The following is a 57,671-nucleotide window of genomic DNA, read 5'->3' as shown; positions in this document are numbered from 1 at the left end:
CTGATCCCGGCACACTGCGTGAGTTTCGAATCCCTATCATTTGTTCGTATTCAAGATCGAACTCAAGGAACAACACGTGCCTGGTAACCTGAATCAATTCGCCACTGATTCCGTCGCCCCAGGTGACGCGGACCGGCGTGTCGCCGAATCGGCCGTGCGGAGCCCGTCGCCGCTCGCTACAAGCGAGGCGGCGCCGGCAAGCATCGAAGCATTGCCCGTTGATGAACCCACCGTCGCGCTCGCGGTGGTCGGCGCGCATCTGCGCGGGCAACCGCTGAACTGGCAATTGCAGGAGGCCGGCGCGCGTTTTATCGAAGCCACGCATACGGCGCCCTGTTATCGGCTTTACGCGCTAGCGGGCACGCAGCCGCCGAAGCCCGGACTCGTCCGCACGACCAGCAAGCCCGGTGCGCCAATCGCTGTCGAAGTCTGGGAAGTCCCGCTGCGCACCTTCGGCAAGTTCGTGATGGACGTGCCTGCGCCGCTTGGCATCGGCACGCTGCAACTTGCCAACGGCCGCGCCGTGAAAGGCTTCATTTGCGAACCTGCCGCGGTCAGCGACGACAGTGGCGCGACGGAGATTACCTCGTTTGGCGGCTGGGTCGCCTATCTCGGCAGCCTGAAGGCAGACGCGCGCTAATCCTCGATCTGAGCGATCGGCGCTTGCGAAGCGGCCCTCGCAAGCGTTACCCATAAGCGTTATTCGTAAGAGAAAGCCCCGCCGAACTTATCCATCCGCTCCAGCGCCATCCCCGAGCCGCGCACCACACAGGTCAGCGGCGCCTCGGCGACGAACACCGGCAAGCCGGTTTCTTCGGCAAGCAGCCGGTCCAGATCGCGCAGCAATGCGCCGCCACCCGCCAGCATGATGCCGCGCTCGGCAATGTCCGCGCCGAGTTCCGGCGGCGTCTGTTCGAGCGCGATCTTTACCGCGGAGACGATCTGATTCAGCGGATCGGTGAGCGCTTCGAGAATCTCGTTGCTGGACACCGTGAAGCTGCGCGGAATACCTTCTGACATGTTGCGGCCTTTGACTTCCATCTCCTTGACTTCGGAGCCTGGAAACGCGGAACCGATTTCCTTCTTGATCGCCTCGGCGGTCTGTTCGCCGATCAGCATGCCGTAGTTGCGGCGGATATAGTTGACGATCGCGTCGTCGAACTTGTCGCCGCCCACGCGCACCGAGCCTTTATAAACGACGCCGCCAAGCGAGATCACGCCCACTTCGGTAGTGCCGCCGCCGATATCGACCACCATCGAGCCGGTCGCCTCGGATACGGGCAACCCGGCACCGGTGGCCGCCGCCATCGGCTCTTCGATCAGATAGACCTGCGAGGCGCCCGCGCTATGCGCAGCTTCCTTGATCGCGCGCCGTTCGACCTGAGTCGACCCGCACGGCACGCAGATGATGATGCGCGGCGACGGCGCGAACATCCGCGACTCGTGCGCCATCTGGATGAAGCGCTTGATCATCTGCTGGGTGATGTTGAAGTCGGCGATCACGCCGTCCTTCATCGGGCGGATCGCCTCGATATTGCCCGGCACCTTGCCGAGCATCTGTTTTGCTTCCTTGCCGACGGCCAGAATGATCTTCTTGCCGTTAGGGCCGCCTTCCTGGCGAATCGAGACCACTGAGGGTTCATCCAGCACGATACCCTTGCCACGCATATAGATGAGGGTGTTCGACGTGCCGAGGTCGATTGCCAGGTCGTTGGAAAAATAGCCGCGCAGAAAACCGAACATGCAAATTCCTGTCTCGCTGATGCCGGGCGCGTGAGCGCGCCGCTTGGGAATGCCGCCCGGAGGCGGCAGGCGACCAGTTGACGGTCGGGAGAGAGGGAAGAATAACAGCTTCGGACGAACGGCTACTTAGGTGGGCGTACCCGAAGCAGGTTGTCGGCTTGCCATTTGATACGATCGCAGTTGCCTTTGACCCGCACCGCGAATTCCGCCGGGGAACTGAGTTGCAGCGAACGCATCTGGATCGCATCGCTATCCCCGCGCTGCCAGCCTGCCTGCCAGCGTGTGTCGAACTGGCTGGCTTCGGCGAGAACCTTTCTGAGCTTTTCCTTGTACGCTGCCACGTCCTGCGCGGTTCCACCACAGAACTCCTGGTCAAAGCGGGCACGCTGGCCTGCAGCTTCCGCGCTGGCGTTGGCGCCGTCCTCACTGGCGGACGCGAGCCGCGGCTGGGCCAGCAGCACCCATACCAGCAAAGGCGCCAGCCCTAGCAGGGCGCGATAGCAAGACCGGCTGTTATACACGATTGCCTCCTTGTGGGCGTGCACCTGCGCCGCAACGAGTCGTGTGAGTTGAGCGGCAGCGCGTGCTGCCGCCCATATTACCGTGTCCGGCCGGAGCGCCCCGCCTGTGCACCTAGCCGGCAAACGGCGCGCCCATCGGTCGCGTGCGGATGCCGGGCGTGAGCCGCGTCCATGGCAAGTCGCCCGGGTCAGCGGTCATCGGACCGGGGGCCTTGGCGACCAGCACGGCGTGCGCAATCGGCTCGAAGTCAGCGCGAAAATGCACGGAGCTCTTGTTCACGAGTATTTTCATCTGCTCCGGCTCGATGCCCGCGACCCGATACAGATTGCGGTCGAGCATCTGTGCCTTGCTCGAACTCACGGCAATCCGCACGCCGCCGATTTTCAGGCAGGCGACGGGTCCGAGATTCACCTGCATGCCGTGCATCATCGGGCCGTCGTAGCGGCAACGGCCATCGGACAGGGCCACGACCTCGAAGCGGCCCGCGAACGGCGCGTCGCCAGGCACGTTCGAGCGGCCGCCAAGCGCCAACTCGAGCGTGGCGCCGACACCCGCCGCGTGCGCTTGCGCGGCCGCTTCCGGATCCCAGATCAGGCCGAGGGCGGCGTCTTGTGCGCCTGCGGCCAGCAACGCGCGCAGCATGCCGGTCGTGTTCGAATCGGCACCCGCGCCTGGATTGTCCTGGGTGTCCGCAATTACAACGGGTTTCTGCGCCGTGGCGGAGAGGCACATCGCTTCGGCGACGGCCGCCTCGGGGGACATAAACGGCACGGCCCATAATGATTCGTCGCGAAGCATGGTGTCGTAGAGCGCATCGACGGCCGTGCGCGCCGCCGCCGCGTTGTCGCCGTAGCCCCAGATAACCGGGCCGCACTCGGGGAAATCAGCAGCCGGAAAGCCTGGCGCGAACGACAGCGAGACGACCTGATCTTTTTCCAGCGCGCCGAGTGCCTCGTACATCGAGCGTGCCGGTTCGAGCAGGGTGCACATGCCGTTGATCGGAATCAGGAACGGCAAGCGGCGCGCGGCGCGCACGAGCGGTTTGCGCTCACCCAGCAGACGCGCGAGCAGGCGCTCCGCCCGGGCCCCCGTCGCCGCCATGTCGACGTGCGGATAGGTACGGTAAGCGACTAGCGCATCCGCGCTTGCGAGCATGCGCTCGGTCACGTTTGCGTGAAGGTCGAGCGAGGCGACAATCGGCACGGACGCACCGACTTTCGCCCGCAGGCGCGCGAGCAGTTCACCTTCACCGTCGTCCACATGCTGCGCGACCATCGCGCCGTGCAAGTCGAGATAGATGGCATCGAAACCGCCGACGCCCGCGGCCGCGACGATTTCGCCGGCAATCCGCTCGTAGGCGTCTTCGGTGACTTGCGCGGATGGACTGGCGGCGGTCCAGATCACCGGTGTCAGCATATGTCCGTGCTGCTCGCTCGCGCGGATAAAGCCGCCGATCGGCAGATTGACGTCGCGCAGCGCGAGCACGGCGTCGCCGCGCGTCATGGCCGGATGGCCCTCGCCACGCACGAAGCTGTCATAGGTCGCGGGCGACGGCGCAAAGGTATTGGTCTCGTGCTGGAAGCCAGCAATCAGGATATTGAATGCCAAGTTAATGCTCTCCGTTGAAGAAGCCGGCACGCAGGGTCGTGCCGGCATATCCATTGAGTCTGGTCACTCAGTTCGGTCACGCGGTTTGGCCACTGAGTTTGGCCACGCAGTTTGCGTCACGCGGGTTGGTCACTGAGTCAGCTCATTGAGTCACTAGAGTCGGCGTGTCAGGCCCGGCGAACCTGCACGATGGCTGGCGAAGGCAGGCGGTTCGCGAGCAGCAGAATCGCGCCGAGCGCCAGCAACCCGACCATCACATACAGGCCTGCCTGCAGGCTGCCCGTCGCCATCTTGGCCCAACCGATGATCGTCGGACTCAGAAAGCCGCCTAACAGGCCGATGGTGTTGATCAGCGCGATGCCGCCGGCGGCCGCATCGCCCTTCAGATAAGCGGACGGAATGGCCCAGAAGACGGTGTAGGAGACCCACATCATTGCCGTGGCGACGGTCATGAAAAGCAGCGACAACGCCAGATGTCCGCTCGCCAGCGTCGCGACGGCCAGCGCCACGGCGCCGATGAGCGCCGGCACCGCGCTGTGCCAACGCCGTTCACCGTGGCGATCCGAACTGCGTCCGCCGAGATACATGCCGATCACCGCGGCAACGTAGGGAATCGTCGAATAGAGCCCGATCTGCATCGTGTCGGTCACGCCGTCCGCCTTGAGAATGGTCGGCAGCCAGAAGTTGACCGTATAGATGCCGCAGATCACGCAAAAATACGCGATCGCCATCAGGTACACGCGTGGATCGCGCGCAATCTGCCCGAACGAGTGATGCGCCACAGGCGGCGCGCCCAGGCCGCTGTCGAGCACCCGTTTGTCGTCGGCCGAGAGCCACTTCGCGTCGGCGGGGCGATCGACCAGGAAGAACCACGCGATCACACCGAGCACGATGCACGGCAGGCCTTCGACCAGAAACATCCATTGCCAGCCGGCGAGTCCATAGGCACCCGCGAAGGCCGTCATGACCCACGTCGACAGCGGGCCGCCGACCACGCCGCTGAGCGGCCCGGCGATCATCACGGTCGCGATCGCGCGCGCCATGCGGGCTTCGCCGTACCAGTAGGTCAGGTAAAAGATCATGCCCGGCGCGAAGCCGGCTTCAAAGACGCCAAGCAGAAAGCGCAGGCCGTAAAACATCGGCACGTTGTGGACGAACAGCATCGACGCGGACGTGAGGCCCCACAACACCAGAATGCGGCTGATCGTTTTGCGCGCGCCCACTTTCGGCAGCAGCAGATTGCTCGGCACTTCGAACAGCACATAGCCGAGAAAAAAGATGCCCGCGCCGACACCGTAGACCGCATCGGAAAAGCCCAGATCGCTTTGCATCTGCAGTTTCGCGAAGCCGATGTTGAGTCGGTCGAGGCTCGCAAACAGATAGCAGATGAGCAGGAACGGCAACAAACGCCAGTTGAGCCGGCTGTAAAGCGCCGTGGCCTCGTCGGCACTCGGATTCGATGGAATAGCGGACACGGACAGCCTCCAGGGGAGCGGTTGCGAGCGGCGGGTAGGGAACGACTATGTGATGACTGGCTTGCGATTTCTCTTGATTGGGTACCGGGCCGATAGTCGGTAACCAATAACTGGATAGCAAGAGCAACTAAAGTGAAGTAGTGTTGCTCATTGGGCAACGCTCGATGACATAAGGAATGGGCGACGCCCCAGGCAAAGGAGCCAGACGATGCGGGAAATCAATCAGCGCCGCTTGCGCTATTTCCACGAAGTGCTCACTCACGGGTCGATTCGCAGCGCTGCGGACCGGCTGAACACCGCGGCTTCGGTGATCACGCGGCAAATCAGGCTGCTGGAAGACGAGATCGGCGCGCCGCTGTTCGAGCGCCACGCGCGTGGCGTCGCGCCCACCGAAGCGGCGCAGCATCTGATCGAATTCTGGCGCGGCTGCCAGGCACAGCAGGAGCAGTTCGAACAGCGCTTACAGGCGCTCCATGGGCTGCAGCAGGGGCATGTCAGGCTGGCGATCAGTGAAGGCTATATCGACGGCTTGATGGACGAAGTGCTGACGGACTTCTGCGCCCGCTATCCGAAACTCGACATCACGGTGGAAATGCTGCCGGTCAACGACATCGTGAGCGAAGTCGTTGAAAGCCGTGCCCATATCGGGCTGGCGTACAACCCGCCAAGCGATCCGCACATCGAGTACCGGGCCACCTCACTCCAGCCCGTGGTGCTGCTCGTGCACGCCGGGCACCCGCTGGCGGTGCGCGGTGGGCCGGTCAGCGTCGATGAGATGCTTCAGTGTCCGCTCGCGCTGATGCCACCGGCATTCGGTCTCGGGCAAGCCGTGCAGATGCTCGCCTTCGCCGATAACGTGCAGATCCGGCCGACGCTCACCACCAACTCGCTGACGGTGTTGAAACGCTTCGTCAAGAAGGGCGAGGGTGCGACGCTAATGGGAAGCTTCGCCGCGATGCACGAAATCGCGGCGGGCGAACTGGTTGCATTGCCGATCGAGCATCCGCTATTTGCTTCGGCGAAGGCCCGGATCCTGGTTCGGGCGGGCCGGCCGTTGGCCACCGCCGCGGATGAATTGCTGCGCTGGATGCTGGAAAGGATGTCGATGTTCAACGGCCCGGCGGCCGCTTGAACATGGCCGTTCGACAAGCAGATCGGGCCGGCCACCGCCCGCCGCCGACATTACCGGATCGTAATCATCTCGCGCGCCGCTTGCCGGTATGATTTGACGATCAAGCACAGCGGAGCACTCCCCATGCGAATCCTGGTGATCGAGGACGAGCTCAAAACAGCGGCTTATCTGAAGAAAGGCCTGGAAGAATCCGGCTACGCGGTCGATGTCGCGAACGACGGCCCGCAAGGGTTGATCCTCGCGCAGGAAGAAGAATATGACGTGATCGTGCTCGACGTGATGCTGCCCGGCATGGATGGCTGGACCATCGTCAAGACCTTGCGCAGCACGCGTACCACGCCGGTGCTGTTCCTCACGGCTCGCGACGACGTCGACGATCGCGTTCGCGGTCTCGAACTCGGCGCGGACGATTACCTGGTCAAGCCCTTCGCCTTCGTCGAATTGCTGGCCCGGGTGCGCACGCTGGCGCGCCGTGGGCCGCCGCGCGAAAGCGAACTGATCAAGGTCGGCGATCTGGAAATGGACGTCAATCGGCGGCGGGTGAAACGCGGCGGCACGCGTATCGATCTCACGCCACGTGAGTTTTCGCTGCTGCAGTTGCTGGCGCGCCGTCAGGGCGAAGTACTGAGCCGCACGCAGATTGCGTCCTATGTGTGGGACATGAATTTCGACAGCGACACCAATGTCGTCGAAGTCGCGATCCGCCGGCTGCGCACCAAGATCGACGATAACTTTCCCGTCAAGCTGATTCACACGGTGCGCGGCGTCGGCTATGTGCTCGAATTGAAGGGCGCCGCCTGATGCGCGGCCGCTCGCTCGCCGCGACGCTCGCGCTTGCCTTCGGCGTCACCACGCTCGCGGTGTTCATGCTTGTCGGGAGTTTTCTGTATCTTGCGCTCGAGAAGCAGATCAAGGCGCAAGACGATCTCGACATCGTGCTCGCGGCACGCCACGCACGGCGGCTCGCGCAGGAACTCGATAGCGCGAAAGGCATTCGCGAGCACGGCGAGCGTTTGGCCAGCACCGTGCTGGGCAATGAAGCGATGTCGATGGAAGTGTTCGGCCCCGATGGGCGCATGGCGATCGAGCATAACGCCGGGGAGACATTCCCGACGCCGGGCGGCGCGGCAGGCATTGCGGCGTCTACAGTCTCAAATGCGCCTGATGCTTCGGTCGCACTCAATGGGGCAGGCGACACGAGCGATCCCAGCGATGCCGGCGAAACCGCTGAAGCCGGCGGCGTCGAGACGATCGCCGCGTTGCCGCCGCTCACGCGCATTGCCGCTTCGGCGCGCATTACCGACGCGGATATCGGCGCATGGACCGGCCGCAACGGCGCACCGATTCGCGGCATTCTCGCGGATGCGCGGCTGCACGACGGCGACACGGCGACCGTGCTGATCGCGCGCAACATGAGCGACCGCTGGCGGCTGCTCGACCGCTATCGCGACAAGCTGAACGTCGCCGGCGCGGCCGGCGTGATTCTGGCGATGCTGCTGAGCTATCTGCTGATTCGCGCGGCCATGCGACCGTTGCGTGATATCGCGGCGAGTGCGGGGCTCGTCACGGTCAATCGTCTGAATACGCGGATCACGGTGGCGCGTGTGCCGAGCGAACTAGAAGCACTGGTGGCGTCGCTGAATGCCATGCTCGAACGCGTCGATCAGGGCTTTCAGCGCCTGTCGCGTTTCACCGCCGACCTCGCGCACGATATGCGCACGCCGCTTGGCAACATGCGCGGCGCCGCCGAAGTCGCGCTTGCCCGGCCACGCTCCGCCGACGAATACGAGGCGCTGCTCGCATCGAATCTGGAAGAGTGCGATCGCCTGTCGCGAATGATCGAAAACGTGTTGTTTCTTGCCCGCGCTGAACATCCGCAGTTCGTCAAACATATGCGCGAGTTCGATGCCGGGCAGGAACTGACGCGGATTGCCGAATACTTCGAGGGTATCGCCGACGATGCACACGTCAGGCTGCAGGTGACGGGTGCCGCGACTCTGACGGCGGATCTTGAGCTATTTCGCCGTGCTGTCAGCAATCTGCTTGCTAACGCGATCCGCTATACGCCGTACGGCGGTGAGATCGCGCTCGATGCCCACGCATCGGCTGGCGGGGTACGCGTCACCGTGTCGAACCAGGGGCAGCCGATTGCCGCCGAGCATCTCGAACGCATTTTCGACCGTTTCTATCGCATCGATCCGTCGCGCAGCGCCTTGCCTTCGTCCGGCTCGTCGCAGGGGTCCACCGGTTCGACGGGGCTCGGCCTTGCCATCGTCCGCACGATCATGGAGTTGCATGGCGGCACAGTGCACGCTGAGAGCGACGCGCAGAGTACGCGTTTCGTTCTTACGTTCCGGCGGGTTTAAGGGTTGATTCAGGGGTTGGCTGAGCGGCGTGGTCATCTTGACCATCCCACGTCCCACCCAGCGCCTTCAACAACAACACGCTCGACTCCAACTGCCGCGCGGCAATCTGATCTGCCGTGCGCTGGTTCGTCAGCGCGATCGTCTGCGCGGTCACCACGTCGAGATAGCTGACCGCGCCCGCGTTGAAGCGATTCGTCGTGAGCCGCAACGACAGATCCGCGGCTGTGGTCGCGCGCTGTTGGCTGGCGGCTTCGTCGGCGAGCGAATGCAAGGCGGACAGATTGTCCTCGACCTGCTGGAAGGCCACCAACACCGATTGCCGGTAATCCGCCACCGCGCCGTCGTACTGCGCCGTCGCGCCATGCAGACTGGCCGTGCGCTTGCCGCCGTCGAACAGCGTGCCGACCAGTTGCGGGCCGAGCGACCAGAACAGACTCGGCGCGCTGAGCCAAGGCGCGAAGAAGGTGCTTTCCAGTCCTGCGCTTGCCGACAACACCAGATCTGGGAAGAACGCCGCGTGCGCCACTCCGATCTGTGCATTCGCCGACGCCACGCGCCGTTCGGCCGCGGCGATGTCGGGGCGTCGTTCGAGCAGTTGCGACGGCAAGCCAACAGGAATCGCCGGCGGCGGCGCAGCCGAGCCGTTCGGCGGCAGCGTGAAGGTCGAGGCCGGCTCGCCGATCAGCGTGGCAATCGCATGCTGCATCTGCGCGCGCGTCACGTCGATGTCGGTATCTTGCGTGCGCGTCGCTTCGAGTTGGGTCGTGGCCTGCGCGACGGCGGAGGCATCGATCGCGCCGTCTTTCAGTTGTTGCTGCAGCAGCTTCAAGGCGGCGGCATAGGCGCTCACGCTGTCGTCTAGCAGCTTCTTTTGCGTGTCGAGCGAGCGCAGGGAGAAATAGTCGACAGCGAGATCGGCACTCATCGACAGACGCACAGTTTCGAGATCCGCCGCGCTCGCATCGGCATCGGCTCGCGCGCCGGTCACGGTGTCGCGCACCCGGCCGAACAGGTCCGGCTCCCAGCTCGCCGATACACCCGCCGAATAATCCGGCACGGTCTTGCCCGCGAGCGATTTGCCTTCGACGTTCTGTGAAGTCCGCGAGCGATCCTGGGCGACACCGGCGGTGATCGTCGGGAAAAAGCCGGCGCGCTGATAATCCACCATCGAACGCGCTTGCTGCACCTGTGCAACTGCCTTGCGCACGGTCTGATTCGAGACGTCGACGCGCGCTTCAAGCTGGTTCAGCACCGGATCGTTGAAGATCGTCCACCAGGGGCCGCGCGGTGCGGTGTCGGCAGGGGCGGCCTGCGCCCAGCCAGGCGCCGCGCCTGCGTACTGCGCGGGAATCTCTGCGGTGGGGCGCTGGTAAGGCGGCAATGTCGAGCAGGCGCTCAGGAGCGCGCCAATCAGCGTGACCGCAACGGACCGGCGCAAGAACGGACGATGCAAAAACGGACGACTCAGAAGCGAATAGCACAAAAGCCGCCGTGAAAAAGATATTGAAGACATTCGGCTCATCCTTTCGATGACTGGCGCTCAACCATGCGCGGCCGGCGCGATCTGCACGGCCTGGCCGGTACTCAGCGAATCGCCTGGGTTATCGATCACGCGGTCGGTGGCCGCGAGGCCCGTGGTGATCTCCACATGCGTGCCGAAATCGCGGCCGATGTGCACGGTCTTGAGCACCGCACGACCGTTGCCGTCGACCACGGCGACCGTCACGCCATCCGGACGAAAGAGCAGGGCGCTGACCGGCAGATCGAGCGCCGGCGTGGTCGACTGCAACTGCAGATGCACCTGTGCGTAGGCGCCAGGCATCAGCGCGCCGTCCTTGTTATCGACGTCGACCTCGACGCGCAGCGTGCGGCTCGACGGATCGATCGAACCGGTAGTGCGCGCCACCTTTGCGGCGATGTGCCGCCCGGGATACTGCTGGGCGGTCAGATACACACCCGTGTCAGGCGTGACGTAGGGCGCGTCGTTCTGCGGTACGTCGACGAACACGCGCAGCACGCCGGTCTGCTGGATATGAAACAGTTCGCCCGACATACCCGCCGTGCCGGGCGTGCCGCCCGCCGTCACGAGTGCGCCGACATCGACGTTGCGCGCGGTGATCGTGCCGTCGAACGGTGCAGTGATCTTTTCGTACGACACCAGCTCGGCCAGATGCGCGACATTGGCTTGGGCCGACGCCAGCATCGCGCGACGCGCTTCCATGTCGCTGACTTTCGTATCCGCATCCTGTTGCGCGACCGATTGGGTTTTCAGCATCTCCTGCCAGCGCTGCGCGGTGGTCTTCGCGAAGTCGAAGTTGGCTTGCGCGGTGGCTTCGTCGGCACGGGCCTGGCGCAGTTGCGCATCCAGATCGGGCGCGTTGATCGTGGCGAGCGTCTGGCCGCTTTTCACCTGGGCGCCGATGTCGGTGTTCCAGTGCGCGAGATAGCCGCTCGTGCGGGCATAGATCGACGCTTCGGCGAACGGCGTCACCGAGCCGGGCAACAGCAGCTCGTGGACAGAGGGCGCGGGACGCGGCATGACCACGGAAACGCTGAGAATGCTTTGCGCTTGTGTCTGTTGCGTCAGCGCGGCGCTGGCGTGCAGACGCGGCACGATGCCGACGATCAGCAACGCTGCGGCGAGGCCGGTCAATGCGAGCGGCCATAGGCGGCGCGGCTTCGGGCTCGTGGCCGTGCCGGGCATGTCGGCGGCGCGGGCCGCGTCGTCGGTCCTGGCGGCCTCAGCGGCGCGGTCAGCCTTGTCGGCCGGTTCAGACCCGTCGCCGAGGTCGGGCGGAAGTGATGGATTGTTCATGAGCAGGCTCTTGTCGGAATCAATGTGTGCGGGCGGGAACGCCGGATTCTTGTGTGCCGGTTCGAGCCGCGCGACGCTTGTCGAGCCATGCATGCACCATCCCGTAGACGACCGGAACAAACAGCAAGGTGGACACCGTGCCAAGCGCCAGGCCACCGATCACCGCGCGGCCGAGCGGCGCGTTCTGTTCACCGCCGTCGCCGAGGCCGAGCGCCATTGGCAGCATGCCGATCAGCATGGCGAGCGCGGTCATCAGCACCGGACGGAAGCGACTGAAGCCCGCTTCGAGCGCAGCCTGCAACGGTGGCCTACCGGCGTGATGAAATTCACGCGCGGTGTTGATCACGAGAATGCTGTTGGCCGTGGCGATGCCGATGCACAGAATCGTGCCGGTCAGTGCCGGCACGCTCAGACTCGTGCCGGTGCTGAACAGCATCCACGCGATGCCCGCGAGCGAGGCCGGCAGGCCACTGATGATGATGAACGGATCGAGCCAAGACTGGAAATTGACGACCATCAGCAGATAGACCAGGGCGATCGCGAATACGAGTCCGCTTGCGAGGCCGCTGAACGAGTCGTGCATCGCCTGCACCTGGCCGCGCACCACGATCGACGCACCAGGCGGCAATTGCGGCCGGATCTGATCGACAAGCCGGGTCACGTCGGCCGCCACGCCACCGAGATCGCGCCCTTGGGCCGACGCAAAAATATCGAGGACCGGCTGTACGTTGTAGTGCGAGACAACGGCTTGCTGGGTGCCGCGTGTCAGCGTGCTCAGCGCGCCGAGCAGGTTCTGCGGCGCGGGGCCGTTACCGTTGGCCGCAACGGACGCATTCATTACGCCGGCACTCGTGCCGCCATTCTGCGCGACCGGGATATTGGCGAGCGCTTGCAGCGAATTGATGTCGTACTGCGGCATCATCGCCATCAGCGGATAGCTGACGCCGTTGCGCGGATCGAGCCAGAAATTCGGCGAAGTCTGCGAACTGCCGGAGAGCGCGATCAGCAGGTTCTGCGACACGTCACGCTGCAACAAGCCAGCCTGGATCGCCCGTGTGCGGTCGACATTCACGTTGATTGCGGGCGCATCGCCCGGTTGCTGGATTCGCGCATCGACGAGACCACGCACGCCGCGCAGTTCTTCGAGCAAACGGTTCGCGACCACGCGGTTAGCGTCGAGCTTGTTGCCGACAATCTGGATATCGATCGGCGCCGGCAAGCCGAAATTGAGAATCTGGCTCACGATGTCGGCGGGCAGAAATGCAAACGTGACGCCGGGGAAATCCTTGGACAACGTCGTGCGCAGCGTCGCCACATAAGCCGCGGTGGGCTTGTGTTTGGCCGCGAGGGTGATCATCACATCGGCGTCTTCCGGGCCGATCGGGTCCGACGAATCGTAGGTCAGATTGATACCGCTCACCGGCACGCCGATATTGTCGAGCATGGCGGCCAGTTCCTGCTTCGGAATCACACTGCGCACCCGGGCTTCGACTTCATCGGTGATGCGTGCGGTGTCTTCAATACGCGTGCCGGTCGGCGCACGCAGATGCAGGCGGATTTCGCCGGTATCGACAGCCGGGAAAAAATCGCGGCCGGCGAATGGCACCAGCGCGAGCGAGCCGAGACACAGCACGAGGAAGATGACGATGAAGCGACGCGGACTCGCAATCGCCTCGGCAAGCACGCCGCGATAACCTTCGCGCAAGCGTTCGAAGCGATGTTCGAAACCGGCCTGGAAGCGGATCAACCGCGCAATCGGCCCGTTACCCGTCACCGGCGTATTGCTGCGTGCGCGCATCAGATACATCGCGAGCGTCGGCACCAGCGTACGCGAGAAGAAATACGACGCGATCATCGCGAACACCACCGCTTCGGCGAGTGGCACGAACAGATAGCGCGCGACGCCGGAGAGCAGAAACATCGGCACGAACACGATGCAGATCGACAGTGTCGAGACGAACGTCGGCACGGCGATTTCACCTGAGCCGTTCAGAATCGCGTCGTGCAGCGGCTCGCCGTTTTCCAGATGATGCGTGATGTTTTCGATCGCGACGGTGGCATCGTCGACGAGAATACCCACCGCGAGTGCGAGGCCGCCGAGCGTCATGATGTTGATGGTCTGACCGAGCGCGGAAAGCGCGATCAGAGAAGTCAGCACCGCGAGCGGAATCGACACCGCAATGATCAGCGTGGCGCGCCAGCTGCCGAGAAACAGCAGGATCATCACGGCGGTCAAGGCGGCGGCAATCACCGCCTCGCGTGCCACACCCACTACCGCCGACTTCACGAACACCGACTGATCCGACAGCGCGGTGATGTGCAACGCACTTGGCAAGCCGGCCGCAATATGCGGCAACATGGCCTTGACCTGCTGGATGATGGTTAGCGTGGACGTGCTGCCGGATTTTTCGACGGTGAGCAGGGCGGCGCGTTCCCCGTCGCTGCGCACAATGTTGGTTTGCGGCGCGTAGCCATCGCGCACATGGGCGACGTCTCGCGCATACACCACGCCGCCGGCCACCGTCTTGATCGGCAGGTCGTTCAGCGCGGCCACCGTGTCGGTGCTGCCATTCATCTGCACGTTGTATTCCTTCGTGCCGATTTTCGCGGTGCCGCCCGGCAGAATCAGGTTCTGTGCATTGACGGCGTTCACCACGTCGAGCGGGTCAAGACCCTTGGCCTGGAGCGCGCGCGGATCGATATCGACCATGATCTGGCGGACCTTGCCGCCGAACGGCAACGGCACCGACGCGCCTTGCACCGTCGCCAGTTGCGTGCGGATCTGACTGTTACCGAGATCGTAGAGCTGCTGTTCGGATAGCGTGTCGCTGGAAAGCCCGAGCTGCAGGATCGGCACTGTCGACGCGTTGTACGTAATGATGTTCGGCGGCAGCGTACCAGGCGGCAGCACGCGCAGAATGGACGCGGAATTGGAGGCCGCCTCGGCAATCGCCCGATTGATGTCCGCACCCGGGTGAAAAAAGATCTTCACTACCGAGACGCCATTCAGCGATTGCGACTCAATGTGCTCGATATCGTCGACGTCCGAGGTCAGCGCGCGCTCGTAGTTCGAGGTGATGCGGTTGGCCATATCCTGGGCGGAAAAGCCGTTATACGTCCAGACGATGCTGACCACCGGGATGTCGATGTTCGGAAAGATATCGGTGGGCGTGCGTAGTATCGCGAGCGGGCCAACGATAAAGATCAACACCGCGAGAACCACGAAGGTATATGGGCGGCGCAGCGCGAGCTTGACGATCCACATGACGAATTCCTGAAAAGAGGCAGATGGAAGCGCGAGTTTTTGATGCGCCTGGTGGCGCGGGACGAGGGCTTCTTCGTGAGTCAGGAGTGTGGGGGAGTGGCCCTTACGGGCTGCGGTCCGCTACATTACCGTTCTGTTATCTTGGGTTTTGGTTTAAGCGCGGCGCGTAGATAACAAAACGGTAATCTAAAGGTCAGTGCTCCGACAGCTGAAATGACAAGAATGGGAAGCGTGGTTCAGGCCACTCATTTCTTGCTCATCATCGGAGAGACATCATGAAACTGCTTACCGCTATTGCCATTGCTGCTCTTAGCCTGCCGTTTGGGGCGAATGCCTTTGCCCAGTCCAATCCGTCGGGATTGACGCGCGCTGACGTCATGGCTCAGTTGCAGCAGGCTCAGGCTCAAGGGCTTGTGCCGACGCCTAATAATGACTATCCGCCTACGGCTAGGGAGATTGCTCGCAATCGGGAGATATATGCTATTCAGCATGGCGGGGAAGGGGCTGGTGATGTGAAGACAGCTGGGGCCCCGGAGGTTGATGCTGGGGCTTCGGCAAATTGATGCTGGTGTTGTTCTTCGCCTGTGGCGTTGGGCTTTCCTTGGTCGGGGTTTTTGGCCTTTTCTTGATTTCTTATTGGTCTATTAGTGTCGCCCCTGTGCGGGGCGGCACTTACTTTCTTTGCCGCCGCAAAGAAAGATAAGCAAAGAAAGCGGCTTTGCACCGCTAATTCTTAAGCGGGTCACCCGCGCAGTTACGGTAGTGGTGCATCTGGAATCCGTCTCCTCGCACATTCCGCCTTGGTGACAAGGCCGTCATACTTCCGGCGGCGCTGCGCGCGCCGAAGAGTGCTTCATGTATCCCGTCGCTGTGTTCTTTTCCTTGTCCGGGATCCGCTCGCCGTGGCAGCCCGCGTTGTCGTGTCTCCGTTTGATTTTTCCCTCAACTTACTCCTGCCGCCCAATCCACCGCTGCATCGAACATTCTGTTTCCTGCCGGCGAGAGATTCCCGAATGTGTCGTTGTTCAGGAAGAACATCACGCGCCGGGCCGGGGCCAGCGATTCGTAGTCCATCGTGGCGCCTTTTTCGTACGCAAAGATCGCCGCTTTTTCCGGTTGGCCGTACAGGGTCGCAATGGTCGTTGCGCCAAGGCCCGGTTTGCCCCAGCTCATCGCGTAGAACGCGTTAAAGATGTCAACGTTGCGACTATAAAGTTGTCAACTCGGCACTCGGTGGCACCCCGACCACGTGGCGACCCATACTCAGTATGGGTTTCCCGGACGCGAAATAAAGTCGTCACTTCGCTCTTGAGATGCGGCTTACGACGAACTGCCACAGAGTTGGCTGCACGTGCCTGAGGCTGCGCGCACGAGCAGGCGACAACATAGCCAATCTCGCACACTCTCAATTGCCGAGCAGGCAATACCCCGCGAAAGTGCCTAAAGCCAATGACCTTTGACCGTTTGACTTTACGGTTGTGAATCCTTGATTCGAAGCCCGGACCCGCGAATTATGACCAAGTGCACACACAGTGAAGGTGCTGCAGAGACAGAAAAGGCGAAGCAAAGAGTGGCGAAGTGCATGCCTTGTGCATGCAATCATGTTGGTGACGTCGGCGGGACCGTCGCCGTGCAAATCAGCATGGTGACGCGTACGTTTTGGATGGGTATATCCCGCAATTCCGAGGAAGCGCGGGAGGCGTGGCAGAATCGACAGCGATTACGCTAGCCGGCCTCGTCCGTACGCTAGCACTGCCGCAACCGTCAAGCTTTGAGTCAGGGCGCGCCGACGGCGCTAAGATTGTTTCGGCTCCGGGCAGCTCTGCTCGAATGAAAAATCTTCCCGCACTACTTCGAAGATGCAGCGTATGAAATGCTCCGAAGCCGGGGTTTGGATTGCGCCCTGACTTTGTAAAAGCTGCAGAGCCATCGGAGGTCGCGCAGGTACAAAATCGAGGGTAATAAGTTTGTCCGTTATATTGAGCGCCCCTGTCGTTTGCAACGCCCAAGCCGTTATCACTGCGTCCATTGACAACACCAGATTGTAGAGAAGCGCCTGCGAAGTGCAGCGCGTCATCCGTCTCGGGGGCTCCAGGCCGTGATCTTGGAACAGCGCTACGATATGTTTCGCATAAGAATCCGTTGTATCCGAGTAAAGCCATTCAGCGTCGGCCAATTCCGCCAACGTCTTTGCTTTTGCGAGCGGGCTGTCGCGCCGAACAGCTAGGGTTGCTGGGATAGATGTCAGATCGATGTGATTGATCGACGCGTCGAGGAAAGAAGCCACAGGAGATGCGATCGCAATATCGAGTGTGCCGCTGCGTAAACCGTTTAATAACCCGGCAACCGGCAACTCAATGAACTCAACGCGAATTCTTGGCATTTCCTTGCGAAATCGGACATACGCCTTCGGCAGTATCGTCACGGCAGCAAGGGGCATCAGGCCTACGACAATTTTGCCTTCCAGGGAGCCTCTTTCCTGGAGCATGTGCTCTTCGGCCCTCTCCAATTCAGAAACGATCAGTCTGGCGTGACGCAGCAGCGACTTGCCGCGCTGCGTGACAGTCACGCCGCTATTGGTTCGAGCCAACAACGCGACACCGACACCGGCTTCAAGGTCGCGGATCGCTTGCGTGATCGCCGGCTGACTCAGGCAGAGAAATTTGGCAGCGCTGTTGATGCTGCCTAAATCGGCAATTGCGACCAGGGCACGGAGTTGATGCAATTTCAGCGGCACGGCAGGCCTTGGCGGTATAAGCATTGGTTATAGGGATAGAACTTTATCACTATTTTGTGTGCGCATGCCTTTCTATACTGCCCTCAGTCTTCGAAAGCGGCGGCCTAACAACACTAGCGGCGCCTAGAGCCGGAGTGTCACCGCACCAGCGCCAGCAGCGAGACCGGATATATCTACAAAAACGAGTTGTTCGACAAAGACGGAGGAGCCGAAATGAAGAAGGTCATAGGCGCTATTGGGCTTGCATTAGTGGCTAGTACGGCTTGCGCGCAATCAACTGTGACGCTGGCCGGTGTGGTGGGGGGAGGACTGAGATGGCAAAACGGCACGACAGGCGGTTCGACGCTGGCTTTCGCAGGAAATGACATCGCGCTGAGCGCGTTCATTCTCCAGGGAAAGGAGGATCTTGGCGGAGGGACTGAGGCGACGTTCTACCTTCGTAGCACTTTCAATCCGGGCACCGGTGGGGTGTTTAACCCTGCGGTGCTTTTCTCTTCGACTGCCGACGTAGGCTTGTCCACCAAATACGGCCAACTGACGCTTGGCAGGCAATTTAGCGCGTTTGAAGATTTCCTGATCCAGATGGACCCAAGCAGCGCGCGCGGAAGCGCGCCGACCGTCCCTGCCGCATTGCTAGTTGGCAATTTCTTCACGGGGGATGACTGGTTCAACAATACAGTGAAATACCGCGGGCAGATCGGCGGATTTGTATTTCGAACGAGCTATTCGTTCGGAGGCGTCGCGGGCAACACCCAGGCGGGCTCAAATTTCTCGGCCTCCGCAGTGTATCAAGCCGGAATATTTTCGGGCGGCGCGGGCTACGGACGGACGTACAAAGCCGACGCGTCTCAATGGGCACAGACGGTCGAAATTGGCGGAACGGCCCAACTGGGTCCAGTCCGATTTTATGCAAATTACCTGTCACTAGCCGTGACCGGGGCGTCGGCGACGTCGCCTCAGCGCAGAGACAAAATTCCGACAGCCGGCCTAGTGTATATACCGAGCCCGGCGGTCGTACTAACAGCAGCATTTTACGACGATCTGGCGAGCAATCTTGGCAACATCGCCGGTGCGAGCGGGCATAAGACTACGTCTTATGCGATTGCCGAATATTTTCTTTCGAAGCGGACCGAACTATACGCAGAAGTTGATCGAAACGGGTTTTCTGGCGCGTATAAGAAGGATCCGGCCAACGTTCTAACGTTCAATTTACGCCCTGGCGCTAGCGCTTCGACCGGCTTAGCAGTCGGAATGGTGACACGTTTCTAGACGGCAACGAATTGATTAAGCGTCGAAGAAAACTGACAAATAGTTAATATTCCTTAATATGACACCAAGCCCGCTTTCCTCTCTTTTTTCGCCCAAGTCGGTCGCGATCCTCGGCATTTCTCCTCAACGTTCGCACGGCCAGTCGACCTTTTTAAATCTGCAGAAGGGCCGTTTCGAAGGTTCGATTTATCTAGTCCACCCGACCTCCAGTCTGTTTGAAGGCGAGAAGGTCTACGCTTCGCTCGACGTTCTGCCACAGGTTCCGGAATGCGTTGTTCTGGCAATTTCAGCAGAGAAGGTACTTGAACAACTTGAAGTGGCCGGACGCATGGGAGTCCGAGCGGCAGTAGTCTACGCGAGTGGATTCGCGGAGTCGAACCAGAACGGACAGCGGCGCGAGGCCGAACTGGTGGAAACGGCGAAACGTTTCGATATTCAACTCTGCGGTCCAAATTGTATGGGGCTCGTTGACTTCTATTCGGGGTTCTCCGCATACAGTGGATCTTGGCCTGAAATCGCTCATCGCGGCAGCGTAGCAATCCTCTCTCATTCCGGTTCCGGCTGCGTGGTTCTCGGCAATACCGGAAGGTTTGGTGTGAGTCGTATGGCCTCCGTAGGCAACGGTTCAGTGCTGGATATGGCTGACTACCTTAATTTCCTTGCGGAAGATTCGGAAACCCGTGTCGTTGCCATGGTGGTTGAAACGTTGCGCAACCCCGCGGCGTTCAAGGCGGCCGCTGAAAAGATGGCCCGCGCCGGAAAACGCATCGTCGCACTCAAGAACGGCCGTTCAACCAAAGGTGCTGCGGCGACCATAGCACACACCGGTGCAATTGCTGGTCCTCATGAAGCGTATGCCGAATTTTTTCGTGAATGCGGGGTTATCACTGTGGCTGACCTGGACGAACTCGTCGAGTCAACCGCGCTACTCGAGCAACTCACGCGTCATCCGATCGGCACCGGAGTCGCGATCATCGGTATCAGTGGCGGCGAGATGGCGATGGCCTGCGATCTCGCGGAAGACGTCGGATTGAGACTCGCCGATTTGACAAACGAAACCAAGGTGGAAATCGAGCGTTCGATGCCGAACTTTGCATACGCATCAAATCCACTCGATGCCCGAACAGGTTCGCCCGATGTCTACGAGCAACTACTCTGTGCACTCGCTTCCGATCCAGAAGTTGCTCTGGTGGCAGTAGGCCAGGACAGTTCCCATACGCTAAGCGATAACCAGGTTCGGACATACGCCGGCGTCGCCCGTGCGCTCACATCGGCTCTAGATAGAATCCAAAAGCCTATCGTGTTTTACAACAACACCAAAGAAAATGTTCATCCATTGATTGCCGCACCTCTTCGAGAATCCGGAGTTCCGATCTTGCTTGGTGCAAGAAACGGTCTGCTCGCAATCAGCAGGCTCATGCAGATGGCCGATCGTTCAATTACCACGACGACGTCGAACCGTCCTCAACTTCAGGCGAATCCGCGATGGATTCAGCGTTTTCAACTCCCAATGCCGCCGACTGAGCGGGAAGCGAAGGAATTTCTCGCCGAATGCGGTCTGCCGGTTATGAAGGAGGCATTCGCAGAAAATGCAATGCAGTGCGCCGACCTAGCCGAGGAAATTGGCTTCCCTGTCGCTATCAAGATCGAATCTCCGGATATAGCACACAAAACAGAAGTCGGAGGCGTTGTGCTGAATCTGGCATCCGCCGCTGAGGTTTCCATCGCTTTCGAGGATATGCTTGCGACCGTAAAACACAACTGTCCCGATGCGAGAATCAATGGAGTGGTTGTCCAGGAGATGGTGTCCTCCGGTGTGGAGGTACTGATCGGCCTTAGTCGGCAGGAGCCCTTTGGCCTTGCTTTGGCAATTGGATGGGGTGGCATCCAAGTGGAAATCCAGAACGATGTACGACTTATGCTGTTGCCGTGCTCGCGTGCGACCATCGTCGAGAAATTGGACCAAACTCGCGTTGCAAAGCTGCTAAAAGGTTTTCGCGGAGCGCCGCCGGCTGACCAGGATGCTCTGATAGACGTAGCACTCAAGCTCTCGGAGATTGGACGTGCGTATGGACATGTGATCGACGCAATCGATATCAATCCTGTAGCGGTGCTTCCCAAAGGAGAGGGTGTCAGACTTCTAGATGTGCTGATCGAGACCCGCGCTCAGAAAAAATAGCGCATACCGAATAATTTTTCGTTGCAACGGAGTGAACTGGGACATGGAAAATCGACACGAACCGACTCTTGATTTGAGTCCGTACCTGGACGTAATTGGCAAGGAGCTTGAACAGCCTGAGCAGTTTAACTATGAAGTAACACGAGACAGCATTCGTCACTTCGCCCATTCAGTCGACGATTACAACGCACTCTATCTAGACGCTGATTTCGCATCGAGCACAAAGTGGAAGGGAATCATTGCGCCCCCAGGGTATCTGATGAGCCACGGCCATTCCGCCTGGATTATCCCGAGACTCCCGAAACTTCATGATCCAGAAGGCGAGGAGTTGAACCTCTTTGCTCACGCGGCCGACGACTGGACCTTCCTCAAACCGGCTCGACCTGGGAATTTCATTCGATCTAGCAGCAGGTTGGCTAGTGCTGACCTGAAGGCAGGTCGCAAGATGGGAACTAGCGTTCTCCTTCGCTTCGAGACAGTTTTCTTTGACCAATATGGAGAGAAGATAGCGACTCGGGGAGGGCAGTATTTCCTCATGAACTCTTCGCGTGGAGGAGCAACAAATCAGTCCCCCTATCCACCACTTCCTGACGGCGGCACGCGAAACGTGATTCAGCCGACACGCTTTCCAGGTTCGTTTTCCTTGCCTGCGGCTCGTCGGGATTCGCAACGATATTACGAGGACGTCAATGTGGGAGATGATCTGCCTATCCTCGAAATTCCTCCTGTGATGCTTCAGAATCTTGGGCGCTTCAACGCGGCGACAATCGGGACTGGGGTGGACGAGGTGGGGGGCGAACATGATGGCATGCCAGATGCGTATGTTTTCGGTCATCTGCGAATCTCTTGGTTCGCACGCCTGATATTGAACTGGGCCGGCCCAAATTCGTGGATTCATCAGTTCACGCAACGTAACCGCCAGTGGTTATTGATCGGCTTTAGGGCATCCTGTGCGGGGGTTGTTAAGGCAAAAGGGATGACGGACGGCGAGGCTTGGGTCGACATTGATCTCACGTGCGATTGCGAGCTCGGCTTTGTAACGAACGCAGGCACCGCGCGAGTAGTCCTGCCGCTTAGACATAGCCGGTAACCTGGCTTCCTGAGTTAGAAATTTTTGGCCAAACCCGCGTGATTTTGATCAAGGTTGGGCGCCGGACCACTTTCAGTAGGCGTCATGCAAAATAGGACTCCCCGGCGCGGAAGCAGCGCCGGGGCAAATGCAATAGAGCTGGTGCCGACTCAACGTAAATGGCATTGGAGAGGGCGAAGATGGGTATCGCAGAAAGGTCATTGCGATTGCAGGTCGAGAAATGGCTTGTGCCAACTGCTTCAACACCGGTTCGGGTAATCCGGTTCAGTCGCACGCGCTTGAATCAGAGCCGCTACGTGCGTGTCGAGGTATTGCGGACTACAGGCTGGGTAGGAATCTTTTTTTTTCGACACGGCAATGGCAGATGGTGCGTATTCCCACCGGAGACAGAACGCCTGGCGATGCGCGCTTACTAGAGCGGGTGTTACATGCGACCCGGTAGCGGTGACTGTGCAAAAGGCGGAAAACGGTACGTCAACGAATTTCGAACTCTCCAGCCTGGGACTGCTGCAGAGCGCCTGACGCATCGACGGGGAATTTTCGCTTGAATAGGCCGGTTCCGTAGTCACGGTAGGTCTGGCCGTTGTGGAGTCATTTGCCCTTCATGTCGTCCATTAGCCTTCCGGACGCCCAGTAGCATCGGGTGTCTGCCACTGAAATGGTTAGCTGATAGGGTGGTTAAGAGCCTTATGCAGGGTGAATGGGCAATCACCTCACCAAAAGAGTTGATTGTTTTAACAGGTTGGAGGAAGTGATCCAGACGCGGTGTGGCATTAGCTTGCCCATCGCCGCTGATGCGCGGTCGGATGTCAAATAGTGGCTTGATCGGAAGCGACAACGCCAAGATACTACCCAAGTTCAAAGGAAATTTATGACCACCGTCGCTGATGCCGAGCGCCGTACGCCAACATTTACTACGATTGCAGCAATCACGATAGGCAATGGCCTGGAGTTCTTCGATTTTATCGTCTACTCATTTTTCGCAGTGCTTATTGGTAGTTCGTTTTTCCCTGCGAAAGATCCCGTTGTAAGCTTGATGCTGGCTGTGGGCAGCTACGGAATCGCATTTGTGGCACGCCCTATCGGAGGGGTCATTCTTGGTCTATACGCTGACCGTGCCGGTCGCAAACCGGCCATGACATTAACCCTTCTGTCGATGGCGGGCGGGTCCTTGGGAGTGGCGCTGGCGCCTACCTATGCACAGATTGGAGTGTTCGCCCCCATCTGGCTCGTCTGCGCACGACTATTGCAGGGTTTTGCACTCGGTGGCGAGGTGGGCGTCTCGACCTCACTTTTGCTTGAGTATGCTGGTGACCAAGATCGCGGCTACTACGGAAGTTGGCAGCTTTTCAGCCAAGGGTTGAGTTCGCTTGCAGGCGCCGGCGTTGCAGTATTGTTGACCAACACACTTTCGCACGACCAGCTCTACGCGTGGGGTTGGCGTATTCCGTTCGCAATCGGCGTAGCAATGGTCCCGCTCGGAATCTACATTCGACGTCATCTCAATGAGACGCTGATGCCGAAGGCGCGGAAATCGGGCAATATGGCTACCCTCGCAGAGGTGTTCAAGGAGAACGGTAAGCTGGTCTGGTCGTGTTTGTTGCTGATGGGCGGCAGTACGATAACCACCTACGTAGTCGTCTTCTACCTTTCCACATACGCCACCCAATTCCTTGAAATGCCGCTGTCGGTCGCGCTCTGGGCAGGCGTCACTGCCTCGGCCGTAAGCGTAGCGACGTCAACCTATGCGGGGATTTTATCGGATCGGATTGGCCGCAAGCGGACCGTCCTGTGGTCGCGATTTGCCCTTGCGATATCGGTCCTGCCGGGCTTCATGCTGTTGGACGCGTATCGTTCCACGGCCGCATTGATCTGCGTGGTCGCAGTGTTGTCGTTCCTGGTCGTGTTGCAGGCGGTGCCAGTTTTTGTGATGATCACGGAGACGTTCCCGTGCCGAATCCGAGCTACGTCGCTTTCGATCGTCTTTGGACTTGGAGTCGCGGTTTTCGGCGGAACCGCCCAAGTCGTCGCGACATGGCTCATCAGCGCCACAGGCAGCCATATCGCGCCCGCGTGGTACTTGATCGTCGCGACGCTAATTTCGACTATTCCGCTGCTATGGCTCACGGAAACGGCGGACAAGCGATGTTAGTGGAGTCGCGTGTGGTGCATTTCGCGAGCGCCTTTGCAGCGATGAAAAGAGGCGCGCTGGCCCCACTTCTCTGACTAGCCCCTCCAACAACTTGACGCTCGCGCGGCGCACCAGCGCGTCAGCGCGAGCTGCTGCGCGTGCGTGTTTTCGCCGGATTGCAATTCCATCCACCACTCCGCGGCGCGCAGGGCGATGTGCTGCGGAATATCGGGTCTCGCGCTCGCGTTCATCTGGCCACCTGTCAGGCTGCGCTCAGCGCGAAGAAACACTGCGCGCCGGCGCGCACCAGATGGCGTTTCAGGGTCGAGATGGACAGCTTGAGTTGTGCGGAGATCTCGGCGTGGCCCAGGCCGTCGAGCTGGGCCAGCAGAAAGGCACGTTTGACGGCAACCGGCAGCCGCTCCAGCAGACTGTCGATTTCACACAGCGCTTCCAGTAGCAGCGCACGTTCTTCAGGCGAGGGCGCGAAACTTTCAGGCACGAGCGCCAAGGCTTCCACGTAAGCACGCTCGATCTGCTCGCGGCGCCAGTAGTTGGCAATCACGCGTTGCGCGACCGTGGTCAGGAACGCACGTGGCTCTTCGAGGGCGAGCGGCTCATCGCGAGCGAGCAGACGTACGAACGTGTCGTGCGCGAGATCGGCAGCGCGATGCGCGCAGCCGAGCTTCTTACGCAGCCATGCATGGAGCTAGCCGTGATGATCCCTGTAGAGCACCTGCATTTCGTGGTGCAGGGCCAATTCGTTTGCCGTCATAGCCTACCGTGCGCGCCACATCGAGGGATATGACGCCTTTTGTAAATGCGAATGATTCGCATCACAACATGTCAAAATGTAAGGTGAAAATGCATAGTGGATCAAGCGAGTAACGGTGCCCAGCGCGACCGTTACCGCGGTCGGCCGGGGAATGAAGCTTTATCTGGGCGTAAGGCGGGTGGGCTCAGAGGCGGCGTTTGCCGCGTTCTGACGAAGGGGAACGCGGGAGTAGTAACAACGTATCGGCTTTATGACCGGTCGCGGTTGCGCGCCCGGGTGGCGCCTGTGATCACGGCGACGCCGAGCAGGATGACCGCCACGATCGCGATCGTATGTTGAGCGACGTGCAGCGCCATCAAGCCCCACGCCACGCCGCCTATCAGAATGATCCAACCTGCGAGATAAATGAGCAGAGTCACCGTTTTTTCTCCTTTTTGATTCGACGGACGGGATCCGCTTGCCTGTCATGGAAAGTGTGACCGGTCGCCCCGATTGAGCCGCTGAGGTCGCTCGCCCGGACTGGCATTAAACAGTACAGGCGATCAACGGGTTTATCGAGCAGCAGATTTCGCGCCTGGCGCGGATGGCCTGTGTGCCGCGGTCGACGGTGTCGACTACAGGCTGGATCGGCATCCGACGATGACACGGCATCCGGTCACGCCGATGAGCGAGGCCGATCTTCGCCTGCACCGAAACGCGCAAACGAACTGTATCGAACGCTCAGCCGGACGTAATGGGACATAGCCGGACATAGTCGAGGGCGCTGCCAGGCCACGTCCGGCTACGGTCCAGGATGTGGCGCATCCTGGCACTGCATCTATCTGGCCGGCGTATCGGCCAGAATGTCGTGCCGGAAGGTTAGCGTCTGGTCCTGTTTGCTATCGACGATGCTCTCTCGCTGGCAGATCCATGCAAACGCCCAATCCTGGGCAACCTCGATCGCCTCATCCTTCGTGTCGAAATACGAAAGATGGCGCTCGATGTGCATTTCACCGTCAACGTCATCGTCAGCCGAAACACGGACCAGTCGCGCGTGAGCGAAGAATTTCCCAAGGGAGAAACTCGGAGTCGCGTCGATGATCCACCCACGATACCCGCATTGCATGATTGCCTCCGATACTCAGGCTATTCAGAATTCGAAAAGACAAAGCATGGATACGTCCGATCGTAATCGCTAAACCTCCTCACCAGTCAAAAGTTCGCGGGCTTCCGCGCCGTCCGCAGTTGCGCGGACGGCCATCTGGGACTACCGGTACTGTTATCGACCTTCGGCGATTCAACGGTGACTCCAACTTTCAATGGAAGCAAAGAAAATGCCCGTTCGAACGGGCTGCGGAATTGAGCGCCTGCACGATTGAATACAGGCACACGTTATGCGCGTCCCACAGACGCGCTGGCGTGAACCATAGAAACTCTTGGAGGGCGAAATGAATCCCTATGCAGGGCGGTCCCACGATGAACGAAGTGCCGCGGAAAAGCATCGGAAACAGAAAGCGCAAGAACAACCGGGCGGCTCGATGGCCGTCGAAGGAACGGAGTCCGATGCGACACATAGCAGCGGCGAGCTATCCGAAAAAGGCAAGGAAGTGTGGCGCAAAGGCGCCGGGATCAATGGGGGAGGGAAGAGCACATAAGCCATTTCAGCGCGGCGCGATATCAGGGAACGCACGCGCCGCGTGCACTGAGGAATGAGGCTGCCTGTCCGGCCGATTTCGGCCGGATTTGGGCTGGATAAATGTGTTTGGCTGGATGAATGGTTTTCAAAACCAAACGTAGAAATTTCAATGCGGATTGACGGCGGCGGTATCCCAGTGCAAGGATGCCCGCCAGGTACACAGATTGCGCCGTTGCCTTCCGATCAAACGTGGCACTTGAATTGTGGCAACCGTACTTCTCGACGCCCCTTCCCCAGAGGCACCCAGACCCGTACAGCTGTAAGAGGGCGGTACCGGCGATATCCCGTTCGCTATGCGAGTGGAGATCACGATGGTCAGCATATTGATGAAAGTTCTTCTCATCGTTGTCATTGCCGCTTCGTATAGCGGCTGCTCGCGCAAGGACGACAGCGGAATCGCCATTCCGGGTGGGCATGGCGGCAATAGCAGCAGCGCGTCATCGCCGAAGGCGGGCACGGCGTCCTGATATCGAAGAAGCGCGTATGCGCACGTACTCTGGGAGAGGCGGTGGGTTCCGCGGTTTCCACTTGGTGTTACATCGGGCGCTTCGAAGGACCGCTACCGTTTGCCCAGGCTGCGCGCAAACGCGGGCCTTTCGCTGTTCGCCCGGCAAGCGGGGTCGCGCCCGTGTGGGCGAAGCTGATTAAAAAGTGAGATTTTTCTTCCTGGCGTGTCGATTTTGATAGTCTTCCTTCGTCGTCTCAATGTCGGCATGCATGCGGCTTGCCTCCGCATCCAGCCAAAACTGACAGGAGATTTGCCATGACGATTCAAAAGATCACGCCTTTCCTCTGGTACTCGAACGAAGCAGAGGAGGCCGCTGCTTTCTATGCGGGCATCTTCCCGGACTCGCGCGTCGTTCGGGTCACGGCGGTACCGAGCGCCGGGTCCACGAAAGTCGTCGAGTTTGTTCTTTTTGGGCAGCCCTTCATCGCCATGAGCGCCGGGCGACTCGACCCGTTTAACCACGCGATATCCTTGATGGTCAACTGTAACGATCAGGCTGAACTTGACCGCTATTGGGACGCGCTTCTCGAGGGCGGCGGTTCGACGGAGGAGTGCGGTTGGGTGAAAGATCGCTTCGGCGTCTCGTGGCAGATCGTTCCAAACGATCTCATCCCGATGATGGCTGACCCCGATCCAGTCAAGGCCCGGCGCGTTGCAGAAGCCATGATGAAGATGACGAAGTTCGACGTAGCCGCGCTGAAGGCTGCGTATGCGGGGACGGCGGGTTAGCAGAAGGCCTCATCAAAGCGCTATTTAACGTGATCATCCAGGCGGACACCCGGGCCGGGCGCCGCCACTTTGAATGACGCGATCCAAGGCGCGCCTCTATCTGTAAGAGCTTCCAATATGGCGACTTGCTTCTGTAACGGGCGGTGCGTTAAAATCGCGCCTGCTCATTGGGGAGTAGCCGCCTCGAACGCGATGTTCGGGGGCGCATGTCAACATACTTGGCGAGTCGAAAGATTCTCCATGGCGTGCGCAGCTAAATGCCTGGCAAGACCGATGACACGCATTCCGACCTAACCGGGTCGCCGGAATGCGCGTCATCGCGTTCTTTCGGCGCGGCCCGGGTACAACAATCCCATGCAATCCTTCCTTGTTTCAACCAGCGTTGTTGGCCTGGCCGAAATTGGCGACAAGACGCAACTCCTGTCCCTTGTGCTTGCTGCGCGATATCGCAAGCCCATTCCCATCATTCTTGGTGTCTTTGCCGCAACGCTCGTCAACCACGGCGCATCCGGTGCGTTGGGCGTGTGGCTCGCGAGCATTCTCAGCCCGGGCATCCTGAATTGGGCAGTCGTCGTGTCATTTGCCGTGATGGCGGTGTGGATTCTCGTCCCCGACAAGCTGGATGATGCCGATGCAGTACTGACAAAAAATTCAATGGGTGTTTTCGGCACGACGGCCGTGACCTTCTTTCTCGCAGAGATGGGCGACAAGACCCAGATCGTCACCGTTGCGCTCGCCGCGCGCTTTCACGAGTTCTTCGGCGTTGTCGCAGGCACGACACTGGGCATGATGCTGGCGAATGTGCCCGTCATCTATCTTGGACACAAGTTCGCAGACCGTCTGCCGACTAAGGCCGTCCACATTCTCGCTGCCGTTATTTTTGTTGTACTTGGTGGACTCGCCCTGAGGACCGCACTCTATCCGACGGCGCATCCCATGCTCTAGCACGACGCATTGTTAAGCAGAACAGGTATTGCTGGACTAAGCCGCCGTTCCTCACCATTTACTCGTCATCAGGCAATTTTGCAGAGCACGTCGAGCTAATTGCCTGTGTCTGGCCGGTGATCACCGATCGAATTCGCATCCACCGCACTCGTAACTGCCGATGGGGCGAAACCCACCAGAAAATGGAGCACAGAAACATGAGCATAAAGGACATGCTGTTCAGCAGTGTCGCGACACGCTTGCCGACCAGGGACCTCTCTCGGGCGCGGCGATGGTATGCCGAGAAGCTGGGACTGGAGCCGATAGAAGAGCGTCACGGCGGTCTGCGCTACCGGATCGGGGACGGTGAGTTTTCGCTGTTCCATTCGAGCGGCACATCACCGGGCACGTTCACCCAGTTGGCCATCACCGTCGCCGACATTCACAAGACGGCCACGCTGTTGCGCGATCGCGGCGTTCAACTCCTTGACTATGACGGTCCGTCCCTCAGGACTGTGGACGGCATCGCGCGGGTGGAGGGCAACTATCCCAGCAAAGGCAGCGCGGAGCTTGGATGCTGGTTCTTCGACAGCGAAGGAAACATGATTGCCATCGGTCAATCGCTGCCGTAGAGGGAGTCATTTGGCGGGCATTGGTCGGGCGGGTTTCTGAATGATCTTGAACCTGTCGAGTTCGGGCATGTTCAGTGTCACCGGTGTCGCTGGATGCATCGCCGGCTCCGAAATCTCGCAACGGACCGACCAGCATGCCAGCGTTCAGAAACACGACATTTCTAATGAGCCAGAACCGGACATTTCTAAAAAGCCCTGACATGCATTCGGTTGATAATTTATCGAGAGTTATGAACTCACTAACGCACCTGCTTACACGGCGTAATCCCGCGTGAACAGGCTGCTCAAGGCGCTAGTGAGCAGGCGAAAACCCGGTGAGAAAATTTCTTTCGATTCCTTCCGCCGATGCTCTTCGGCAATCATTATCTGGACGGCTTCTGCTGTCGAAATTCCCGCTTCGCGCGCCAGGATAGACAGAGCTGTGTAAGAGGGTAGCGACTTACCTTTGACGTAGTTCTCCAAGGTCTTCTGCGGCAACCCCCATGTTTTTGCAAGGCCGTTGACACTGCGGCCCCTTATGGCAGTAGCTATCAGGTCGTCGTATTCCATAGTGAAATTCCCTTATTAAACTTCGCCATTTTTGGCTAACATGCGTCTTAAGCCAATTTTGGCTAGGCCGAATTTGGCTTAGCCGTATTTGGCGAAGTTTATCAGCATCACCAAAAAGGTAAACCCCGCCTATGGCCGGGTTTGTAAGCTGACGTTACGGGGGTGGCTGTGCCTGAATACGAGGTCCACGTGTATACGCAGTGCGCCCATGCGCGCGTTGCCACGGTCGAAGTCTCCGCGCCTGACGCTGAAAGGGCGCGCAAAAAGGCCCGTAGCGCGCTTTCCCGCTCGGGTCGTCAACCCGAATTTCTCACGCTGGTGCCTATCGAAGTCGGCGCACCGGTCAATCCCTTCCGCTTCTGAAATGAATATGGCTAAGTGCGCCGCCGATCACGTGACGCCGGACCTGTTTGACGGGTCGGTTAGCGAGCCGGTTCGGTCGTGTGCAAGCGAGATACGTCGCCGCGACTTTCGTGCGGTGTCCGTCGAAGTCGTTGACGAGTTGTGCGCATGGTGTGGCGTTGACCGTGCTGGCAGTTGCGGTGCGTGTAGTGATTTGAAGGCTGTAACGCGTTAGGCGTTTTCGTCGCGACAAGTTTGCGATTTTTTATTTTCCCTGAATGGGTTTAATCAGTGCGCATAGCACTACTAATTTAAAGGTGATTGATATGAACACGCAGAAACTGACAATTCTTGAAGTTGCGCATCGTTCGGGCATTGCGAAGAAAACCGGCAATCCGTGGTCGATTCATGAGGCGCAATGCATCCTCGAACAGGAGGATAGCGAGGGTAAAAAAATCGTCGTCGGCACGATCAATCTGCCCGACGTCCTGAAGGATTCTGCACCAGGCGACTACCTCGCGCAGTTCTCGTTCTTCAAGTCGATGGAAGGCAAGCTCGAACCGCGCGTTGTGTCGCTGGTTCCATTCGGCATGAGTGGTCCGAAGGCGAAGGCGGGTGCCGGTGTGATGGCGTAAGGAACGGTCGTGAGCACGGGAATCGACGTTGCAGCGTGCGTGAGTGGGGCGTCAGCGGTGACGGTCACTGCGTCGGGCAACGCTGTCGGATGCACGGCAAGCGATGGCACGGCGGGAACGGTCAGCGTTCTGCATCTGGCGCTTGTCGATAGCACAAGTGATTCGACGCCGTTTGATTATTCGCAGGCGTTTGGGTTTTGGGGGTTGGCATTTACCTCGGTGGTCGCGCTGTATTTCGCGTGTCTAGGAATTGGGGCCGTCGTCAATTTTGTCAGGCGAGGCTGAAATGCGCGCCGGGCGCTTCCCGGCATTCAAGTAAAGGGGTGTGTGATGCTGAAAATCAAGTCGGGTGTTCGTCGTGTGGTTTCTGCTGTGTCGCTCGGTGTAGCTGCCGCGCTGGTTGCGCCGGTTTCGTTCGCGCAGGCGGCCGGTGGTCCGGATTACACCGCGCTCACGACTGGTGTCGACTTTACGTCGACCATCGCGGCGGTGTTGGCGGTGGCGGCATTGCTGGTCGGTCTGTGGCTGGCGGTTCGCGGTGCAAAGATCGTTATCGGCATGGTTCGCGGGGGCTAAGCAGGTCCCGCTGCTGTCGGTAGGGCGGGCGTCATGCTCGCCTTTTTTTATGGTGCGGCTTGGGGGTGGTGATGGACGTCAATAACGCCTGGTATCTCGTGATGTTCCTGTGGGGCCTGCTGAGTGCGTGGGCGGTTATTCAAGGCATGGGGGGCTGATATGCGGATGCGGATAACGATCGCGTTAGCGCTCGGGCTGTTGGGTGGTGTCGCGCACGCGCAGCAGTTACCTCCGGCAACTTCGTCGCTGAATCAGGTTATTGCGGCGACGGTTGAAAAGAAGGCCGGTCAGCTTGGCTATACGGCGCTGAGCGATGTCGTCAAGGCTACTGAGGCTGCAATCGGTGCGGAGGCGTCCAAGGCTGCTGGTGCACTCGGTGGGGGTGCTGCGTGGTTGTCGTTGCCTGCTGCGTTGCTCGGTGGTTTGCTAGCGGGTACTCCTACGCCGCTTGCTGATGGGTCGGTAGATCAGTGGACGTATAACAAGGATGGCACGATCAGTATTTCGGGGAATCCGCTTGTTACAGGTGGGGCGGTGTCGGGTTCTCCGTTTGCTCCGTTGGTTAATGGGCAGTTGTATTGGAAAGCACTGCCGGGGAGCATTCTTTATACGGGTTCGTCGGCAGATGCGGTTGCTGAGCGGGTTATGGAGGCTGCGGGGGTTAAATCGTGGAAGATCAGTTGCAATGTCTATACGGCGGGTCAGGCGGCCTGCACGGGGACTGACACAACCAATTCCGGGCAGGTTCAGAATCCGAGCTTCAATGCTGTTCAGTCTACGACTGCCTGGTCAGGTGGAACCTGTTCGAGCGGCATGGCGACCGGTACCGCGTGTGCGGCCTATTCGCCGCAGGCAACGCCGGTTGTTACTCCAGAAACGGTTTCTCCGTCTGCTGCGATTGGTCAGATACCGGCGTCTGATGATGCGTTGCCGCTGTCACCTGATCTGGTCGCTGATCTGGGGGATTCGCTCTGGCAGCAGGCGTCGCAGGAACCGGGTTACAACGGTGTGCCATACCCGGTCGATAGTCCGATAACGTCAGCTGATGCAAGCTCAGTCCAATCGTCGTCCGGTTCGTCGTGGCCGTCTGTGAGCGCTGCGACTTCGGGGGTGTCGTCTCCTTCCGGTGCGTCGTCTGGCAATAACCCGTACTCGATCCCGAATAGCACTACCCCTGGCTCGTCGTCGCCTGCGTCCAGTCCGGCTGCTACACCGCCGACAACCGTTGATCTTGGCCCGAATCCGGGCGTCGGTTCACCAACGCTTGAGCAGATTCCCACGGCGGCCCAGATCATGGCGCCGATTCTCGGCATGCTGCCCGATCTTAAGAACTACGGCGTTCCTGCGCATAACGCGCAGTGTCCTGAGCCGTCCGTCACCGTGTTTGGCACCGTGATTACTGTTACCGCGCAATGCACGCTTGCTGAGCAGTTCCGCTCGCAAATCTACGTTACGTTCGTGCTGGTGTTTTCGCTGGCGGCGCTGTTCATTGTGCTTACTGCCTAGGGGGCAATATGTACGGAATACTGATTAGTGCGTTTAACGTTGTTCTGGCTTTCGTGGTGCGCTCGATCATCGGGCGGTTTTTCGCCTACTTCGTGATGTATTTCATCACTACGGAATTCGTTGCTGTTCTTCAAAGCTCCGGGATACTGCCGTCTGCTTCGTCGCTTGCTGGTGCATTCGGAAATATCGGTACGGATGTTTGGTACTTCATGGATCTGTGCGCGTTCAGTTACGGTGTGCCGCTGCTGATTTCGGCGTATGTGTCGCGTTTTATCATTCGCCGCATTCCGGTCATCGGGTGACGCTATGTCTGTTAATGCGTACTGCGGGGTGATGGGTTCCGGCAAGTCGTATGAGGTCGTGTCTGGTCCGCTGCTCGATGCCGTCGAGCGGGGTCGGCGTGTCGTCACGAATATTGACGGCGTGAGTGAGGAAGCGATTCACGCGTATCTGCACGACAAACGGGGCGTGCCGGTCGATCTGCTCGGCGCTATCGTTCATGTGCGCACAGATGACATGCTTGAGGCGGGTTTTTTTCCGGTAGAGGTTGAGGGCGCGGGCGGTGCAACGGTGACGCCGGGTTTTGTGAAGCCCGGTGATCTGCTGGTGGTTGATGAGGCGTGGAAGCTGTGGGCGACAGATAAGAAAATCAGCAAGGAGCATATGTCGTTCTTTCGCATGCATCGTCATTTCGTGCATGAGGAAACGGGTGTCGCGTGTGACGTGGTGCTGATGATCCAGAGCATCGCGGACTTGCATCGGTCGATCAAGGCGGTGGTTGAGCTCTCGTTCCGTATGGTCAAGCTCAAGAGTTTGGGTTTGTCGAGCGGCTATCGTGTCGAGATGTATGAGACGTCGAAGCAGACCAAAGGGACGCAGACCGGGACGTTTGTGCGTAAGTACCGGGCGGAAATATTCCCGCTGTACAAAAGCTATGCCGGTGCAGGCGGCAAGGAAAGCACAGTTGATAAGCGCCAGAACGTGCTGATGCGTAAAACGCTGTGGCTGTTTGTGGCGGGCATTGTGGTGATGGTGAGTCTCGCGGGCGTGCTGGCCTGGCGGTTTTTTCATCCGGTCGTGAAAAAGCCTGTTACGACAAAGGCGAGCGCTGCGGTCGGGGCGTCGGTTGCGAGTGGCGTGGAGGTCGCTGCTGCGCCTACGGTGCCGTCTGCGTCTGAGACATGGCGTGTGGCGGGTAGCTATCGCGTCGATGGCGTGGCGTGGGTCGTCGTCGTGGATGGCTCGAACCGGTTGAGGCTGGTTTCGCCCGCTGCATTTATGGGCCACGGTTTCAGTGTCGCGGGTAGCGTCGATGGCAATCGGGTTACGGTGTGGTCGGGGGCGAAAGTGTCTGCGTCGCTGCTTCCCGGGGTGGGTAAATGAGGTTCCTTCCTGTTGGTCTGCTTGTGGTGGCGAACGCTGCGTTTGCTGCCGCATCTGCTGGTCCGGTAGACATGCCCCCGCTTCCCCCTGGCATGCCTGCTGTCACGCCGGTTAGTGCGGGTGCTTCCGCTGCCATGTCGATGGCTGCGCTGCCGCGTATGAGTGGTTCGCGCATTGATCTGCGGTTCATTCCGGTTGCGCAGGTCGTGGATCTGATTTATGCGGAATTGCTGCAAGCGCCGTATGTGCTTGATCCTGAGGTGCTGGCCGATGCCCGGCCTGTGTCGTTCCGGTTTGACAGGTCGAAAGGTGATGTGCGCGCCTTTCTCGTTGGCTTCCTCGATTCGCTCGGTTACTCGGTGACGCAGCGTGACGGCGTTGATTACGTCGCCAGGTCGAAAACGGGCGGTGAGCGGGGCGACGAAGTGACGTTCGTGTATGAGCCGAAATACCGCAATGCAGATTACCTGTCCCGTATTGTCCAGCCGATGTTTGGCGGTCGGGTGCTGCAAAACCGTAGTGTTGCTGCGCCGGAGGGTGCCAAGGCTGCGAGCGATGTGCCGGCGACTTCAGCCGCGGGGCTGATTGACCAGTCGGCGGATGTGGTCGCCTTCGTCGGGTCGGCGGTTCAGGTTGCGATGCTCAAAAAGCTGCTGCCGCAGCTCGATACGCCGGTTAGCAATGTGTCGATTCGCGCGTGGGTCTATGAGGTCACGGAAACCACTGATAACAACTCGGCGTTCCAGCTTGCGTTGAGCCTGCTAGGCGGGCGGGTAGGGGCGTCGCTGAACGTTGGGAGCATCAGCGATACAGACAACGCTATACGGCTGAGCGTAGGTGGTTTCAGTGCGGCGCTGGCGGCGTTGAATGCAGATTCGCGCTTCAAGGTGCTGACGTCTCCGAATCTGCGCGTCCGGTCGGGCGACACTGCCAGTCTGAATGTTGGCGAATCGGTGCCGGTGATTGGCTCGGTGTCGTATCCCAGTGCGACGGCTGCGCCTGTGCAGAGTGTTCAGTATCAGGATGCGGGCGTGATCTTCCAGGTGAAACCGGTGGTCAAGCGTGATGCAATTGATTTGCAGCTGGTCGAAGAAATCAGCGACTTCGTGAACACGACGACCGGCGTCAACAACTCTCCAACGAAAAACACACGCAAGGTCGAAAGCTCGTTCAACGTTGCGGATGGTGACGTGCTGCTTATCGGTGGGTTGACGCAGGACAAGGGCACTCGCGTGAATTCGGGGCTGTCGTTCCTCCCGCGCTGGATGGCGGGGCATACGGTGTCGAAGTCGAAAACAGAAATCCTGCTGCTGTTGCAGGTTCAGAAAATCTAATGCGGGCTACGTGTGTTTCGTCGTCACGGAAAAAATCAGGTACAGCACGGCTACTGCGGCAATCCACGCAAGGGCGATTAGCGGTCTGCGTCCGCGCTTTCGTTTGTCTGTCTCGCTAATCACCTGGTGGAGTAGGGAGTCGCTTTGACTCGCGGGCGGGCGACGGTTGGCAGATTTTCTGTGTACGTCGTTGCGGTAATAGTCGCGGTCTTCGATGCTCATGAGTGGCCCCGTTTTATGATCGACGGAATTGTATAGCGGTGGCGGTCTGTATGCCGATGGCATTTGCTGTCGTTACGCGTAACGGTTAAATATTACGCGTTTAACCATTACCTCGAACGTAAGGGCAGGAGTAACGAAAAATGATGGTTGATCGCTGCTGCGGGGTCACGGTGTGGTCGTCGGGCGTCTAGCGTCAGGAGTGTCCGGCACGTGATCGGAGCGATGGACAGTTGCGGCGCGTCTGCGAAGTGCGGGCGGTTATCGCGCGGCGAGCGCGGCCCGCCGGACCGAGTAGTGGGTCGTACCACTGGCGTGGATCGTAGGCGTTGCGGGTGGGCGGGCCGCCCCTCACTGCAAAGCCGCAGTTCCTGGGCCGTTGTGCACCTCTGCGGCTTGAATACGAGTGCGTGGCGGCGTCCGGGAAGTGGCGGCGGTGGCGGATGAGCGTGATGCGAAGCGGCCCGCCTGCCCGCAGCGGTAGCGAGGACAGCCGGGGCGCGCGCAGCGCGCCCCTAAACTTGTACCTCTAACACTTAACGGAAATGGCGCTTGCAGCAGGCGGCAGCAGGGCGCGAGGAAAAGAAAAACCCGGCAATCGTTGGTAGCGATTCCGGGCGGTGGCTCAACGTCAGATACAGGACTATCCAACGTGAACGAAGCTATTGTAGGTCAGAATTCGCAGTCTTTTCAAAGCCTTCTGAATGAGGCAGGTTCGTTCCAGGCGCTTAACCGGGCACGAAGCGCCGGTGTCGAGTTGCGTGAGACTGCTGAGTACTCACCGTTTAGCGATGAGTACATCGTGCGCACGCAACGGTTTCCCGATGGTCAGCAGGAAGTAGTGGCGTTTAGCGTGAGCGTGCAACGGCATTTTCAGGACTTGCGGCTACGGCCTCGGGGTGTCAGGGGCAAGCGTGAGGCGTTGCAGGGTGAGACTGATGCCGATGTGTCGGTGAAGTCTGACAAGTCGCTACGCACGTCGATTGAGCGGTCCAAGCGCATGATCCGGCAACGCTGCAAGGCGATCCGTGCTGATCGTATGCTCACACTCTCGACGCGTGTCAATGAGACCCGTATTGAAGTGTGGGCCAAATGGTGGGACACCTTCCGGCGTCGGCTGTCGAAGCTTCAGGATTTTCACTACGTTGCAGTGCTTGAGCGTCAGCAGCGCGGAGCGTGGCATATCCATATCGCGGTCAACGGTCGTCAGAACTGGAAACTGCTTCGCTCAATCTGGCTTTCTGTCATCGCCAGGGATGGCACTGACGGCGCGGTGAACGACAGCATCAAGAATTTCAAGAAGCTGTGCGTGTTTCGAAAACTCGGCGGCAAGGGGCGGGCGATGCGGCATCTGATTGCAACGTATATAGCCAAGTACTGCGGCAAGGGCGCGCACGATGTTGGTTTCAACAAGAAACGGTATTGGACTAGTCGCGGCATTGCGTTGCCTGAGCTGACTACGTATGCGCATCTTGGTGCTGAGTCGGGCAGGGGCGATGCGGTTGCGGCTGCGTATGAGTGCGTCGATGCTAACGGCGCTGATTTCAGCAACGCGCAGATTTTCTGGAATAGGGGGATCGGAGTTTTCTGGATGGCGACGGGAAACGTTTCGAGCTGATATCTGGTTTTGGCAAGCGTCGTTGCAATACCCCGAAATTTGTCGAAAATCGTGTATAAATATGGTGATCTGCGAAGCGACATAAACCGCCATACACTTCCTCACAGCACGATGGGCAAACAGATAGACGACATCCCTCTCGCACAACGCAGGGCCCTTGCCGCCAAGCTTCTGTTGAATGGTGAGGGTATTAGCGAAGTGTCCAGGAAGGCCCGGCTGAGTCTTCCGACCGTGAGCAAATACAAGGACCTGGTTGAAAGGGACGGAGTTGACGCCCTTGCTCGCCTTCCCATCCATGGGGGGCCCTCGCGACTGGATGATGCTTCGCAAAGCTGGCTCGTTAGCGCGATCAAACACTCACCTGGGCTTCACGGCTATCCAGGGCCGACCTGGACGATAAGCCAGCTGCGAGAATTGATCTTTCGGCGTTTCGGAGTCCAGTTTTCAGCTTCGCATGTTGGCTACCTTGCTCGGGGTTATGGCCTCGCATACCGGCTCACCTATTCAACTTCAGAAAAGACGTCGCCTGCTACCGCGCAGAAATCGCAGAGCGACGTCTATGCCGCGCGTCGAAAAATTGCTGCGAAAATGTTGCTGGATGGGGACAGTGTCGAGCGCGTCTCGAAAGCGCTCAACATCAGCGTGCGCACCATTACAAAATACAGATCAATGGTAGTTGCTGATGGGGTCAAGGCTGTTGAACAGATCAAGTCATCCGGGCGCAAGGCTACGCTTGGCCCCGAAGCTCTTGAGTGGTTACGGGCGGCATTGGAGGACAGTCCTATGGTCCACGGCTATGAAACCGAATTCTGGAGAAACGGGGATGTTCAAAAGCTGATCAAGGAGAGATTCGGCGTCTACCATTCCAACGGACATGTGAGAACTCTCGTCGGGAAGCTCGGACTTGAGCACAGGATGCGACCACCGAAGCAGCGCACGGAGAAGAAGCGCCTGACGATCAATGATGAAACGCTGGCGTGGATTGCCGCAACGGTCAAGGAGTCGCCTCGAGCACACGGCATAGACGCCGATCACTGGACGAACGGACGTTTGCGCACCGTGCTTCATCAGCGGGTAGGCGTTGATTATTCCCGATGGTATATCTGGGAAATTGCCACCCGTGCCGGCGTGGCAAACCTGCTTACAAAACGGCGTAACTGATCAGCCAGCAATATCTAACATGACGCCCTGCGTGGGCTTTCCATAGAAGCCGGTCAGACAACGTCTTTCCACGTTTCACCTTTTTTGATTGCATAGATGGTCACGACATGTACGCCGAATGCGTGCGCCAGCGAAGCAACTGATTCTCCCGCCGCCAATCGCTGGCGTATTAATAACACCCTGGTTTCGTTCAGTTTGGCTGTGCCGTTGCGAAATCGGATGGGCAAATCGGGATTGATCAGTCTTTTTTCTTCGTATCTGCGGCGGATACGCTCCCTTTTTGCCGCGTTGACCTTCTCCTTGTTCTCCTGGGCGTAGCGCCGTTTCGCATCCGGGTTTTTCTCATAACTACGCCGCGCGGTGGCATTGGTACGCTCGCGGTTCCTCGCTCGCCATTCCGTCTGGCATAGAGTTACACAGGGCCTGCAGTAACAGGCGTAGCCAGACCCCTTCCGATGGAAATCCAGTTCCGCGATTTTGGTCCGGCCGCATCGGGGACAGCGACGCGGGGTTTGAATAGCGATCATGACTTGCTGGCGCAATCAAGCGTCAGGCTCGGTGAGTCTTGAGCCAATCGCGTAGCGCGTCGTTCATCCGCGTTTGCCAGCCTTCGCCGCTTTCCCGGAATCGCTCGACAATTTCCGCGTCATATCGAACCGTCACAGCGACTTTGGGGTTGGCGAGCTTCGGTCGGCCACCGCGTCGTTTCATCTGCGCGAACTGTTCATCGCTCGGCTCGAATGTATCCGGGTCGGTTGTGATGCCACGCTTGATCGCTGCTTCTTCTTCGGGTGTGTTACGGATTAATCTGGGTTGCTTCTTCATAGCGTTCAATCTCCCTATTGTTAGCTTTGCGTAGACTGATAACCCGAAAGGTATTGCCGCGCTGTGTGAACACAACGCAATAGAGGCGGGCGCCGATGACGGCATAGCCAATTTCGCGCAATTCGCCGTAGTCTTTCCGGTCGTCTGGCGCGCACCATACGGACGACCAGTCGATAGCTCTGGCGAGAGCCAGCGACACACCGTGCTTACCTTCGTTGGCTTCACTTTTAGCCTGGTCGTGGGATGTTCTCATTGGTGATTTTCATCCGGTTATTGTAGTTACAAAAATAGGTTCACACAACACGTTTTTGTAACTACGTTATTTCCCGCCGTGCGCGTACGTCGAGTCAGGGCGCGGACGTGACTCGGTCGCCGCTGACTGGATGTCGAGCTGTAACTGAACGGCGCAAAACTGATCGTTGGCCGGTGGGATCAGGAAGCGGCGCGGAATACCTCGCGGTTGCGCGGCTTCGCGTTCGATCTCGGTGAATCCCATCTGATCACGTATCAGTTCATGCTCCAGAGCTTGCAGGCGTAGCACGGCAATTGCCCAGGGCGGGATCACAGCCTTGCCGCCCATCCAATCCTTGACCGTGCGCTCATGTCGCCCGAGCGTCCGGCATAGATGGCGCATCGGGACACTTCGCGCGTAGTACAGGAACTCGTTGAGTGGCGCTGCGTTGTGGCGCGTCAAAATTTTGATTTTTCGTTTGGACATGCTGGTCTCGCGTGGCTTGCCAGTGTGCGGCGGAGACAAAAAAGCCGCCCGGTGGAGGCGGCTTTCTGTCGCGTTTTGCGAAGCGAGTTCGTATCTTTCATATAAATTACAACCGCGATTTTTGGTTGATAATTTATCTTATGTCAAATCAACAAACCACATAAGACTATCTCATCAGCGCCGACCAGCACACCCCTTCAACCCAGCAACGTTGCCCGCACCGCCGTCCCGTAGCACAGCACCTCAGTGATACCTCTTGCTATCTCGGTCGCGTCATACCGCATACCGACGATGCCGTTCGCGCCCAGGTCCGCAGCCTGCCCAATCATCCGTTCGTATGCATCCTGCCGCGCTCGCTCGCATAGCGACGTGTAGAGCGTGATGTTGCCCCCGAAGATCGTCTGCAGCGACGCGCCAAGCGCCCCGACGATGGATCGAGACCTGACGACGATCCCACGAGCGACGCCGAAGGAGCGATCTATCCTGAGACCGGGAAGCTCAAATGCCGTCGTAACCATATGTTGTTCTATCATCGTCTTCTCAATGTTGAGTTTCGTCGTCGACGGACCACAGACCGAGGTTGCCGCCTCAGGATGCTGCTCGTTTCTTCGTCACGACCTTGGGTGTGGCCTGGCGAGGCTTAGGAGTCCCTGCAGAATATTGCGGACGCTTTTGTAGGGTCGCCTGATTCGTCCTGGCGGTTGCCGGCTGCAGCCTCAATACGTTGAGTTCCGCGACGTATGCAGCGTTCGAATCGCGAAGTGCCGCCAGACTCCCTTCCATGACACCAGCTTGATGACGCGCGTCGCCAAGCTGAACCTGCAGCGCCTGGATTTCCTCCCGATGCCGCGTCTCGCGCTGCTCCGCCCTGCGCGCGGCCGCCTCAAGCTCCTTTTGCGACCGTGCGCTCACAACCCGCTCGCGTTCGATCTCAAGTAACGCGCGCTTCTCGGCCGCCCGCAGACGCTCTTCCGCGAGCGCAGCGCTACCCCGCAGTTTGTCGAGATCCCCCGAAAAATCCGCCCTTGCCTGCATCAGCGCCTGGTCGCGCGCGTCGATCTCTTCCTGCTGACGGGCGATTTCAGTCTCGAGTGCCTGACGCGTCGCCTCAGCCGCAGCCTGCGCCTGTTCGAGCTCCTGAATGCGCACCTGCGCCGCCAGCAACGCGCCGGTGCGCTGCTCAAGCGCTGTTTCCGTCCGCGCGAGCTCGGCCTGCAATGCCGCTACCTCGCTGCGCGCACTGACCTTCTCCGCCTCTGCGTCATTGCGCAGCGTCTCAAGCGCCGCTTGCGCTGATGCGGTGGACTTTGTCCACAGCGTTGCGACCAATTCCCCTGCCGCCGCCTGCAACTCCGCCGGCAAATCAGGATGCTCAATCCGCACCCTGCTCTTCTCGCGCAGTTCAACCCAGAACTCACCAAGCACCTGAGTCGGCGTACTCATGCTGCCGCGCTTCACCAACTGATACAGCCGGTTCGCGGTCGGCGTGACGCCGAAGCGGAAGAACAGCAGCGCGCAGACCTCGCGATAAAGCTCGCGGGTTTTGGGGTATTCGGCCTTCAGACGATCGATTTCGCCGGCGAGGCGTATTTCATCGGACAGGGAATCGGACATGAAGGTAACTCAAGGAATTTCGTAAATAATATAACGTAAACCGTCAAATATCCAATCAATATGTCGATTCTGCACCGTCGCGATGTAAACGACGAATATTTCTGATGGCAGGAGGTGTTGGGAAGACGGCAGGCAAGGAGCGGCGGGGGCCGGCTACTTCAGGGAGGGAGAGGGAGACGGAGCGCTCTCGGCATACCGTCGCGTAAGGAGGGAACCCGTACCCACATGTCGACGATGATCGGCAACATCGTTAAATCGACGTCAGGCACCGCATACGATGGTGAAGTGACAAACGCGAGCGGCTTCCGTACCCGGAACGCCGCCCGCGTCAATAGACTGGAGACTAGAACGAATGCCGCATCCCGATCCGCACATCGGACTGCGTATTCGACGACGACGGCGCGAAGCTGTAGCCGATCACCGCATTCACACCATCCGACGCACGCAGATAGTCGCCGGAAACATACACATCGGTACGCTTGGACAACAGGTAGTGCAGCCCGAGCGAGCCCTGGTTCCAGTGATTGCCTTCAAAGCTCGTGTGTTGATAGCCGCCATACAGCGACAACGCAGGCGTGAAGTTATACGAGGCCCCTCCTTCATAAACCTGCATGTGCGAGGTCTGACCGAAGCCCTTGATCGTCGTATAAGTGAAATCGCCGGTAAGCATCAGGTTGCCGATCGTATAGGCAGCGCCGACCGCAAACGCGCCTTGCCTATCCACTGGGAACGCCGAGGAGCTATACAGATCGGTTACCGCGCCGGTGGCCGCATTGACGGACACAGTCGGCTGGCCGAGGAAGGTGCGCGTGCCGATCATCGCGTACGGGTCGAAGGCATAGATGCCGTACGGATTGTTCAACTGCGTGTACGCCAGGCCCATGTTGAACGGACCGCGGTCGTAATGCGCGCCCACGCTCCATGCGCTCTTCTGGTGGAAGTCGCCGGCGGTGTTACCGAACGAGTACATACCGCCGAAGGTGAAGCCGGCAAAATCATTCGACAGGAACTTCACCGAGTTCGGCAGACGGTCGCCGTTCATACGGTCGAAGTCACCCTGGTGAATCGCGTAGCCGCTTGCCCATGCGGAGATGTTGTAGAGAAAAACAAACTCTTCGGTCATATCAAGCTGATTGCCGAACGAGAAAGTCCCCCACGAGTTTTTGATGCCGACGTAAGCCTGGCGTCCGAATTCAGCGCCGCCGAATGCATATTGCCCATTGCCCAAGTGAAAACCGGATTCGAGCACGAAGACCGCTTGCATGCCACCGCCGAGATCTTCCACGCCTTTGAAGCCGATCCGGTTGCCGTACGAAATGCCGTCGTCGAATTTGAACTGATGTGCACCGCCGGCATTGTTCACGTAGGTAATGCCGGCGTCCAGAATCCCGTACAGGGTGACGCTGCTTTGTGCATGGGCCGCCGTCGGTGCGCATACCGCGCTTGCTGCGAGGGCGAGTCCCGAAAGACTAACGGCATTTTTCTTCTTCATCTAATTCTCCCCTGCTCTTTGCCTGCGTATTTCGTTGGATAAAGCGATCCCTGCTGCGCGCTGTCTTCCAACGCGCGGCGCTTCTCGCATGACGGGCAGTTCGAAACCGGCTGAGACTGATTGAAACGGATTGAAGCTCACTCACGCAGACCAGGCCGACTAAAGCTGACTAAGCTGATTGAAGCTATCGGTACTGCATACGATCATCTGGCATGCCCGCATCGACGGATCAAGAATACGGGTCCAGATTTATAAGGATTCGACCGGATGCGACATGAATCTGTCGAGTAGCGACCTCGCAGCCAGGATTGCGGGAATCATTTCACACCGAGTGCGGTTTGGACCGCTTGCAAGCCGTTGCCGCCACTGGCGGTGTTCACGCCGTCGAGCCATGACTTCAGCAATTCCGGGTGACGCTTGAGCGCTTCGGTGGCAGCCGTATCGACGCCGGTTTTCTTATCCAGCACCTCGGTGATCACGCCGTTTTCCAGATCGACATTGAACGTGAGTTGCCTGAACAGGCGGCCGACATTCGGACACTGCTCGGCGTAGCCGCTGCGCGCAACGGTATTGACCGTGGCGCCGCCGTAGTTCGGCCCGAAGTATTTGTCGCCGCCGTCGAGGTAGGTCAGCTTGAACTTCGTGTTCATCAGATGCGGCTCCCATGCCAGGAACACGATCCATTTCTTCTCACGCACCGCGCGGTCGACCTGCGTGAGCATGCCGGTCTCGCTTGATTCGACAAGCTTCCAGCTGCCGAGCCCGTACGCCTTGTCGCCGACCATCTTCTTGATATTCTGATTGGCCGGCGCCCCCGGTTCAATGCCATAGATCTTGCTGTCGAACTTGTCGGCGTTCTTCGCGAGGTCCGCGAACGAATGCACGCCCGCGGCCGCCACGTAGTCGGGCACCGCAAGCGTGAACTTCGCGTTGCTCAGATTCGGATGCACGACCTCGATCGATTTCTCATCCTCGAACGGCTTGACGACTGGTGCTTGAGCCGGCATCCAGTTGCCGAGAAACACGTCGATCTGCCCTTTCTTCAGGCCTTGATAGGTAATCGGCACCGACAGGTTCGAGACGTTCTGATGGTAGCCAAGCGCCTTCAACAGCACGCCAGTCATTGCGTTGGTCGCGTCGATGTCGGTCCAGCCGGGCCCCGCCATGTTGACCTGCGTACAGGACTGCGGCTCGGCGGCCGCGGCAAAGGTGGTCGCCGCGCACAGCAGCGCAACGCCGGATACAGCCTGTTTGAAGAGCTTTTTCATCATGTCGGCTTCCTGTAGGTGGGATGAATCGTAAGCGAAGACATCAACGCTTCACAGCGGGAAAACGTGCCATCGCTTCGAGCGTGTCGAGATCGATGTGATTGCGCATGTAGCGCTGGCTCGCATCGACTTGCGGCTGCCAATCCCATGACGCGACCGTGCCTTGCGTCGTGGCCTCGAAATGGAAATGACGACGATGCTGGCTTTTCAGCACGTCGTTGTGCAGCGCGGCGAGATCCCAGCGGCGCGCGATCTCTTCACGAAACGACGCGACCTGTGGTCCATATTCAGCGCGCGCTGCGAGGTTCTCGCGTTCCAATGGGTCCGCCTCGACGTCATAGAGCTGGTCAGGATCGACTGGCGTGTGAATGAACTTGAAGCGCCCACGCCGCAGCATCACAATCGGCGCAATAGCGCCTTCCGCCAGGTATTCTCCGGTCGCTTCGTCGTGGCCGCCGCCGGTGCCTTGCAAATGCGGCACGAGACTCTGCCCATCGAGCGAATCCGGCCATACCGCGGGTTGTTCGCCGCGCGCCATTTCCACCAGCGTGGGCAGCAGATCGAGATGCGAGACCGACTCGTGCACGCGATGCGCGTCGAACTGCTGCGGCGCATGCACGATCAGCGGTACGCGGCAGCCGCCTTCAAAGAACGTCATCTTGTACCAGAGCCCGCGCTCGCCGAGCATCTCGCCGTGGTCGGACGTCACCACAATGACGGTATCTTTTGCGAGCCCGGACTGTTCAAGCGCCTCGAGGATCGCACCGAACTGGTCGTCGACGTAAGAGATCGCGCCGTAATAAGCGCGCCGCGCATTGCGGATCTGCCGATCGGTCGGCGGCGTGCGGTCGGTTTCGCACACGTGCCGCAAGCGCTTCGAATGCGGATCAGCTTCGTTGATCGCGTCGCGATGCGCGGGCATCTCGATGTCTTCGTCCGCATACATGTCCCAGTACTTCTGCGGAATCGCGTACGGGTCGTGTGGATGCGTCAGCGAAGCAACCATGCAGAATGGCCGGGCATCTTTGCCGGCATGTCGCTCACGCGCGATATCGAAGAGCTTCTGGCGGGTGGTAAACGTGACTTCATCGTCGAAGTCGAGTTGGTTAGTGCGCACGCAGGGGCCTGCGTCGATCACCGAACTCATGTTGTGGTACCACGTGGGCCGCGTTTCGAAATCGTCCCAGTTCGGTGTCCAGCCGAAATCGGCAGGATAGATATCTGTTGTGAGCCGTTCTTCAAAACCATGCAACTGATCGGCGCCGCAAAAATGCATTTTGCCGGACAGGATCGTGCGATACCCTTCTGCGCGAAGATAGTGCGCGAATGTCAGCGTTTGCGACGGAAATTCTGCTGCATTGTCATAAGCGCCAATCGCCGACGGCAACTTGCCTGACAAAAACGAAAAGCGCGACGGCGCACACAGCGGGCTGGCGCAATACGCCGAGTCGAATACCACGCCCTGCTTCGCGAGGCGATCGAGATTAGGAGTCTTCGTTAGACGATGCCCGTATGCGGCGAGCGCAAACGGCGTCATCTGGTCAGCCATCAGAATGAGAATATTCTGTTTCGTCTCAAGCATTGGAGCGCGCCTCGAATAGAATCGCAAGTGTTGGTGCGGGTGTCGTTGCAAGCGGAATGACCGGTGTGCCGGCTCCGCATAACACCACTATTGCCGTCCAATTCGCCGCTGTGAAGACGGCAATTCGTTATATGCCTATAAGGGGGCCTTATGTCGAGGCAGGATCGGTTACCGCCAATGCAGGCGTTGGCGATGTTCGAATCCGCAGCGCGTCTCGCGAGTTTCACAGCGGCCGCACGCGAGCTAGGCTCGACGCAGCCTGCGGTCAGTCAGCGCGTGGTGCAACTTGAAGAGGCACTCGGTGCCCCGCTATTCGAGCGCGGTCACCGCGGCGTCACGCTGACGGAAGACGGCGTGCGTCTCTTCGAAGCGGTGCGCAACGCCCTCGACACCATTCGCCTCGCCACCGCCGAGATCCGCGCGAGGCGCACACCGCAAACCCTCACGCTTTCCACCGACTTCGGTTTCGCGACCTATTGGCTGATGCCACGCCTGTCGCAATTCAAGGCGCTCATGCCGGACGTCGACGTAAAGATCATCACGTCGCAAAACGTGTTCGATCCGTCGCACGATCAGGCGGACATTGCGATTGCGTTCGGCGATGAGGATGCGGACTGGACGGCTCGAGGCGCGATCAAACTATTTCCCGAACGTGTCACGCCGGTATGCAGTCCGGCATTTCTTGCGGCGCATCCGCAGTTGCGTGCACCCTCCGATCTGATGAGCTTGCCGCTGCTGCATCTCGAGCCAACGCAACCGGCACGCTGGCTGTCGTGGGCCGACTGGTTCGCGGCGCACGGCCTGGATGCGCCTGCCGCGCATCGCGGCATCACATTCAACAGCTTTACGCTCGTGGCCCACGCAGCGATCATGGGCCAGGGCATCGCGCTTGGCTGGGCGCCTCTGGCTGACGAACTGCTCGCCACGGGGCAGCTCGTCGAGCCGTTCGACACGCCCGTGGTCACCGAACGCGGCTATCTGCTCGTCACGCAGCGCGCGGCGACCCCAGCGGTCAGCGCATTCCGCCAATGGCTGCTCGGCGAATGCGGACTCGACGCCGAATGAGCGTAAGACACGCAACGCCCTTCCCTTGCGTGCCGTCGCCCCGGCTCAGCGTCGCCTGACGCTCCCATTCCACTGCGACGGCGTTTAGCTTCTATCCCCGCACACCATTGATTTGCTCTACTGCGATGATGCGTGCCGCGTCCCGCGGCGTTGCCCTATCGCCTCAAGTGGAGAGTGCATGTCTGCCGATTCCCGTCCCGATCAACTGGTTCTCACGGTCGCGTGTCCGAGCGCGGCGGGCCAGGTTGCCGCCGTCGTCGGCTTTCTCGACCGGCACCATTGCTATATCGACGAATTGACCGTTTTCGACGACGACCTCAGCGAGCGCTTCTTCGTGCGCTGCGTGTTTCATGGTGTCGACACCAACGAAACCCTGCATATCGCGGCACTGAAACGCGAATTCGAATCGATCGCCGAGCACTTTCAGATGACATGGGCCATGCATGACGTCGGCATGCGGCCGAAGGTGCTGATCATGGTGTCGAAACTCGAACACTGTCTCGCCGATCTGCTATTCCGCTGGCGCATGGGTGAGTTGAAAATGGATATCGTGGGCATTGCCTCGAATCATCGCGATTTCGAACCGCTCGCCCAGCAGCATGGTTTGCCGTTCCGTCATCTGCCGATCAGCGCGGATACCAAACCGCAACAGGAGGCGCGTTTGCTCGACCTGTTCGAAACATCCGGCGCTGAGTTGATGATCCTCGCGCGCTACATGCAGATTCTTTCCGCCGAAACGAGCCGTGCGCTCGCGGCTCGCGCGATCAATATTCACCATTCGTTTCTGCCTGGCTTCAAAGGCGCCAAACCTTATCACCAGGCGCATACGCGTGGCGTGAAACTGATCGGCGCAACCGCGCACTTCGTCACCGACGATCTCGACGAAGGTCCGATCATCGAGCAGGTCGTGGAGCGCGTCGATCACTCATACAGCCCGGAGCGGCTGCTTGCGACCGGACGCGACGTCGAATGCATCACGCTTGCGCGGGCCGTGAAGGCATTTATTGAGCGACGGGTGTTCATCAACGGCGATCGGACTGTCGTGCTGCAATAAAGAAACGCCGCTGAAAACAGCGGCGTTTCTTTATGCAAGTTGCCGCTCATCAGAAGCGGCAACTCATTTACGCGAAGCACGAAGTCACTTCACCCAGCTATCCACACGGTCTCCATGTGCACTTATCCATGCATCGGCGGCAGCCGTCGGCTTCTCGCCGTTTTGCGTGGCAAGCATCACGCTGTCGATCTCGCCCGGCTTCCATTGGAACTTCTTGAGAAACGCAACCACGGACGGCGCCTTCTTCTCCAGGTCAGGATTCACGACGCTATCCACGTGCTCCGCTTCGCCGAACACTTTCTTCGGATCGTCGAGGAATTTTAGCTTGTACTTCGCGAACATCCAGTGCGGCTTCCAGCCCGTTACGATGATCGGCTTGCTGGCCGCTTCCGAGCGAGCCAGTTCCGCCGTCATCGCACTGCCCGAACTCGACATCAACGTATAGTTGAGCCCGTATGCCTTGATCGCTTCGCTGGTTTTCTCCATCACGCCAGCGCCGGCGTCGATGCCGACAATGCGTGAACCGAACTCCGCCTTCTTCGCTTCCAGATCGCCGACGCTGTTCACGTCCGCGTTATCCGGCACGATCAAACCGATCTTCGCATCATTGAAGTTCGTGCCAAGATCGACAACCTTGTCCTTGAAGTTATTCCAGTACGCACCATGCGTGACCGGCAGCCACGCGGATAGCGTTGCGTCGAGGTCGCCACGCGCCACGCCTTGCCACATCACACCGGCCGCGACCGGCACGAGTTGCACCTGATAGCCGAGGCGCTTTTCGATCACACGCGCAGCTACATTCGACGTCGCGACGCTGTCGTCCCAGCCTTCTACGTAACCAATCTTGATGGTCGGCTTGGTATCAGCCGACACACCCACGCTGCTTGCTGCCAGCGCCGCGCTCATCGCACTCAATATCAGTATCTTTTTGACCAGTCTCATCGCCGTTCTCCCGTTCGCCGTCCAAACTACCTATTGAGCATTTAGCATCGCCAGCCAGAATTGCCAGGTAGCGTTGTTTTCCGACATCCAGTTGTCCGCAGACGACTTTGCCTGCGAGTCCGGGTCCCGTTCTTGTCTTACTTATCGACGACGAGATCGCTCAATGGCTTGCTGCAGCACAGCAGCACCATGCCCTGATCGATTTCGCGCTGACGAATTCCGCCAGCATGTTTCATGGCGACTTCGCCGGACACCAGCTTCACCTTGCAAGTGCCACACATGCCTTGCGTGCACGACGCCGGAAGCCGCACGCCGGCCTTCTTTGCCGCGTCGAGTACATGCTGGCCGCTGCCGCATTCGATCTCCCGATTGCTTTTGGCAAAGCTCACCTTGAACTGTGTTTCCGTTTCGAGCGGGATCTGCGCGGGGGTAAAGCCAGCCGCCTGCTCACGCGCCTCGGCAAAGCCCTCTGCGGTGACTGTCGGCGCCTGCAACGCATCCGCGACATGCGCGGTCGTCAATTGCGCGGCCACCTCGCCGATCGTCTCGAACGAGAAGCTTTCCTCGTGATAATGGCCGCGATCGAAGCCGCCCTCATCCAGCAGATTGCGGACTGCCTGCATATAGGGTGCGGGACCGCAGGTGAAGATCTCGCGATCGAGAAAATCCGGCGCGATGAGTTTAAGCAAGGGCAAAGTCAGAAAACCGGTGACGCCGGGCCAATTGGTTCGCGCGCCGAGCCGTTCACAGACGAATGCGGTGCGAAAATTGGCCTGATTCGACGCAATCAGATCGAGTTCGCGCGCAAAGATGATGTCGTCCGGCGTGCGGGCGCTGTGCACGAACACGATATCGCTGTCTTCGCCAAGCTCATGATGCGCACGGCTCATCGACATCAGTGGTGTAACACCCGACCCTGCCGACAAAAACAGAAACTTACGCGCGGGATGCCGCGCGCAGGTGAACTCGCCAGCCGGTCCCAGCACACGAACCTGCGACCCCGCGTGCAGATTGTCATGCAGCCAGTTCGACACCTTGCCACCCGGCACACGCTTCACCGTGATGGAGATAGTGTGCGGACGTGTGGGTGGCGAAGAAATCGTATAGCAGCGATTCACCGCCTCGCCGTCGATTTCCAACTCCAGCGTGATGAACTGCCCCGGCTCGAATACGAACGCACGCCCGGAAGGCGCGCGAAAGAAAAAGCTCTTGACGTCATGGGTTTCCTGACGGACCTGGCAGCACACCAGCGTTTCGTCAGTGTCGCTGTTCCAGCGCGCCGGCAACGCCTCCCAGAATCGGGGTTGCGTGACGCGGCTCGAGGTCTCGCTGCCTGAAGTCTCGGGGTTTGGCGCCGGCTCGGGGCTTGGCTGAAACATCGCCTGATCGCGCATCATCATTTTCTCCCGCTCCTGGTTGCGGCGTCGCGCTCAGCGCATGAAAGACACGACTTTTTCGCCGTGCGAAACCGGCGCATCGCCGGCATCATGGGTTTGGGGCGCATTGCTGTACTCCGCAACACGGCCGATGTACCACTCGCAGAACTTCTCGACGAGACCTTCGGTGAACGGCGAATACGGACCCGGTTCGTAAGCGCTGCTGGTCGCGCCGCGCTGCGAGTACTCGACAAGCGCACGGTCCTGATCATTGGTTGCGCGCCACACGGCGGTGAGATTATTCACGTCGTAATCGATGCCTTCGCGTGCGTCCTTGTGGACGAGCCACTTGGTGCGCACCAGCGTTTTGCCCGCCGACAGCGGGATCACTGAAAAGCTGACGATATGGTCGCTCATGAAGTGGTGCCACGAATTCGGCTGCGTCCAGAACGACAGGCCGCCAAGATCGGCCTGCTCGAAACCGCCGAGCAGTTTTTTCGAGGCCACTTTCGCGTCCATGGTCTGCGATTCGCCATCGCGATCGAGTGGCAGCCGTTGCGTGCGGAAACCCGTGACCAGATCGGCCAGACGGTCGATTTCCGCGGACGGCAGTTTCATCGCCTCCCATTGCGTGGTACGGCGCGCCACGGTCTCTTCGAACGCGGCCATGCCTTCTTCGTTGGCAGGCGTGCGTTGATAACCAAAGCCGTATTCGTAAAGCGAAATGGTCAACTCGGGATGGTTCGCGACGCAGTGGTAGCACTCGCGATTGTTCTCCATTGTGAGCTTCCAGTTGCCCTCTTCGATGATGTCGATCGACGCCGCGATCTTGCAGCCGGCGAGATCGTGCGGCAACAGATACGGTTCCATCGCGGCTCGCATCACGGCGAAGTCGGCAGGCGGCTCGTCCGCGAGACAGATGAAGATCAACCCGGCGAGATTCTCGACATGCACCGCTTTCAGGCTGTGCTTGCAGCGGTCGAACTGGTCGCCCATATGTTCGGCGAACATCAGATCGCCGTTCAGGTTGTAGGTCCAGCTGTGATACGGGCAAACGATATTGCCGAGCGAACCCTTGTCCGTATTGCATAAACGCGCGCCACGATGGCGGCAAACGTTATGGAACGCCCGCACCTGCATGTCGTCGTCGCGCACGATCAGAATCGAATCGTTGCCGACTTCCACCGTGACGTAGTCGCCCGGTTCCGGCACGTCCGGTTCCACCGCGACCTGAATCCAGTGCTTGCGGAAAATCACCTCCATGTCGAGCGCGAAAATATCCTCGCCCGTATAGAACGGCGCTTCCAGCGTGTGATTCTTTTTGCGGCGTTCGATCATTGCGCGAACGTCTGCCGAAACTTTCATTGTGTGCTCCGTTGCATGTCACGTCTGGCGCTGCGCCAGGCCCTCCTGGTCGCATGCTGGCCCGAACCGGAAATCAGTAATCCACGAGTTGATGCTCGCGCAAATACGCGAGGATCACTTGTGCTTTTTCGACGGAACTCCCTTCAATTACGACGCTGCCGCCGCGGCTCTCGGTCGTCGTCGCCGAGAGCATGCGGGCGTGCCCGGAGCGCTTTTCGGCGGCAGCGAGGCGCACCGGTTTGGCGGTCGCGGGGCGGGTCGTCCAGGCGAGATCGTCGGGGTTCCCAGGTGTTTGCGCCGCGACCGGACGGATCGTGCCTTCCCGCAGCCTTGCATAGGCGTAGCTCGGGGCCGTATTAGCCATCGGATGCACGGCGATCAAAGCCGGCAATTGCACTTCGACGCGGCGGCGCAAGCCCTTCGGCATGAATTGGCGGACGTCCGCGCAGCCGTCGCGAAGCGTCAGATCGACCGCTGCACCGACCAGCGGCATGTCCAGCGCATTGGCGACGCGATACGGCAGCATGCCGCTGTCGAATGCGCCCTCAGCGCGGGTGCCGGTCAATACGAGGTCGTAGCCACGTAGGCGTGCGGCGAGCGGCGCGATCGCATCGCCTTGCAATTCAGACGTTAGCGATACGTCCAGCACCTCGACAGTCCGTGCACCGAGCGCGAGATACTCCTTCAGCGCCGGATTCGACGGATCGCCCGCGTGTAACACGTCGAGCGTCGCGCCGTGCGTTTTGGCGAGCGAGAGCGCGATCGTCAGCGCGGCGGCGTCGTTACGGCTGTAACGCGCCGTGCCGCTCACCGGGTGCCGCCCCACGGAAACCAGTACGGCGATCTTCATGCAAGCGCTCCTTCCGCAACAGCCGTTGAATTCAGTAGCGCGGCACCGGCACCGGTACCGCGTGCCGTGCGCGCGGCCGCCGCGGCTTCGTTCAGCGCCGCAATCGTTTCCTCAGCGTCGGCGATAACGGTCAGGTTCGCGCGTTTGGCGATCGGTGCGCTGGCATCGAGATTCACCGCGATCACGTGCCGGCAATCCTTGATGCCCTGCAGATGCTGGACCGCGCCGGATATCCCGAACGCGATATATACGCTCGCTTCGACGGTCTTGCCGGTGGCGCCGATCTGCTTGTCGCGCGTGAATTTGCCGTCGTCCACGGCGACGCGGCTTGCGCCGATCGCGGCGCCTAGCGTGGCCGCAAGACGCTCGAACGCCGGCACATCGCTAACGCCGTTGCCTGCCGAGACGATGAAATCCGCCTCTTCGAGCGCGAGTTGGGCCGCGTCGATTTCCTCAATGCCAAAATCGCGCACGATGCCTCTCGACGAAGCCGGTTCGCCATCGAAACGCCACACCACGCGTTCACCCGCGCCGACAAACGGCAATTTCGGATCGACCGCATTCGGTGCAAGCAAAACGACTTCAGGCAGTGCTCGCACGGCGAACGCCGTATTCGTCTGGATATAAGCCGCGACATGGGCCGCGTCGATCTCGACGACATGCGTCGCGACACTCGCGTTCGCGGCTGCCGCATAACGGCGGCCGAGGTCGCCGTCGCCGGTAGCGTTGTCGGGCAGGAAAATGTGCGCAGGGGCGTAGGCCGCGACGCACGCAGCCAGTGCGTTCAATTCGTCCAGAGGCGCGAAAACGCGGCGGTCGAACATCGGCAACTCGATCAGCTTGTCGGCGCCGAGCGCGGCGGCGTCGCCGGCAAACTCGCCGAATACGAGCAGCACAACTTCGGTTGTCGCGTCCGCGATCAACGCGGCGGCGGCCAGGGTCTGGCACGCGTGATCATCCAGCGCGCCGCGGTCGGCGTGAGCGGCCACCAGCAGCACGCGCTGCGCTGCAGCCGTGGTGCGGCGCGACTTCGCGTGCTCGCGATGCGCCGACCCCGTTGAGCCATGCGCCGCGAATTCCATCGAGCCGACCACGCCCGTCATACCGAGCGTGATGCGCTTGAGCCCCTCGGGCGTGATCGTGAACGGCCGGCGTGGATCGATTCGTTTGAGAGTGTTCATGGCGTTACTCCAGCGCCGCTGCAACCAGTTCGGCAACGTCCAGTACTTCCGGACGCGGGCCGACCACGCCTTCAAGCATCGCCGTGCAATTCGGGCAACCCACCGCGACGATCTCCGCGTTGATCGCGCGGGCGTCGTCGATGCGGATATCCGGAATGCGTCGCTTGCCCGGGATATCGGTCAACGGCGCACCGCCGCCACCGCCGCAGCAACGTCCGCGCAAGCCGTTGCGCTCCATCTCGACGACCTTGATGCCGATGGATTTCAGCAAACGGCGCGGTGCTTCCGTCTCACCGTTATAGCGGCCCAAATAGCACGGATCATGATACGTGATCGTGCGGTCCGCGAACGCCGCGACTGCCTTCGGCGACAGCTTGCCGCTCGATACCAGTTCTTCGATCAGCGCCGTATGATGCTGCACCTCGTAGAAACCGCCGAGTGCGCGATATTCGTTGCGCAGGCTGTGCAGCACATGCGGATCGGCGGTCACGATCTTGCCGAACGTGTACTGCGACAGCGTGCCGATCAGCTGTTGTGCGAGTTGCTGGAAGGTCGCTTCGTCACCAAGGCGCCGTGCCGTATCGCCGGTATCGGTTTCGACGCCGCCGAGCACCGCGTAGTCGATTCCCGCCCGATTCAGGACCTTGATCAGCGCACGCAGCGTGCGCTGATAGCGCATGTCGAACGCGCCTTCGCCTGCAATCAACAGCACGTCCACCGGACGTCCCGGCTGCGCCACCTGCACCTGCAAGTCCACCGCCCAGTCGTAACGCGCACCGATGTCGTAACCGTTCGAACTGCCGGTCTCACGCAGATTGGCGAGCGTGATCGGGCCTTTACCGGGCACGGCGCCTTCAACCAATGTCTGGTTGCGGCGCATATCCACAATCGCGTCGACGTGTTCGATCAACATCGGGCATTCCTGAACGCAGGCGCGGCAGGTGGTGCACGACCACAGCGTGTCCGCTTCGATCAGGCTCGACACGAGTGGCTTGCCCGGCGCGCCACCATGCTTGCCGACCGGAATGCCAGGCGTCGGGCTGCCGGCATACGCCTCATCCGTGCCGCCCACCATGCCCGTGACAAGATCCTGAATCAGTTTCTTCGGATTGAGCGGCTGTCCGGCGGCAAACGCGGGGCACGCCGCTTCGCACTTGCCGCATTGCACGCAGGCGTCGAAGCTCAGCAACTGGTTCCAGCGGAACTCCACCGGTTTGCCAACGCCGTATTCCTTTGCGTCGAGCAGCGGCGCCTTCAGCGCGGTTGGGGGGACGACATCATTGTCGTTGTGCTCGGCAAAGCGCTCCTGACGCGGATGAAACGCGAGATGCAGCAGACCGGCGAGCGCATGCTTCATCGGACCGCCGCGTGCAGCGCCGAACGTCATCGTGAACGCGCCCACCGCGATCAGCAACGCGACGATGATCGCCAGCGCACCCGACATCGCCGCAGCCGGCAGCGCGATGAACAGCGCCAAACCGAGCGCGAACGAGCCAAGCAGTAGCGGCAGATGATCCCAGGGCCCACGCGAGAGCCGTGCCGGCACGGCTTTCGCACCATGCCGCCGACGCCAGACGAATACCGCGCCGACCAGCATCACCAACGCCGCCAGAAAGATCAGCTTGTCGAGCCACGGTGAATAGATGGCGAGGCCGTAGTTGACAAACACCAGCGCCATCGCGAGGATCGCCCCGCCCGCCGTCGCCACATGCGTCTTCGCGATGTACGGGTCGCGCGCAACCACATGGTGCAGGTCGACGAAATAGCGCTTCGGAATCGACAGCAGATTGGTCCAGCCGTACGCACCCGCCGCCGTGGCGCGCCCTTCGCGCCAGTATGCAGCGCGTTTGGCGAGCGCGAACGCGAGACCCGCCACCGACAACCACAGCAGGACGGTGATGACAAACACGGGGCTCATCGTCAGAAATCCTTGCAAAGGCGCAGCGCGTCGTAGATCGCGCCGTGAATGTTGTGCATGGAAATGCAGTCGCCGACGCGGAACAGCAGGAAGCGGCCGTTACCGAGTTCTTCGCTGAGCGGAGGTTGCGGCTCGGACGCGAAGAGCTTGTGCACGTCCACCTGGCCGCGATTCACCGATTCGGGCTTGAGCTTCCAGTAGAGTTCGTCGTTCGGCGTGCTGCCGTTTTCGATCACCACCTGATCGACCGCCCGTTCCTCCTGCTCTTCCGTGTACTCGTTACGGATCACGGCGATCTTCTTGCCGTCTTCCTCGTAGACCTTGTCGAGCCAGTAGTTCGGCGTATGAACCACGCCTTGCGCATAGAGACGGCGGTAGAAGATCGGGAACGTGGTGCCGCCGACGTCGTCGGCAACCTTTACGTCAGGCGTCACGATCTCGACGTTCGAACCGCGGCTCGACATGAAATCGGCGACGCCCGCGCCGGCGTGCGTGCTGACGCCGTCATAAACCAGTACGTTCTTGCCCGGTTCAACCTTGCCCGACAACACGTCCCATGAACTGACCGCGAGTCCTTCTTCGACACCCCACGCCGCGACTTGCGACGTGAACGACGAACCGCCCGTGGCCAGCACGACGATATCCGGCTTCTCGGCCATGATGGTTTTTTCGTCAGCGGCGACACCGAGCCGACGGTCCACGCCGAGGCGCTTCGTTTCCATATCGAACCAGCGGACAATGCCAGCCATCTGCTCGCGCTGCGGCGCTTTTGCGGCCAGCATGATCTGACCGCCGACATAGTCGTTCTTTTCGAACAGCACCACGTCGTGACCGCGCGACTTCGCCACGCGCGCCGCTTCCAGTCCAGCCGGCCCTGCACCGACTACGACCACCTTGCGCTTCGGCCCACGCGTCTTCGCAATCACATGCGGCATGGTTTCTTCACGCGACGTCGCGGCGTTCTGTACGCATAGCACGTCAAGCCCGTTGTACTGGCGGTCGATGCAATAGTTCGCGCCGACGCATTGCTTGATCTCGTCCTCGCGGCCATCGCGAATCTTGATGACCATATGCGGATCGGCGATCTGCGCACGCGTCATGCCGACCAGATCGACCATGCCGCTTGCGAGCAAACGTTCTGCCTGGCCCGCATCGCGGATACTTTGCGCATGCATCACCGGCAGCTTCACCACCGACTTGATGCCGGCCGCGAGATGCACGAACGGTTCGGGCGGCAACGCCATTGGCGGCATGCAGTTCGCCAGGGTGTTGTGCGTATCCGCGCCGGAACCGATCACGCCGAGGTAATCGATCAGACCGGTTTCGCTCATCGCCTGAGCGATCTCTTTCAGTTGTTCATGATCGAGACCGTCTTCATGAAATTCGTCGCCGCACATACGCAGACCGACGCAGAAATCCGCGCCCACCGCTTCGCGCACGGCCTTCAGGACTTCCGTGCCGAAACGCAGGCGGTTTTCGAGCGAGCCGCCCCATTCGTCGGTGCGGAAATTCGTGCGCGGGCT

The 57,671-nt window shown here is 59.8% G+C and carries 51 protein-coding genes, 2 pseudogenes and 1 riboswitch (1 of these 54 only partly in view); of the genes and pseudogenes, 24 read left to right on the top strand and 29 right to left on the bottom strand.

Translation table 11 applies throughout. The features are described from left to right. The first annotated feature begins 40 nt into the window (after window positions 1–40). Complete coding sequence (locus tag PQQ52_RS11650) at window positions 41–640, top strand: allophanate hydrolase-related protein (protein WP_408210701.1); 600 nt, start codon at window positions 41–43, stop codon at window positions 638–640. A 59-nt stretch (window positions 641–699) separates the two neighbouring features. Here the strand turns inward: PQQ52_RS11650 and PQQ52_RS11645 are convergent, their stop codons facing one another. The 4 genes from PQQ52_RS11645 to PQQ52_RS11630 form a co-directional block, all read right to left on the bottom strand. After that, complete coding sequence (locus PQQ52_RS11645) at window positions 700–1,743, bottom strand: rod shape-determining protein (protein WP_028194510.1); 1,044 nt, start codon at window positions 1,741–1,743, stop codon at window positions 700–702. Window positions 1,744–1,865: 122 nt separating this feature from the next. Then, window positions 1,866–2,264, bottom strand: a complete 399-nt coding sequence (locus PQQ52_RS11640; protein WP_408210699.1) for a hypothetical protein — start codon at window positions 2,262–2,264, stop codon at window positions 1,866–1,868. Between the two features lie 112 nt (window positions 2,265–2,376). Next, window positions 2,377–3,873 carry a M81 family metallopeptidase gene (locus PQQ52_RS11635; protein ID WP_408210696.1) on the bottom strand — a complete coding sequence of 499 codons (1,497 nt, stop codon included), beginning with the start codon at window positions 3,871–3,873 and terminating at the stop codon, window positions 2,377–2,379. Between the two features lie 167 nt (window positions 3,874–4,040). Further along, entirely contained in the window at window positions 4,041–5,348 is a 1,308-nt protein-coding gene (locus PQQ52_RS11630) for an MFS transporter (protein WP_408210694.1), read from the bottom strand. Window positions 5,349–5,556: 208 nt separating this feature from the next. On the opposite strand from PQQ52_RS11630, the gene PQQ52_RS11625 reads away from it, so the two are divergent. The 3 genes from PQQ52_RS11625 (at window position 5,557) to PQQ52_RS11615 (ending at window position 8,846) form a co-directional block, all read left to right on the top strand. After that, window positions 5,557–6,480, top strand: coding sequence for a LysR family transcriptional regulator (locus PQQ52_RS11625; protein ID WP_408210692.1), 924 nt, complete (start codon window positions 5,557–5,559; stop codon window positions 6,478–6,480). A 123-nt stretch (window positions 6,481–6,603) separates the two neighbouring features. Further along, window positions 6,604–7,281 (top strand): heavy metal response regulator transcription factor, encoded by a 678-nt coding sequence (locus PQQ52_RS11620; RefSeq protein ID WP_408210690.1) that lies wholly within the window; start codon window positions 6,604–6,606, stop codon window positions 7,279–7,281. Next, the gene (locus tag PQQ52_RS11615) at window positions 7,281–8,846 is read left to right on the top strand and encodes a heavy metal sensor histidine kinase (RefSeq protein WP_408210688.1); all 1,566 of its coding nucleotides are present in this window, start codon (window positions 7,281–7,283) and stop codon (window positions 8,844–8,846) included. The genes PQQ52_RS11620 and PQQ52_RS11615 overlap by 1 nt, the downstream gene beginning before the upstream one ends. Here the strand turns inward: PQQ52_RS11615 and PQQ52_RS11610 are convergent. From PQQ52_RS11610 to PQQ52_RS11600, 3 genes are read right to left on the bottom strand one after another with little or no spacing between them, the layout of a single operon-like run. Next, window positions 8,827–10,359, bottom strand: a complete 1,533-nt coding sequence (locus tag PQQ52_RS11610) for an efflux transporter outer membrane subunit (protein ID WP_408210685.1) — start codon at window positions 10,357–10,359, stop codon at window positions 8,827–8,829. The two genes, PQQ52_RS11615 and PQQ52_RS11610, sit on opposite strands and share 20 nt — an antisense overlap. A gap of 27 nt (window positions 10,360–10,386) precedes the next feature. Further along, window positions 10,387–11,661 carry an efflux RND transporter periplasmic adaptor subunit gene (locus PQQ52_RS11605; RefSeq protein WP_408210682.1) on the bottom strand — a complete coding sequence of 425 codons (1,275 nt, stop codon included), beginning with the start codon at window positions 11,659–11,661 and terminating at the stop codon, window positions 10,387–10,389. Window positions 11,662–11,680: 19 nt separating this feature from the next. Beyond that, window positions 11,681–14,926 carry an efflux RND transporter permease subunit gene (locus PQQ52_RS11600; RefSeq protein WP_408210679.1) on the bottom strand — a complete coding sequence of 1,082 codons (3,246 nt, stop codon included), beginning with the start codon at window positions 14,924–14,926 and terminating at the stop codon, window positions 11,681–11,683. Window positions 14,927–15,201: 275 nt separating this feature from the next. Here PQQ52_RS11600 and PQQ52_RS11595 point away from each other — a divergent pair, with 275 nt between their 5' ends. Further along, window positions 15,202–15,489, top strand: a complete 288-nt coding sequence (locus tag PQQ52_RS11595) for a DUF4148 domain-containing protein (RefSeq protein WP_408210676.1) — start codon at window positions 15,202–15,204, stop codon at window positions 15,487–15,489. 379 nt (window positions 15,490–15,868) lie between these two features. On the opposite strand, the pseudogene PQQ52_RS11590 reads toward PQQ52_RS11595, so the two are convergent. Together PQQ52_RS11590 and PQQ52_RS11585 are read right to left on the bottom strand one after the other, a co-directional pair. Next, window positions 15,869–16,099 (bottom strand): annotated as a pseudogene (locus PQQ52_RS11590) (hypothetical protein); the annotation flags it as partial. Between the two features lie 622 nt (window positions 16,100–16,721). Then, complete coding sequence (locus tag PQQ52_RS11585) at window positions 16,722–17,663, bottom strand: LysR substrate-binding domain-containing protein (RefSeq protein WP_408210673.1); 942 nt, start codon at window positions 17,661–17,663, stop codon at window positions 16,722–16,724. Between the two features lie 213 nt (window positions 17,664–17,876). On the opposite strand from PQQ52_RS11585, the gene PQQ52_RS11580 reads away from it, so the two are divergent. From PQQ52_RS11580 to PQQ52_RS11565, 4 genes are all read left to right on the top strand, one after another. Then, window positions 17,877–18,932 (top strand): porin, encoded by a 1,056-nt coding sequence (locus PQQ52_RS11580; RefSeq protein WP_408210670.1) that lies wholly within the window; start codon window positions 17,877–17,879, stop codon window positions 18,930–18,932. Between the two features lie 58 nt (window positions 18,933–18,990). Beyond that, a complete protein-coding gene (locus PQQ52_RS11575) occupies window positions 18,991–21,111 on the top strand; it encodes an acetate--CoA ligase family protein (RefSeq protein ID WP_408210667.1) in 2,121 nt (706 codons plus the stop codon). 43 nt (window positions 21,112–21,154) lie between these two features. Further along, the gene (locus tag PQQ52_RS11570) at window positions 21,155–22,201 is read left to right on the top strand and encodes a MaoC family dehydratase (RefSeq protein WP_408210665.1); all 1,047 of its coding nucleotides are present in this window, start codon (window positions 21,155–21,157) and stop codon (window positions 22,199–22,201) included. Window positions 22,202–23,072: 871 nt separating this feature from the next. Further along, window positions 23,073–24,353, top strand: coding sequence for an MFS transporter (locus PQQ52_RS11565; protein WP_408210662.1), 1,281 nt, complete (start codon window positions 23,073–23,075; stop codon window positions 24,351–24,353). A gap of 241 nt (window positions 24,354–24,594) precedes the next feature. Here PQQ52_RS11565 and PQQ52_RS11560 read toward each other — a convergent pair. The 3 genes and pseudogenes from PQQ52_RS11560 to PQQ52_RS11550 form a co-directional block, all read right to left on the bottom strand. Further along, window positions 24,595–25,107 (bottom strand): annotated as a pseudogene (locus PQQ52_RS11560) (sigma-70 family RNA polymerase sigma factor). A 248-nt stretch (window positions 25,108–25,355) separates the two neighbouring features. Next, the gene (locus tag PQQ52_RS11555) at window positions 25,356–25,526 is read right to left on the bottom strand and encodes a hypothetical protein (RefSeq protein ID WP_408210660.1); all 171 of its coding nucleotides are present in this window, start codon (window positions 25,524–25,526) and stop codon (window positions 25,356–25,358) included. Window positions 25,527–25,924: 398 nt separating this feature from the next. Beyond that, window positions 25,925–26,212, bottom strand: coding sequence for a hypothetical protein (locus PQQ52_RS11550; RefSeq protein ID WP_408210657.1), 288 nt, complete (start codon window positions 26,210–26,212; stop codon window positions 25,925–25,927). A gap of 322 nt (window positions 26,213–26,534) precedes the next feature. On the opposite strand from PQQ52_RS11550, the gene PQQ52_RS11545 reads away from it, so the two are divergent. The 5 genes from PQQ52_RS11545 to PQQ52_RS11525 all read left to right on the top strand — a co-directional run bounded on the left by PQQ52_RS11545 (window position 26,535) and on the right by PQQ52_RS11525 (window position 29,575). Beyond that, window positions 26,535–26,741: a hypothetical protein gene (locus PQQ52_RS11545; RefSeq protein WP_408210654.1), complete on the top strand. Its 207-nt coding sequence runs from the start codon at window positions 26,535–26,537 to the stop codon at window positions 26,739–26,741. Window positions 26,742–27,108: 367 nt separating this feature from the next. Then, window positions 27,109–27,249, top strand: a complete 141-nt coding sequence (locus PQQ52_RS11540) for a hypothetical protein (protein ID WP_408210652.1) — start codon at window positions 27,109–27,111, stop codon at window positions 27,247–27,249. 296 nt (window positions 27,250–27,545) lie between these two features. After that, the gene (locus PQQ52_RS11535; protein ID WP_408210650.1) at window positions 27,546–28,019 is read left to right on the top strand and encodes a VOC family protein; all 474 of its coding nucleotides are present in this window, start codon (window positions 27,546–27,548) and stop codon (window positions 28,017–28,019) included. A 157-nt stretch (window positions 28,020–28,176) separates the two neighbouring features. Next, window positions 28,177–28,360: riboswitch (yybP-ykoY riboswitch) on the top strand. A gap of 13 nt (window positions 28,361–28,373) precedes the next feature. Then, entirely contained in the window at window positions 28,374–28,964 is a 591-nt protein-coding gene (locus tag PQQ52_RS11530) for a TMEM165/GDT1 family protein (protein ID WP_408210648.1), read from the top strand. A 197-nt stretch (window positions 28,965–29,161) separates the two neighbouring features. Continuing rightward, window positions 29,162–29,575 carry a VOC family protein gene (locus PQQ52_RS11525; protein WP_408210645.1) on the top strand — a complete coding sequence of 138 codons (414 nt, stop codon included), beginning with the start codon at window positions 29,162–29,164 and terminating at the stop codon, window positions 29,573–29,575. A gap of 252 nt (window positions 29,576–29,827) precedes the next feature. Here the strand turns inward: PQQ52_RS11525 and PQQ52_RS11520 are convergent, their stop codons facing one another. After that, window positions 29,828–30,124 (bottom strand): hypothetical protein, encoded by a 297-nt coding sequence (locus PQQ52_RS11520; RefSeq protein WP_408210642.1) that lies wholly within the window; start codon window positions 30,122–30,124, stop codon window positions 29,828–29,830. Window positions 30,125–30,792: 668 nt separating this feature from the next. Between PQQ52_RS11520 and PQQ52_RS11515 the strand changes: the two genes are divergently transcribed. The 8 genes from PQQ52_RS11515 (at window position 30,793) to PQQ52_RS11480 (ending at window position 38,898) form a co-directional block, all read left to right on the top strand. Then, window positions 30,793–31,101 (top strand): cellulose synthase, encoded by a 309-nt coding sequence (locus PQQ52_RS11515; protein ID WP_408210640.1) that lies wholly within the window; start codon window positions 30,793–30,795, stop codon window positions 31,099–31,101. 330 nt (window positions 31,102–31,431) lie between these two features. Continuing rightward, window positions 31,432–31,677 carry a hypothetical protein gene (locus PQQ52_RS11510; RefSeq protein ID WP_408210637.1) on the top strand — a complete coding sequence of 82 codons (246 nt, stop codon included), beginning with the start codon at window positions 31,432–31,434 and terminating at the stop codon, window positions 31,675–31,677. A gap of 165 nt (window positions 31,678–31,842) precedes the next feature. Continuing rightward, the gene (locus PQQ52_RS11505) at window positions 31,843–33,183 is read left to right on the top strand and encodes a hypothetical protein (RefSeq protein ID WP_408210634.1); all 1,341 of its coding nucleotides are present in this window, start codon (window positions 31,843–31,845) and stop codon (window positions 33,181–33,183) included. 8 nt (window positions 33,184–33,191) lie between these two features. Beyond that, a complete protein-coding gene (locus PQQ52_RS11500) occupies window positions 33,192–33,485 on the top strand; it encodes a DUF2523 family protein (RefSeq protein ID WP_408210631.1) in 294 nt (97 codons plus the stop codon). A 4-nt stretch (window positions 33,486–33,489) separates the two neighbouring features. Further along, complete coding sequence (locus PQQ52_RS11495; RefSeq protein ID WP_408210628.1) at window positions 33,490–34,566, top strand: zonular occludens toxin domain-containing protein; 1,077 nt, start codon at window positions 33,490–33,492, stop codon at window positions 34,564–34,566. A gap of 71 nt (window positions 34,567–34,637) precedes the next feature. Beyond that, a complete protein-coding gene (locus PQQ52_RS11490; protein ID WP_408210625.1) occupies window positions 34,638–35,900 on the top strand; it encodes a type II secretion system protein GspD in 1,263 nt (420 codons plus the stop codon). 919 nt (window positions 35,901–36,819) lie between these two features. Beyond that, entirely contained in the window at window positions 36,820–37,737 is a 918-nt protein-coding gene (locus tag PQQ52_RS11485; RefSeq protein WP_408211035.1) for a rolling circle replication-associated protein, read from the top strand. Between the two features lie 111 nt (window positions 37,738–37,848). Continuing rightward, entirely contained in the window at window positions 37,849–38,898 is a 1,050-nt protein-coding gene (locus PQQ52_RS11480; protein ID WP_408210622.1) for a hypothetical protein, read from the top strand. A gap of 53 nt (window positions 38,899–38,951) precedes the next feature. On the opposite strand, the gene PQQ52_RS11475 is transcribed toward PQQ52_RS11480, so the two are convergent. The 9 genes from PQQ52_RS11475 to betC form a co-directional block, all read right to left on the bottom strand. Further along, window positions 38,952–39,425: a hypothetical protein gene (locus tag PQQ52_RS11475; RefSeq protein WP_408210620.1), complete on the bottom strand. Its 474-nt coding sequence runs from the start codon at window positions 39,423–39,425 to the stop codon at window positions 38,952–38,954. Between the two features lie 22 nt (window positions 39,426–39,447). After that, window positions 39,448–39,723 carry a BrnA antitoxin family protein gene (locus PQQ52_RS11470; RefSeq protein WP_408210617.1) on the bottom strand — a complete coding sequence of 92 codons (276 nt, stop codon included), beginning with the start codon at window positions 39,721–39,723 and terminating at the stop codon, window positions 39,448–39,450. Continuing rightward, window positions 39,695–39,976, bottom strand: coding sequence for a BrnT family toxin (locus PQQ52_RS11465; RefSeq protein ID WP_408210614.1), 282 nt, complete (start codon window positions 39,974–39,976; stop codon window positions 39,695–39,697). The genes PQQ52_RS11470 and PQQ52_RS11465 overlap by 29 nt, the downstream gene beginning before the upstream one ends. A gap of 66 nt (window positions 39,977–40,042) precedes the next feature. Continuing rightward, window positions 40,043–40,441, bottom strand: coding sequence for a hypothetical protein (locus tag PQQ52_RS11460; RefSeq protein ID WP_408210611.1), 399 nt, complete (start codon window positions 40,439–40,441; stop codon window positions 40,043–40,045). A gap of 197 nt (window positions 40,442–40,638) precedes the next feature. Continuing rightward, the gene (locus tag PQQ52_RS11455) at window positions 40,639–40,974 is read right to left on the bottom strand and encodes a YbjQ family protein (protein ID WP_408210609.1); all 336 of its coding nucleotides are present in this window, start codon (window positions 40,972–40,974) and stop codon (window positions 40,639–40,641) included. A 55-nt stretch (window positions 40,975–41,029) separates the two neighbouring features. After that, window positions 41,030–42,055 carry a DNA-binding protein gene (locus PQQ52_RS11450; protein ID WP_408210607.1) on the bottom strand — a complete coding sequence of 342 codons (1,026 nt, stop codon included), beginning with the start codon at window positions 42,053–42,055 and terminating at the stop codon, window positions 41,030–41,032. Between the two features lie 343 nt (window positions 42,056–42,398). Then, a complete protein-coding gene (locus PQQ52_RS11445; RefSeq protein ID WP_408210605.1) occupies window positions 42,399–43,547 on the bottom strand; it encodes a porin in 1,149 nt (382 codons plus the stop codon). Between the two features lie 317 nt (window positions 43,548–43,864). Next, window positions 43,865–44,818 (bottom strand): choline ABC transporter substrate-binding protein, encoded by a 954-nt coding sequence (locus PQQ52_RS11440; protein WP_408210602.1) that lies wholly within the window; start codon window positions 44,816–44,818, stop codon window positions 43,865–43,867. Between the two features lie 40 nt (window positions 44,819–44,858). Next, window positions 44,859–46,397, bottom strand: a complete 1,539-nt coding sequence (betC, locus tag PQQ52_RS11435; RefSeq protein WP_408210599.1) for a choline-sulfatase — start codon at window positions 46,395–46,397, stop codon at window positions 44,859–44,861. A gap of 150 nt (window positions 46,398–46,547) precedes the next feature. On the opposite strand from betC, the gene PQQ52_RS11430 reads away from it, so the two are divergent. Together PQQ52_RS11430 and purU are read left to right on the top strand one after the other, a co-directional pair. After that, window positions 46,548–47,462: a choline sulfate utilization transcriptional regulator gene (locus PQQ52_RS11430; protein WP_408210596.1), complete on the top strand. Its 915-nt coding sequence runs from the start codon at window positions 46,548–46,550 to the stop codon at window positions 47,460–47,462. A gap of 178 nt (window positions 47,463–47,640) precedes the next feature. Beyond that, window positions 47,641–48,516: a formyltetrahydrofolate deformylase gene (gene purU / locus PQQ52_RS11425; protein ID WP_408210593.1), complete on the top strand. Its 876-nt coding sequence runs from the start codon at window positions 47,641–47,643 to the stop codon at window positions 48,514–48,516. Window positions 48,517–48,600: 84 nt separating this feature from the next. Here purU and PQQ52_RS11420 read toward each other — a convergent pair whose 3' ends face one another. The 7 genes from PQQ52_RS11420 to PQQ52_RS11390 form a co-directional block, all read right to left on the bottom strand. Then, window positions 48,601–49,458, bottom strand: coding sequence for a glycine betaine ABC transporter substrate-binding protein (locus tag PQQ52_RS11420; protein ID WP_408210590.1), 858 nt, complete (start codon window positions 49,456–49,458; stop codon window positions 48,601–48,603). Window positions 49,459–49,595: 137 nt separating this feature from the next. Further along, on the bottom strand, window positions 49,596–50,855 hold the full coding sequence (locus PQQ52_RS11415; RefSeq protein ID WP_408211033.1) for an FAD-binding oxidoreductase: 1,260 nt from the start codon (window positions 50,853–50,855) through the stop codon (window positions 49,596–49,598). Window positions 50,856–50,888: 33 nt separating this feature from the next. Continuing rightward, a complete protein-coding gene (locus PQQ52_RS11410; RefSeq protein WP_408210588.1) occupies window positions 50,889–52,199 on the bottom strand; it encodes an aromatic ring-hydroxylating oxygenase subunit alpha in 1,311 nt (436 codons plus the stop codon). A gap of 73 nt (window positions 52,200–52,272) precedes the next feature. Next, window positions 52,273–53,049 (bottom strand): electron transfer flavoprotein subunit beta/FixA family protein, encoded by a 777-nt coding sequence (locus tag PQQ52_RS11405; RefSeq protein ID WP_408210586.1) that lies wholly within the window; start codon window positions 53,047–53,049, stop codon window positions 52,273–52,275. After that, complete coding sequence (locus PQQ52_RS11400) at window positions 53,046–54,230, bottom strand: electron transfer flavoprotein subunit alpha/FixB family protein (RefSeq protein ID WP_408210583.1); 1,185 nt, start codon at window positions 54,228–54,230, stop codon at window positions 53,046–53,048. The genes PQQ52_RS11405 and PQQ52_RS11400 overlap by 4 nt, the downstream gene beginning before the upstream one ends. A gap of 4 nt (window positions 54,231–54,234) precedes the next feature. Next, window positions 54,235–56,148 (bottom strand): (Fe-S)-binding protein, encoded by a 1,914-nt coding sequence (locus tag PQQ52_RS11395; protein WP_408210580.1) that lies wholly within the window; start codon window positions 56,146–56,148, stop codon window positions 54,235–54,237. 2 nt (window positions 56,149–56,150) lie between these two features. Then, window positions 56,151–57,671: the 3' portion of an oxidoreductase gene (locus tag PQQ52_RS11390; RefSeq protein ID WP_408210577.1), read on the bottom strand. 543 nt of this gene lie beyond the right edge of the window; only the last 1,521 of its 2,064 coding nucleotides appear in the window; its start codon lies off the right edge, out of view — the gene reads right to left on this strand; the stop codon is at window positions 56,151–56,153.

The sequence above is a fragment of the Paraburkholderia sediminicola genome, from assembly GCF_046030555.1.
Lineage (GTDB): Bacteria > Pseudomonadota > Gammaproteobacteria > Burkholderiales > Burkholderiaceae > Paraburkholderia > Paraburkholderia sediminicola_E.
This window is presented reverse-complemented; position numbering and strand designations above follow the sequence as displayed.

Coding starts and splice junctions, on each gene's coding strand:
- PQQ52_RS11410 (WP_408210588.1), bottom strand. CDS start 52,199: ATGAAAGTTTCGGCAGACGTTCGCGCAATGATCGAACGCCGCAAAAAG.
- PQQ52_RS11615 (WP_408210688.1), top strand. CDS start 7,281: ATGCGCGGCCGCTCGCTCGCCGCGACGCTCGCGCTTGCCTTCGGCGTC.
- PQQ52_RS11610 (WP_408210685.1), bottom strand. CDS start 10,359: ATGTCTTCAATATCTTTTTCACGGCGGCTTTTGTGCTATTCGCTTCTG.
- PQQ52_RS11645 (WP_028194510.1), bottom strand. CDS start 1,743: ATGTTCGGTTTTCTGCGCGGCTATTTTTCCAACGACCTGGCAATCGAC.
- PQQ52_RS11490 (WP_408210625.1), top strand. CDS start 34,638: ATGCCCCCGCTTCCCCCTGGCATGCCTGCTGTCACGCCGGTTAGTGCG.
- PQQ52_RS11620 (WP_408210690.1), top strand. CDS start 6,604: ATGCGAATCCTGGTGATCGAGGACGAGCTCAAAACAGCGGCTTATCTG.
- PQQ52_RS11515 (WP_408210640.1), top strand. CDS start 30,793: ATGAACACGCAGAAACTGACAATTCTTGAAGTTGCGCATCGTTCGGGC.
- PQQ52_RS11415 (WP_408211033.1), bottom strand. CDS start 50,855: ATGATGCGCGATCAGGCGATGTTTCAGCCAAGCCCCGAGCCGGCGCCA.
- PQQ52_RS11520 (WP_408210642.1), bottom strand. CDS start 30,124: ATGGAATACGACGACCTGATAGCTACTGCCATAAGGGGCCGCAGTGTC.
- purU (WP_408210593.1), top strand. CDS start 47,641: ATGTCTGCCGATTCCCGTCCCGATCAACTGGTTCTCACGGTCGCGTGT.
- PQQ52_RS11500 (WP_408210631.1), top strand. CDS start 33,192: ATGTACGGAATACTGATTAGTGCGTTTAACGTTGTTCTGGCTTTCGTG.
- PQQ52_RS11470 (WP_408210617.1), bottom strand. CDS start 39,723: ATGAAGAAGCAACCCAGATTAATCCGTAACACACCCGAAGAAGAAGCA.
- PQQ52_RS11460 (WP_408210611.1), bottom strand. CDS start 40,441: ATGTCCAAACGAAAAATCAAAATTTTGACGCGCCACAACGCAGCGCCA.
- PQQ52_RS11530 (WP_408210648.1), top strand. CDS start 28,374: ATGCAATCCTTCCTTGTTTCAACCAGCGTTGTTGGCCTGGCCGAAATT.
- PQQ52_RS11475 (WP_408210620.1), bottom strand. CDS start 39,425: ATGATCGCTATTCAAACCCCGCGTCGCTGTCCCCGATGCGGCCGGACC.
- PQQ52_RS11600 (WP_408210679.1), bottom strand. CDS start 14,926: ATGTGGATCGTCAAGCTCGCGCTGCGCCGCCCATATACCTTCGTGGTT.
- PQQ52_RS11420 (WP_408210590.1), bottom strand. CDS start 49,458: ATGAGACTGGTCAAAAAGATACTGATATTGAGTGCGATGAGCGCGGCG.
- PQQ52_RS11495 (WP_408210628.1), top strand. CDS start 33,490: ATGTCTGTTAATGCGTACTGCGGGGTGATGGGTTCCGGCAAGTCGTAT.
- PQQ52_RS11430 (WP_408210596.1), top strand. CDS start 46,548: ATGTCGAGGCAGGATCGGTTACCGCCAATGCAGGCGTTGGCGATGTTC.
- PQQ52_RS11400 (WP_408210583.1), bottom strand. CDS start 54,230: ATGAACACTCTCAAACGAATCGATCCACGCCGGCCGTTCACGATCACG.
- PQQ52_RS11550 (WP_408210657.1), bottom strand. CDS start 26,212: ATGCAATGCGGGTATCGTGGGTGGATCATCGACGCGACTCCGAGTTTC.
- PQQ52_RS11605 (WP_408210682.1), bottom strand. CDS start 11,661: ATGAACAATCCATCACTTCCGCCCGACCTCGGCGACGGGTCTGAACCG.
- PQQ52_RS11545 (WP_408210654.1), top strand. CDS start 26,535: ATGAATCCCTATGCAGGGCGGTCCCACGATGAACGAAGTGCCGCGGAA.
- PQQ52_RS11595 (WP_408210676.1), top strand. CDS start 15,202: ATGAAACTGCTTACCGCTATTGCCATTGCTGCTCTTAGCCTGCCGTTT.
- PQQ52_RS11445 (WP_408210605.1), bottom strand. CDS start 43,547: ATGAAGAAGAAAAATGCCGTTAGTCTTTCGGGACTCGCCCTCGCAGCA.
- PQQ52_RS11480 (WP_408210622.1), top strand. CDS start 37,849: ATGGGCAAACAGATAGACGACATCCCTCTCGCACAACGCAGGGCCCTT.
- PQQ52_RS11565 (WP_408210662.1), top strand. CDS start 23,073: ATGACCACCGTCGCTGATGCCGAGCGCCGTACGCCAACATTTACTACG.
- betC (WP_408210599.1), bottom strand. CDS start 46,397: ATGCTTGAGACGAAACAGAATATTCTCATTCTGATGGCTGACCAGATG.
- PQQ52_RS11395 (WP_408210580.1), bottom strand. CDS start 56,148: ATGAGCCCCGTGTTTGTCATCACCGTCCTGCTGTGGTTGTCGGTGGCG.
- PQQ52_RS11575 (WP_408210667.1), top strand. CDS start 18,991: ATGACACCAAGCCCGCTTTCCTCTCTTTTTTCGCCCAAGTCGGTCGCG.
- PQQ52_RS11405 (WP_408210586.1), bottom strand. CDS start 53,049: ATGAAGATCGCCGTACTGGTTTCCGTGGGGCGGCACCCGGTGAGCGGC.
- PQQ52_RS11540 (WP_408210652.1), top strand. CDS start 27,109: ATGAAAGTTCTTCTCATCGTTGTCATTGCCGCTTCGTATAGCGGCTGC.
- PQQ52_RS11455 (WP_408210609.1), bottom strand. CDS start 40,974: ATGATAGAACAACATATGGTTACGACGGCATTTGAGCTTCCCGGTCTC.
- PQQ52_RS11440 (WP_408210602.1), bottom strand. CDS start 44,818: ATGATGAAAAAGCTCTTCAAACAGGCTGTATCCGGCGTTGCGCTGCTG.
- PQQ52_RS11450 (WP_408210607.1), bottom strand. CDS start 42,055: ATGTCCGATTCCCTGTCCGATGAAATACGCCTCGCCGGCGAAATCGAT.
- PQQ52_RS11570 (WP_408210665.1), top strand. CDS start 21,155: ATGGAAAATCGACACGAACCGACTCTTGATTTGAGTCCGTACCTGGAC.
- PQQ52_RS11525 (WP_408210645.1), top strand. CDS start 29,162: ATGAGCATAAAGGACATGCTGTTCAGCAGTGTCGCGACACGCTTGCCG.
- PQQ52_RS11625 (WP_408210692.1), top strand. CDS start 5,557: ATGCGGGAAATCAATCAGCGCCGCTTGCGCTATTTCCACGAAGTGCTC.
- PQQ52_RS11510 (WP_408210637.1), top strand. CDS start 31,432: ATGCTGAAAATCAAGTCGGGTGTTCGTCGTGTGGTTTCTGCTGTGTCG.
- PQQ52_RS11505 (WP_408210634.1), top strand. CDS start 31,843: ATGCGGATAACGATCGCGTTAGCGCTCGGGCTGTTGGGTGGTGTCGCG.
- PQQ52_RS11580 (WP_408210670.1), top strand. CDS start 17,877: ATGAAGAAGGTCATAGGCGCTATTGGGCTTGCATTAGTGGCTAGTACG.
- PQQ52_RS11535 (WP_408210650.1), top strand. CDS start 27,546: ATGACGATTCAAAAGATCACGCCTTTCCTCTGGTACTCGAACGAAGCA.
- PQQ52_RS11465 (WP_408210614.1), bottom strand. CDS start 39,976: ATGAGAACATCCCACGACCAGGCTAAAAGTGAAGCCAACGAAGGTAAG.